At 31.4% G+C, this 57,671-nt stretch carries 55 protein-coding genes and 1 other annotated feature (1 of these 56 only partly in view); of the genes, 10 read left to right on the forward strand and 45 right to left on the reverse strand.

Annotation, left to right across the window (positions count from 1 at the left end; all coding sequences use genetic code 11):
- The 4 genes from FDN13_RS01875 to FDN13_RS01890 form a co-directional block, all read right to left on the reverse strand.
- Nucleotides 1-265: the beginning of an ABC transporter ATP-binding protein gene (locus tag FDN13_RS01875; protein WP_138978621.1), read on the reverse strand. The gene continues 506 nt to the left of window position 1, outside the view; the window shows 265 of its 771 coding nt (coding positions 1-265); it begins with the start codon at nt 263-265; its stop codon lies off the left edge, out of view.
- Nucleotides 262-1,332, reverse strand: coding sequence for a branched-chain amino acid ABC transporter permease (locus FDN13_RS01880; RefSeq protein ID WP_138978622.1), 1,071 nt, complete (start codon nt 1,330-1,332; stop codon nt 262-264). Before FDN13_RS01880 ends, FDN13_RS01875 begins: the two co-directional genes overlap by 4 nt.
- Nucleotides 1,333-1,334: 2 nt before the next feature.
- The gene (locus tag FDN13_RS01885) at nt 1,335-2,228 is read right to left on the reverse strand and encodes a branched-chain amino acid ABC transporter permease (protein ID WP_138978623.1); all 894 of its coding nucleotides are present in this window, start codon (nt 2,226-2,228) and stop codon (nt 1,335-1,337) included.
- A gap of 71 nt (nt 2,229-2,299) precedes the next feature.
- Nucleotides 2,300-3,481 carry an ABC transporter substrate-binding protein gene (locus tag FDN13_RS01890; protein ID WP_243120246.1) on the reverse strand — a complete coding sequence of 394 codons (1,182 nt, stop codon included), beginning with the start codon at nt 3,479-3,481 and terminating at the stop codon, nt 2,300-2,302.
- A 451-nt stretch (nt 3,482-3,932) separates the two neighbouring features.
- On the opposite strand from FDN13_RS01890, the gene FDN13_RS01895 reads away from it, so the two are divergent.
- A complete protein-coding gene (locus tag FDN13_RS01895; protein WP_138978625.1) occupies nt 3,933-4,748 on the forward strand; it encodes a GTP pyrophosphokinase in 816 nt (271 codons plus the stop codon).
- Between the two features lie 80 nt (nt 4,749-4,828).
- Nucleotides 4,829-5,245 (forward strand): Fur family transcriptional regulator, encoded by a 417-nt coding sequence (locus FDN13_RS01900; RefSeq protein WP_138978626.1) that lies wholly within the window; start codon nt 4,829-4,831, stop codon nt 5,243-5,245.
- Between the two features lie 11 nt (nt 5,246-5,256).
- Here FDN13_RS01900 and FDN13_RS01905 read toward each other — a convergent pair whose 3' ends face one another.
- On the reverse strand, nt 5,257-6,522 hold the full coding sequence (locus FDN13_RS01905; protein WP_138978627.1) for an ABC transporter substrate-binding protein: 1,266 nt from the start codon (nt 6,520-6,522) through the stop codon (nt 5,257-5,259).
- A 146-nt stretch (nt 6,523-6,668) separates the two neighbouring features.
- Here FDN13_RS01905 and FDN13_RS01910 point away from each other — a divergent pair, with 146 nt between their 5' ends.
- The 5 genes from FDN13_RS01910 (at nt 6,669) to FDN13_RS01925 (ending at nt 15,172) form a co-directional block, all read left to right on the forward strand.
- Nucleotides 6,669-7,568: an FG-GAP repeat domain-containing protein gene (locus FDN13_RS01910; RefSeq protein WP_138978628.1), complete on the forward strand. Its 900-nt coding sequence runs from the start codon at nt 6,669-6,671 to the stop codon at nt 7,566-7,568.
- 422 nt (nt 7,569-7,990) lie between these two features.
- Nucleotides 7,991-12,892, forward strand: coding sequence for a cytidyltransferase (locus FDN13_RS01915; RefSeq protein ID WP_138978629.1), 4,902 nt, complete (start codon nt 7,991-7,993; stop codon nt 12,890-12,892).
- Nucleotides 12,893-12,901: 9 nt separating this feature from the next.
- A complete protein-coding gene (locus FDN13_RS01920; protein WP_243120247.1) occupies nt 12,902-13,897 on the forward strand; it encodes a lactate/malate family dehydrogenase in 996 nt (331 codons plus the stop codon).
- A gap of 74 nt (nt 13,898-13,971) precedes the next feature.
- On the forward strand, nt 13,972-14,136 hold the full coding sequence (locus FDN13_RS14340) for a hypothetical protein (RefSeq protein WP_243120248.1): 165 nt from the start codon (nt 13,972-13,974) through the stop codon (nt 14,134-14,136).
- Nucleotides 14,129-15,172, forward strand: coding sequence for a flavodoxin family protein (locus FDN13_RS01925; protein ID WP_138978630.1), 1,044 nt, complete (start codon nt 14,129-14,131; stop codon nt 15,170-15,172). Before FDN13_RS14340 ends, FDN13_RS01925 begins: the two co-directional genes overlap by 8 nt.
- Nucleotides 15,173-15,200: 28 nt before the next feature.
- Here the strand turns inward: FDN13_RS01925 and pyrR are convergent, their stop codons facing one another.
- From pyrR to FDN13_RS01985, 12 genes are all read right to left on the reverse strand, one after another.
- Entirely contained in the window at nt 15,201-15,740 is a 540-nt protein-coding gene (pyrR, locus tag FDN13_RS01930; RefSeq protein ID WP_138978631.1) for a bifunctional pyr operon transcriptional regulator/uracil phosphoribosyltransferase PyrR, read from the reverse strand.
- Between the two features lie 57 nt (nt 15,741-15,797).
- Entirely contained in the window at nt 15,798-16,712 is a 915-nt protein-coding gene (locus FDN13_RS01935; RefSeq protein ID WP_138978632.1) for an RluA family pseudouridine synthase, read from the reverse strand.
- 13 nt (nt 16,713-16,725) lie between these two features.
- Nucleotides 16,726-17,172: a signal peptidase II gene (gene lspA / locus FDN13_RS01940; RefSeq protein WP_138978633.1), complete on the reverse strand. Its 447-nt coding sequence runs from the start codon at nt 17,170-17,172 to the stop codon at nt 16,726-16,728.
- A 183-nt stretch (nt 17,173-17,355) separates the two neighbouring features.
- Nucleotides 17,356-18,003 carry a TraR/DksA C4-type zinc finger protein gene (locus FDN13_RS01945; protein WP_138978634.1) on the reverse strand — a complete coding sequence of 216 codons (648 nt, stop codon included), beginning with the start codon at nt 18,001-18,003 and terminating at the stop codon, nt 17,356-17,358.
- 10 nt (nt 18,004-18,013) lie between these two features.
- Nucleotides 18,014-18,316, reverse strand: coding sequence for a DUF5665 domain-containing protein (locus tag FDN13_RS01950; protein ID WP_243120249.1), 303 nt, complete (start codon nt 18,314-18,316; stop codon nt 18,014-18,016).
- Nucleotides 18,317-18,451: 135 nt separating this feature from the next.
- Nucleotides 18,452-19,525, reverse strand: a complete 1,074-nt coding sequence (gene aroB / locus FDN13_RS01955; protein WP_138978635.1) for a 3-dehydroquinate synthase — start codon at nt 19,523-19,525, stop codon at nt 18,452-18,454.
- 212 nt (nt 19,526-19,737) lie between these two features.
- Nucleotides 19,738-22,524, reverse strand: coding sequence for an isoleucine--tRNA ligase (gene ileS / locus FDN13_RS01960; protein WP_138978636.1), 2,787 nt, complete (start codon nt 22,522-22,524; stop codon nt 19,738-19,740).
- Between the two features lie 52 nt (nt 22,525-22,576).
- Nucleotides 22,577-22,780, reverse strand: a binding site (T-box leader).
- 47 nt (nt 22,781-22,827) lie between these two features.
- Nucleotides 22,828-23,292: a DivIVA domain-containing protein gene (locus FDN13_RS01965; protein ID WP_138978637.1), complete on the reverse strand. Its 465-nt coding sequence runs from the start codon at nt 23,290-23,292 to the stop codon at nt 22,828-22,830.
- Nucleotides 23,293-23,304: 12 nt separating this feature from the next.
- On the reverse strand, nt 23,305-24,072 hold the full coding sequence (locus FDN13_RS01970; RefSeq protein ID WP_138978638.1) for an RNA-binding protein: 768 nt from the start codon (nt 24,070-24,072) through the stop codon (nt 23,305-23,307).
- Nucleotides 24,073-24,086: 14 nt separating this feature from the next.
- Nucleotides 24,087-24,362 carry a YggT family protein gene (locus FDN13_RS01975; protein ID WP_168190036.1) on the reverse strand — a complete coding sequence of 92 codons (276 nt, stop codon included), beginning with the start codon at nt 24,360-24,362 and terminating at the stop codon, nt 24,087-24,089.
- 11 nt (nt 24,363-24,373) lie between these two features.
- Nucleotides 24,374-24,832, reverse strand: a complete 459-nt coding sequence (locus tag FDN13_RS01980) for a cell division protein SepF (RefSeq protein WP_168190037.1) — start codon at nt 24,830-24,832, stop codon at nt 24,374-24,376.
- 11 nt (nt 24,833-24,843) lie between these two features.
- Nucleotides 24,844-25,530 (reverse strand): YggS family pyridoxal phosphate-dependent enzyme, encoded by a 687-nt coding sequence (locus FDN13_RS01985; RefSeq protein WP_138978641.1) that lies wholly within the window; start codon nt 25,528-25,530, stop codon nt 24,844-24,846.
- Between the two features lie 455 nt (nt 25,531-25,985).
- On the opposite strand from FDN13_RS01985, the gene FDN13_RS14480 reads away from it, so the two are divergent.
- A complete protein-coding gene (locus tag FDN13_RS14480) occupies nt 25,986-26,114 on the forward strand; it encodes a hypothetical protein (protein ID WP_256372269.1) in 129 nt (42 codons plus the stop codon).
- A 34-nt stretch (nt 26,115-26,148) separates the two neighbouring features.
- Here FDN13_RS14480 and spoIVA read toward each other — a convergent pair whose 3' ends face one another.
- Nucleotides 26,149-27,630: a stage IV sporulation protein A gene (gene spoIVA / locus FDN13_RS01990; RefSeq protein WP_138978642.1), complete on the reverse strand. Its 1,482-nt coding sequence runs from the start codon at nt 27,628-27,630 to the stop codon at nt 26,149-26,151.
- Nucleotides 27,631-27,780: 150 nt separating this feature from the next.
- On the opposite strand from spoIVA, the gene FDN13_RS01995 reads away from it, so the two are divergent.
- On the forward strand, nt 27,781-28,704 hold the full coding sequence (locus tag FDN13_RS01995; protein WP_138981001.1) for a patatin-like phospholipase family protein: 924 nt from the start codon (nt 27,781-27,783) through the stop codon (nt 28,702-28,704).
- A 33-nt stretch (nt 28,705-28,737) separates the two neighbouring features.
- Here the strand turns inward: FDN13_RS01995 and FDN13_RS02000 are convergent, their stop codons facing one another.
- From FDN13_RS02000 to mraZ, 27 genes are all read right to left on the reverse strand, one after another.
- Nucleotides 28,738-29,754 (reverse strand): NAD(P)H-dependent glycerol-3-phosphate dehydrogenase, encoded by a 1,017-nt coding sequence (locus FDN13_RS02000; RefSeq protein WP_138978643.1) that lies wholly within the window; start codon nt 29,752-29,754, stop codon nt 28,738-28,740.
- 10 nt (nt 29,755-29,764) lie between these two features.
- Nucleotides 29,765-31,084, reverse strand: coding sequence for a ribosome biogenesis GTPase Der (gene der, locus FDN13_RS02005; protein WP_138978644.1), 1,320 nt, complete (start codon nt 31,082-31,084; stop codon nt 29,765-29,767).
- Nucleotides 31,069-32,391, reverse strand: a complete 1,323-nt coding sequence (locus FDN13_RS02010) for a DUF512 domain-containing protein (protein ID WP_138978645.1) — start codon at nt 32,389-32,391, stop codon at nt 31,069-31,071. The genes der and FDN13_RS02010 overlap by 16 nt, the downstream gene beginning before the upstream one ends.
- A 226-nt stretch (nt 32,392-32,617) precedes the next feature.
- A complete protein-coding gene (pnpS, locus tag FDN13_RS02015) occupies nt 32,618-34,363 on the reverse strand; it encodes a two-component system histidine kinase PnpS (RefSeq protein ID WP_138978646.1) in 1,746 nt (581 codons plus the stop codon).
- Nucleotides 34,364-34,376: 13 nt separating this feature from the next.
- Nucleotides 34,377-35,066 carry a response regulator gene (locus FDN13_RS02020; RefSeq protein ID WP_138978647.1) on the reverse strand — a complete coding sequence of 230 codons (690 nt, stop codon included), beginning with the start codon at nt 35,064-35,066 and terminating at the stop codon, nt 34,377-34,379.
- Nucleotides 35,067-35,076: 10 nt separating this feature from the next.
- Entirely contained in the window at nt 35,077-35,820 is a 744-nt protein-coding gene (gene pgeF / locus FDN13_RS02025) for a peptidoglycan editing factor PgeF (RefSeq protein ID WP_168190038.1), read from the reverse strand.
- A 29-nt stretch (nt 35,821-35,849) separates the two neighbouring features.
- The gene (gene nrdG, locus FDN13_RS02030) at nt 35,850-36,341 is read right to left on the reverse strand and encodes an anaerobic ribonucleoside-triphosphate reductase activating protein (RefSeq protein WP_138978649.1); all 492 of its coding nucleotides are present in this window, start codon (nt 36,339-36,341) and stop codon (nt 35,850-35,852) included.
- A gap of 200 nt (nt 36,342-36,541) precedes the next feature.
- Complete coding sequence (nrdD, locus tag FDN13_RS02035; protein WP_138978650.1) at nt 36,542-38,572, reverse strand: anaerobic ribonucleoside-triphosphate reductase; 2,031 nt, start codon at nt 38,570-38,572, stop codon at nt 36,542-36,544.
- An 11-nt stretch (nt 38,573-38,583) separates the two neighbouring features.
- Complete coding sequence (nrdR, locus tag FDN13_RS02040) at nt 38,584-39,039, reverse strand: transcriptional regulator NrdR (RefSeq protein WP_138978651.1); 456 nt, start codon at nt 39,037-39,039, stop codon at nt 38,584-38,586.
- A gap of 138 nt (nt 39,040-39,177) precedes the next feature.
- Nucleotides 39,178-39,474, reverse strand: a complete 297-nt coding sequence (locus FDN13_RS02045; RefSeq protein ID WP_138978652.1) for a YlmC/YmxH family sporulation protein — start codon at nt 39,472-39,474, stop codon at nt 39,178-39,180.
- Between the two features lie 106 nt (nt 39,475-39,580).
- On the reverse strand, nt 39,581-40,354 hold the full coding sequence (gene sigG / locus FDN13_RS02050) for an RNA polymerase sporulation sigma factor SigG (RefSeq protein ID WP_138978653.1): 774 nt from the start codon (nt 40,352-40,354) through the stop codon (nt 39,581-39,583).
- 111 nt (nt 40,355-40,465) lie between these two features.
- Nucleotides 40,466-41,203 (reverse strand): RNA polymerase sporulation sigma factor SigE, encoded by a 738-nt coding sequence (gene sigE / locus FDN13_RS02055; protein ID WP_138978654.1) that lies wholly within the window; start codon nt 41,201-41,203, stop codon nt 40,466-40,468.
- Between the two features lie 11 nt (nt 41,204-41,214).
- Nucleotides 41,215-42,105 carry a sigma-E processing peptidase SpoIIGA gene (gene spoIIGA, locus FDN13_RS02060; RefSeq protein ID WP_138978655.1) on the reverse strand — a complete coding sequence of 297 codons (891 nt, stop codon included), beginning with the start codon at nt 42,103-42,105 and terminating at the stop codon, nt 41,215-41,217.
- Between the two features lie 234 nt (nt 42,106-42,339).
- Nucleotides 42,340-43,428, reverse strand: coding sequence for a cell division protein FtsZ (ftsZ, locus tag FDN13_RS02065; protein WP_138978656.1), 1,089 nt, complete (start codon nt 43,426-43,428; stop codon nt 42,340-42,342).
- A gap of 22 nt (nt 43,429-43,450) precedes the next feature.
- A complete protein-coding gene (ftsA, locus tag FDN13_RS02070; RefSeq protein WP_138978657.1) occupies nt 43,451-44,710 on the reverse strand; it encodes a cell division protein FtsA in 1,260 nt (419 codons plus the stop codon).
- Nucleotides 44,711-44,858: 148 nt separating this feature from the next.
- Nucleotides 44,859-45,572, reverse strand: coding sequence for a DUF881 domain-containing protein (locus FDN13_RS02075; protein ID WP_138978658.1), 714 nt, complete (start codon nt 45,570-45,572; stop codon nt 44,859-44,861).
- On the reverse strand, nt 45,572-45,931 hold the full coding sequence (locus FDN13_RS02080) for a small basic family protein (RefSeq protein WP_138978659.1): 360 nt from the start codon (nt 45,929-45,931) through the stop codon (nt 45,572-45,574). Before FDN13_RS02080 ends, FDN13_RS02075 begins: the two co-directional genes overlap by 1 nt.
- Nucleotides 45,932-45,943: 12 nt before the next feature.
- Complete coding sequence (locus tag FDN13_RS02085; protein ID WP_138978660.1) at nt 45,944-46,645, reverse strand: DUF881 domain-containing protein; 702 nt, start codon at nt 46,643-46,645, stop codon at nt 45,944-45,946.
- Between the two features lie 13 nt (nt 46,646-46,658).
- Nucleotides 46,659-47,405 carry a cell division protein FtsQ/DivIB gene (locus tag FDN13_RS02090; protein ID WP_138978661.1) on the reverse strand — a complete coding sequence of 249 codons (747 nt, stop codon included), beginning with the start codon at nt 47,403-47,405 and terminating at the stop codon, nt 46,659-46,661.
- Between the two features lie 66 nt (nt 47,406-47,471).
- Nucleotides 47,472-48,572 carry an undecaprenyldiphospho-muramoylpentapeptide beta-N-acetylglucosaminyltransferase gene (gene murG / locus FDN13_RS02095; RefSeq protein WP_138978662.1) on the reverse strand — a complete coding sequence of 367 codons (1,101 nt, stop codon included), beginning with the start codon at nt 48,570-48,572 and terminating at the stop codon, nt 47,472-47,474.
- Nucleotides 48,573-48,588: 16 nt separating this feature from the next.
- On the reverse strand, nt 48,589-49,683 hold the full coding sequence (gene ftsW, locus FDN13_RS02100; protein WP_138978663.1) for a putative lipid II flippase FtsW: 1,095 nt from the start codon (nt 49,681-49,683) through the stop codon (nt 48,589-48,591).
- A 10-nt stretch (nt 49,684-49,693) separates the two neighbouring features.
- On the reverse strand, nt 49,694-50,653 hold the full coding sequence (gene mraY / locus FDN13_RS02105; protein WP_138978664.1) for a phospho-N-acetylmuramoyl-pentapeptide-transferase: 960 nt from the start codon (nt 50,651-50,653) through the stop codon (nt 49,694-49,696).
- Nucleotides 50,654-50,684: 31 nt separating this feature from the next.
- Nucleotides 50,685-52,124, reverse strand: coding sequence for a UDP-N-acetylmuramoyl-L-alanyl-D-glutamate--2,6-diaminopimelate ligase (locus FDN13_RS02110; RefSeq protein WP_138978665.1), 1,440 nt, complete (start codon nt 52,122-52,124; stop codon nt 50,685-50,687).
- 56 nt (nt 52,125-52,180) lie between these two features.
- Nucleotides 52,181-54,349: a stage V sporulation protein D gene (locus tag FDN13_RS02115; RefSeq protein ID WP_138978666.1), complete on the reverse strand. Its 2,169-nt coding sequence runs from the start codon at nt 54,347-54,349 to the stop codon at nt 52,181-52,183.
- An 11-nt stretch (nt 54,350-54,360) separates the two neighbouring features.
- Complete coding sequence (locus tag FDN13_RS02120) at nt 54,361-54,828, reverse strand: hypothetical protein (protein ID WP_138978667.1); 468 nt, start codon at nt 54,826-54,828, stop codon at nt 54,361-54,363.
- A gap of 28 nt (nt 54,829-54,856) precedes the next feature.
- Nucleotides 54,857-55,789 carry a 16S rRNA (cytosine(1402)-N(4))-methyltransferase RsmH gene (gene rsmH, locus FDN13_RS02125; RefSeq protein WP_138978668.1) on the reverse strand — a complete coding sequence of 311 codons (933 nt, stop codon included), beginning with the start codon at nt 55,787-55,789 and terminating at the stop codon, nt 54,857-54,859.
- A gap of 18 nt (nt 55,790-55,807) precedes the next feature.
- Nucleotides 55,808-56,242: a division/cell wall cluster transcriptional repressor MraZ gene (gene mraZ, locus FDN13_RS02130; protein ID WP_138978669.1), complete on the reverse strand. Its 435-nt coding sequence runs from the start codon at nt 56,240-56,242 to the stop codon at nt 55,808-55,810.
- Nucleotides 56,243-56,522: 280 nt separating this feature from the next.
- Here mraZ and ychF point away from each other — a divergent pair, with 280 nt between their 5' ends.
- Complete coding sequence (gene ychF, locus FDN13_RS02135) at nt 56,523-57,620, forward strand: redox-regulated ATPase YchF (protein ID WP_138978670.1); 1,098 nt, start codon at nt 56,523-56,525, stop codon at nt 57,618-57,620.
- Nucleotides 57,621-57,671 lie beyond the last annotated feature (51 nt).

Here is a 57,671-nt window from a genome sequence, read left to right on the forward strand (position 1 = left end):
GCCTTATATTTTGAAAAGTTCTTGCAATACCAAATGAGGTTATCCTATCAGGCTTAAGTCCTGTTATATCCTTATCCTTTAAAAAAATCTTTCCTTCTGTTGGCTTATAAACTCCTGTAATCATATTGAATACAGTAGTTTTTCCTGCTCCATTAGGCCCAATTAGCGCAACGATTTCTCCATTATTAAGCTCCAAATTAAAATCCTTTACTGCAGTAACTCCTCCAAATTTCATAGTTATATTATTTGTTTTAAGCATATTCATTGCTGTATACCTCCTTTTGAAAGAGGTTTCTTTGAAAATCTCTTTAATACAACCTCCCATGTTAATTCTTTAGCACCCATAAGACCATTCCTAAAGAACAATATAACCACCATTAAAAGCAGTGAAAATATAACCATTCTAAGTCCAGGTATACCTTTTATTGTTACAAAACCTAAATTGATTCTCTCATCAAGAAATCTTAAGACTTCCATTGATATTGTTATTATGAAAGAAGATACAATTGTACCTGTTATACTTCCCATACCTCCAAGGACTATTATAAGTAGTATATTATAGGTCAAAAAGAACCTAAACATTAGAGGATCTATTGTTCCAATTAAATTTCCTAAAAGTCCTCCTCCAATCCCTGCAAAAAAAGCTCCCATTGTAAAGGCAAGTATTTTGTGCTTAAAAAGATTAATTCCCATATTTTCAGCAGCTATTTCATCTTCCCTTATTGCTTTTAACGCTCTTCCATAACTACTATTTATAAGGGAGACAATTATTATTAGGGTTAAAATTGCAATACCAAAACTCCAGTAGAGATTAGTTTTATTTGGAATATCCTTTAATCCTAATGCTCCATTTGTAAGCCTTTGGGTATTTGTAAATATAACCCTTATAATTTCTGAAAAGCCAAGGGTTGCAATTGCAAGATAGTCCCCTTTAAGCCTCAAAACCGGTGCTCCTATTAAAAAAGCAACTATTGCTGCCAAAGCCCCTCCCAAAAGTAGTGATGGTAAGAAAGGCCAAACTATTTTATCAAGTGGAGATATTAAGGGAACCATGAAAAAGTTCTTTTCTTTTACAGCAATTGGCATAGTTAAAAGAGCCGTAGTATATGCACCAATTGCCATAAATCCAGCATGTCCTAATGAAAAAAGCCCTGTAAATCCATTTATAAGGTTTAAGCTAAGTCCTAAAATTGTATATATAGCACAGAGATTTAGTATTCTTAACTTATATTCATCAAGGTTTTCTTGTGCAATTATAATAATTACAGTTAAAATCAAAAGCAATAGAATATTTAATTTCATGTTATTAGACAATTTAAATTTCTTATTCATAGTTACACCTTCTCCGCTATTTTTTCTCCCATAATACCAGTTGGCTTAAAAAGAAGAATTAATATCAAAAGAATAAAAGCAAAGGCATCTCTGTACCCTGTTAGGCTTTGTAAAAAAGCAACAAGAAGTATTTCACCAATTCCAAGTAAAAAACCACCTATAACAGCTCCTTTTATGTTTCCAATTCCACCAATTACAGCTGCTATAAAGCATTTAAGCCCAGGCATTACTCCCATTAGAGGCTGAATCTGCGGGAATTTCAAAGACCACATAAGACCTCCAATAGCAGCAAGCATAGAACCTATACCAAAGGTAAAGGATATAGTATTGTTAACATCAACTCCCATAAGCTGCGCCGTCTCCTGATCCTTTGATACAGCTCTCATTGCCATACCACTCTTTGTGTTGTTGACAAGATAAGAAAGCAAAACCAAAAGTATTATAGTTACAACCGGTATTATAAAGGTAAGCCTTTGAATTGATATATTTCCAATTCTAACCATATCCGCAAACACATTAGGAGTAGGAAAAGGTTTTGGCTTTCCATTAAATAAAACTATACAGAGATTTTCAAGCAAATAAGAAACACCTATTGCAGAAATTAATATTGAAATCTTAGGAGATGTTCTTAATGGTTTATAGGCTATCCTTTCAACTCCAATTCCAAGAATACCAGTTAAGATAATTGCAATAATAAAGGAAATATACCATGGCATTTCAAAAGTCATAATCCCAAAAAATGCAAAATAAGTTGCCATCATAAATATATCCCCATGGGCAAAGTTTATTAACCTTAAAATTCCATAAACCATAGTATAACCTATCGCTATGAGTGCATATAAACTTCCAAGGGATATTCCATTTGCAAGATGCTGTAAAAACATTTCAAAGGTCATATACTCACCACCCAATGTTATTATTATTTAAAAATACGCTCCCTCCCTTAAGAGGAAGCGTATTTGAATAATCATTTATTTGGTTCTATAGTATCAAGATATGTGAACTTACCATCTTTTACAGTTTTAATAACTGCATTCTTTACTGCATCTCCGTTTTCATCAAGAGTAATCTTTCCTGCTGCGCCTTCAAAATCCTTTGTCTTTGCAATTTCATCCCTAACCTTTACTGGATCAGTAGTACCTGCTCTTTTAATTGCATCAAGAGCGAGAATATAAGCATCATATCCAAGAGCAGCAACTGCTGCTGGTTCATGATTATATTTCTTTCTAAAAGCTTCAAGGAACTTCTCTGATTCTTTAGTTATTGGCTTTTCAGAAGTAAAGAATGTTGAAAAAGTTGCTCCCTCTACAGCTTCCTTTCCTATTGTTACAAACTCTGGTGTTTCCCAAGTATCTCCTCCTATAAAAGGAGTTTTTATTCCAAGCTGTCTTGCCTGTTTAATTATTAAAGCAGATTCAGTAAAGTTGCCTGGTGCAAAAATAACATCTGGATTTGCAGCTTTAATATTTGTAAGCTGGGCTGAAAAATCCTGATCTCCTGTATTATAATTTGAAACCGCTACTATACAGTTTGGATCTCCAGTTAATTCTTTAAAAGCATCAGTAAAATATTTTGCAAGTCCAATAGCATAATCATTTGAAACTTCCTGAATTATAGCAGCCTTCTTAGCACCAAGTTTTGAATATGCATAATTAGCCATAACTGTGCCTTGGAAAGGATCTATAAAACATACTCTAAAATAATAATCATTACCCTTAGTTACAAGAGGATTTGTACATGATGTACCTATAGCAGGAATCTGTGCTTTTCTAACTGTATCACCAGCTGCCATTGAAAGAGAGCTTCCCCAGCTTCCAAGTATTACTGTAACTTTTTCCTGCTGGGTTAATCTTGCTGCTGCATTTGCAGCTTCAACCTTGTCCGATTTATTATCAACAAGTACAAGCTCTACTTTTTTCCCAAGAACTTCTGGATATAGCTCATTAGCAAGTTTTATTCCTTCAATTTCAAGAGCACCGCCAGCAGCATTAGCACCTGTCATTGGTTCAAATACACCTATTTTAATAACATCTGAATTAGTACCTCCTGTATTGTTTGAAGAATTTTGCTGCTCCTTTTTACCACACCCTGCAAAAAGTAGAGTAAAAGTTAAAATAGTAATCAAGACGATAGAAAGTTTTTTCTTCAAATTGCATTCCCCCTTAAATTGTTTTTCTAGTACGGACATATATTCAAAAATGTACTCCGTACTTATAATCCACGTATGTATTTTTAAAAATTATACTATGCATTAAAACTATTATCAATACCTATTTTTATATAAAAAATTTTTGTAATTTTCTATATTTTGCATTTTGAACGTCTATATTTTTTATTTATTTTATGTTTTTATATCATTATGCTATTATATTGAATTATTTTTTGCTATAATATTTCATGCGTTGCAAACATATTAAAAACTTAATACATTAATTTATATCTATAATTTATGCATTAACTTTTTATATTTTTTCATTCAATTTATATCTTTGTGTGTGATTTGCGTACATAATATTTTATAAAAATGTATAACAACCATTTGGTATTTAAAAACAATATTTTATTTGATAAAATTAAACTTGGAAAGGAGCGTGGGGGAAATGCTAGTTAAAGATTGGAAGGAATTTTTAATCCCTTACGAACAGGCAGTTGAGGAACTTAAGGTTAAATTTAAAAGTATCAGAAAGCAGTACAGAAGTAAAAACGAATATTCTCCAATAGAATTCGTTACAGGAAGAGTAAAGGAGATATCGAGTATACTTGAAAAGGCTAAGAAACTGGATATACCCTTGAACAAAATATCTGATGAAATGGAAGATATAGCTGGCATAAGAATTATGTGCCAATTTGTTGAAGACATTTATAAGGTAGTACAAATAATACACCAAAGAGATGGAAGAGACCTTAAAATAGTCTATGAAAAAGACTATGTTAAAAATAAAAAAGAAAGTGGTTACAGAAGCTATCATATAATAATAAAATATCCCATTCAGACAACAGAGGGAGAATTGGAAATTCTTGCAGAAATACAAATACGTACCCTTGCTATGAATTTTTGGGCAACAGCAGAGCATTCTTTAAACTATAAGTATAAGCAGAGCATTCCAGATGAAATTAAAGAAAGGCTTAAAAAGTCTGCAGAGCTTGCCTTTTTATTAGATCAGGAAATGTCTTCAATAAAAGAAGAAATTATAGAAGCCCAGAAAATGTTTGAAACAAAATCAAGCATAATATCAGATATACTTGATAATATAATAACTCTATACTCACTTGGTAAAGTTTCAGAATCAAAAGATCTTCAGGATAAATTTAATAAACTTTTAGAATATGGTGATATGGCTGAGCTCAAAGCTCTTTTAGATGAATCTAACGATAAAGTACAGTTTTGTAGAATCAACTTATTTCAGCTTGAATAGATTTTAAATAAACCTTTGACAAATAGGTTTTACTATCATAAACTATTACTGAGTAATTATTATTAATTAGGATGGTTGCTATGGAGAATTTAATGCAAATTTTCAAAGATAAAAATTTAAAATTAACCCCGCAAAGATATGCAATATACAAATACTTACTATCAGTCAAGACTCATCCATCTGCCGAAATGATATATAATGCATTAAAAAAAAGCTACCCTACAATGAGCCTTGCAACTGTATATAAGACTTTAAAAACTCTTAATGAAATAGGTCTTGTTCAAGAGATTAACGTTGGGGAAGATAACTTTAGATACGATGCAAATGTCAATAATCACCCTCACATAGTTTGTTTAAACTGTGGCAAAGTAGACGATATAGAAAAAGCTAATTTTGATATGGTTAAAGAAGAAGCATCAAAGTATACTAATTATGATATTAATAGTTATAAAATATATTTTTACGGCATTTGCCCAAAATGCAAAAAAGGAAGGTAATTCCTTCCTTTTTATTTTTTAAATGCTGATTTTAATGCCCTGCTCCATGCTTCATTAGGTTGAACTCTTCCTTCAATTATATCCTGAAGTATTGTAACAGTTGATTGTGCAATTTTAGGTTCCATATTATCAAGTATCATTATAGAATTATCGTCAGTTTCATCAAGATGGGATAGTATACGCCTTTTAATAGCATCTTCACTTGAATTCGCCGATTTTACAGAAGAAATATAGCCTTTATCTGTAAAAAACTTTTGTGCATCTTCACTAAACAAAAACTCTAAAAATTTTTTAGCCTCCTCTTGATTTTTGCCCTTTGAAGGAATCACTAAAACCTGTCCTGCAGTAGCACTATATTTTGTAACATACTGTTGCGTCATTATAACAGGTTTTTCAAAAACCTGATATGTAAACCCAGCTGGTTTTGTTTGTTCTAATGCATCTATTGCCCAAGAACCCATAGGTAAGATAGCAGCTTTACCCGTTACAAACTCCTCAAGGCTTTTCTTATAGTTTATATCTATGCTTTCTTTAGGAATGCAACTACCGGATAACTTTCCAAATATACCAAATGCATCCTTCATATTAGTTATTTTTTCATAGGATTTTATATCAGATCCATAATTTGATGTTAACTCTTTCGTGCCTGTTGTCTGTGCTAATATAGCTCCAAACAATGAAGCAACTGTCCAACCATCCATTGCACCTATCCCAATTGGGGTTATCTTCTTAGCTTTTAACTTATTTGACACATCAATAAGTTGCTTTAAATCCTCAGGTTCTTTAAGATTATATTTGTTAAACATAGTTGAATTATAAAACCATTCAAATGTCATTGGCATATCCCCTATGCCATAGTTTTTGTCATTGTATTCCCCATAAGCAAGGCATATCTTATACAGTTTCCTGTTAAGTTGCTTTTCATCTATAAAATCAGTAATATCCAAAAGTTGTCCTGATTTTGCAAACTCTATAACCAGATTTCTTTTGATACCTATAATATCTATATCTTCTTTTTGAGCTATAGCTTCTTTAATCATATTTTCATCGTTAAAGCTATATAATATTTCTACTTTTATATTGTTTATTTTTTCAAATTCCTTCGCTATCTGTTTATATGCATCTCCTTGATTTTTCTCATCGTACATTATAGCTATCTTTAAAGACTTGTTTGAACTTTTGTCTTCATTTTTATTTTTTCCACCCAAAGAGCAACTTTGAAGTATAAGAGTTAAAAACATCATTCCTGATATTACTATACAAATAAACTTTTTCATAGTATTCCTCCATATTACATTAGATTAGCTTATTATCTATTATAACTAAAGTATCATTAATAGCAAAGGTTAAACAATTCCTTTAATTTTATTTTTCCACAAATATTTTTTTATAATCAATCATATAATTTAATGGAGGTGGAATAATGAAATTAAGAGTATATATATTCAAAAAGAAACAACTAATTACAGCTGCTATTATACTTTCAATACTCATTATAGGCGCTATACTGCTGATAAGCTATAAAACAAGGCAAACTTTAAATACAATAGATACTACTAAAAGTACAATATATGCTGATATAAATAATGATGGAAAGAACGATTCGATAATTATAAATACAGATAAGAAAACAGGAAAATATATAGTTGATGTAATATCAAGTGACGGAAATGGTTATAGCCTTGAACCTGATGCAACTATTAAATCCCTTGGATATTATTCAAGTTGGTGGCCTTTAAAGATAACAATTTTAGATATAAATAATGATAAAGATTCAGAGATAATACTTCAATCCTCTGATGAAAAAGGTCCTATTATCCATATATTTAAGTGTATAAACGGAAAAGCAGAAAGGCTTGCATCAGGAAGATATTCTATCTTTGGTACTATAAAATCTCCTGAAGATAATGCAAATATTATAGTCTTGGGTAATGTAAAAAATTCCAGTGTCGACTTCAAATTTCTTACAACTAAATTTGGAAAACTTTCTCCTCAAATAGTTCCAACAGCCTTTACATTAGGTAAGAATACCTTATACTCATTAATTAATTTTATTCAAAAGGAAGATATTGAAACAAGCAATGTAAATATAGAAAATAAGCTTGTATCTAAAATATCAAAGGGTTCCTTTTTAGATGCAAAGCTAACAGAAGCCAAGTATACGAAATATAATATACCTTCCGAATGTATATATTTAATTCGAACAACTAATTCTGTTAGTAATGAAAAAGAAAGCATCACTTATAAAGCAAGGTTCTCTCTTACAAAGTATGATAATAAAAATCCTGAATATAGGATAACTCAACTTGATATAGTTAAATGATAATATAAACTGCAGATACAAGATATGTATTTGCAGTTTTTTAAAACAAAATTGGGCCGGTTAGCCGGCCCTTAAGGGGGATGGGGGGTTCTGTTATTGGAAACTTTCGTTTCCATCTCAAGGTGGGTTCCTTGAGCTTCCATTATTAATATTTCCATTGATATTTTTTCTATACAGTTTTAATGAAAAAAATTTAATAAAAAATTTCGACATTTTTCATCACATCATAAATATTTACTATTATATTTTAAATTCATTTCTTTTTTTATCTAATATTCCCTTCAATATAATCTTCTCAAGATATTGTATAATACTATTTCTATTTTGTGCTTATCTTATTTTTTATCTTCCAATATGTCATGTAGAAAAGAATTTAAAAAAAATATATAATATCCATATAAATTATTTTGAAGGTGATAGCTATGCAAAGGCAAACTGATAAAACATTGGAATATGCAAAAAAAATTACAAAAGAACTTTCAAACAAAAAATGGATTGAAAAAAACTCAATAAACGAAAAAATAGCAAAAGGAATAGTTCAAAATTCTTCATTTAAAAAGAATATAGCAAACATAATAGAAAAAAATGATTTTAGCTGCCGTGCTGCTTTTAATATCTGTAAAGATATATTCAATAGTATACATGATGATTATTCAGAAGAGAAATGGCTTAAAATAATATATCAGTATTCTCTTTCAAAAGCCTTTCCTAACGTTGTGGATTTGAAAATAAACAATGAAATAAAGCAAGCCTGTGAAATTTATTTAAAGATATTAAGAAATATTTCTGAATTTCAAAAATGTTCTAAAGATAATACCTGGCAGAGCAAGTATCCACTTTATTTTCTCACTAAAGAAGAAATAAACTCCCTCGAAAATCCTTTAGAATACAATAAATTTATTAAAGCCTTTAATAATGATTGTATATATGAAACTATGAAGCTAAGTCAAGAAGTTTTAGGATACAATACCCTTGACCATATATGTGGGGTTCATCATATAGCTTTAAACCTTGCAAGACAGCTAAAAAAACTTAATTTGCCTGTAGATTTGGGGAGAGTTTCAGGAGGTGCGGCAGGTCACGACATAGGCAAATACGGATGCAGGGAATGGGAATCAAAAAGAGTTCCTTACCTTCACTACTATTATACGGATATTTGGTTTAAAAAGCACGATATACAATATATAGGTCACATAGCACATAACCATTCAACATGGGATCTTGAACTTGAAAATCTACCTATAGAATCTTTGCTTTTAATATATTCAGACTTTCGTGTTAAAAACAATGCAGAAAATGTTTTAAAACCAAAAATGCATATTTTTTCTTTACAGGAATCATTCGAAATAATAATGAACAAACTTGACAACCTTGATGATGCTAAAATGAAAAGATATCAAAAAGTATATTCAAAGCTAAAAGACTTTGAAGATTATATGTTGAGCCTTGGAGTTGATGTGAATAATTTTATAAATATTAACTTAAGCATTCCTTACGAAAATACAAACTTCTCCTTAATGCATGGTAAAGAAATAATAGATAGCTATAAAAATTTATCAATAAAACACAATATAAACTTAATGCATCTTTTAAGAGATGAATACTCTCTAAATAAAATACTTGAACTTGCAAGGAGTCAGGAAAATTGGAAAAATTTAAGAAAATATATAAATGCCTTTGAAGAATATTCAACCTATCTTACCCAAAAGCAAAAACTGATTACATTAAAATTCCTATATGATGAGCTGATTCACCCTGAGGATGATATAAGAAAGCAATGTGCAGCTTTGATTGGAAAGCTTATTGGAACATTTGATGAAGAATATAGAAAGGAAATACCTGAAGATGCAACATTAAATTCTCAAAGCATCCGAGGATATGAACTCTTTAACAAATATCTTGAGATGTTAGTAAACCCAAGCCATAAAATTATCCCCCTTCACAGGGAATGGATTGGCTATAGCATAATAACTGTTGTAATGTCCCTTTTTTCAAACTGTAAATTTAATCAAACAGAAGGCTATAGGAATGTACTCCTTAGCTTTTATAAAAAATATATAAATAAGGATGATAGAATACAGCTATATCTTTTAGAAGCTGCAAGGCATATTCCTATATCCGATGGGAGTGAAAACATACATATACTCTTTGAATATATCTCCCATTTGATAAAAAGCCAAAACTTATCTTTAAGGCTCTCTGCACTTGAAGCCTCCTACTGTATAATACCCTACTTATACGGTGAGAATAAACAAAAGTTTACAGAACTTGTTTCTCAAAGCATAAATGAAATTATGGATTCAATATCTACTCCTTCAGAAAAATACTTATTATATAAACTTTCTAAGATTATTAATCTTAAAATAAATTTTAAAAATCCAGTAGCACAATTACAGGAAGATACATCTCAATCCTCTGACATATTCTTAAGCAACTTAAAGACTGCAACCAATTGGATTGTAAAAAGAGTTCAAATTGAAATGCAGCTTAAATATGCCCTTAGCAACTATAAAACAGTAGGGCTTTATACTGCCCTTCACTTTTGTAATATATTAAAAGTTAGTGCTTACGAATACGTTAGAAATAGAGCTGGGGAATCCTTAATAAAAGTAATACCCTACCTTTCACCTGAACAGAGAAATGACGTTGCAATAGAACTTTTAAGAGCCCTTGAACTTGAAGGATATCAGTTTACAGAATATATACCAAAGTATCTTGGCATAGTAATTCTCTATCTTGAGCCAATTGAACTTGATGAGTTGATTGATGACCTTCAAGAAAAAATAAAACAATCAAGCCCAGAGTTATGTTCATTACTTTTAAAAACAATAGGTATAGCAATTGCCAACTACTCAAAATACAAGAGCTTTTCATCAGAGAGTGAAGATAAATATAACAAAAGGCTTATAAAACTTTTAGGGATACTTTTAAACGGTCTTGTTAACTATAATGTAGAAGTAAAACAGTATGCATTTAGTGTAATAGGCAAGGATATATTTGGAAGTTCTTCATTAAGCTCTGATGAAAAAGTTAATATTTTTAAACTTATTGCAAAGAAAGTTCTTACTTTGATTAAAGATGATATGAAGGATGATCTTCAGCTTTTAACTAACGCTGCAACTTTGAACCACATATATAGATTTATATCCGATTATACTTTCTTAAAGGGACAAATTGAGCTTCCCTATCCTGAGAAAGTTGCCTTCTTCCCTGGCACCTTTGACCCATTTTCATTGAGCCATAAAGAAATATCAAAATCAATAAGGGACTTAGGCTTTGAAGTATATCTTCAAATAGATGAGTTTTCTTGGTCAAAGCAAACACTACCAAACCTTATAAGGCGAAGCATCACTAATATGTCTGTAGCCGATGAATTAAACATCTTCCTCTATCCTGAGGATATGCCAGTTAATATTGCAAACCCGGAAGATATCGAAAAGCTCAAAAAAAGTTTCCCTTTTTCAAAGGTATACCTTGTAGCTGGAAGTGATGTACTTCTAAATGCTTCAAGCTATAAAATGCCTGATGTTAAAAACTCAATATTCGAGCTATCTCATATAGTCTTTGATAGAAAAAACCAGCATGTTTCTTCAGAAAGTGATATTAAATTTTTAAGTACCATAAATAAAATAAAAGGCGAGGTCATAAGGCTTTCTTTACCTGCTAAATATGAAGACATAAGTTCATCTCAAATAAGAAGCAATATAGACGAAAACCGTGATGTTTCAAGCCTTTTAGATCCTTTAGTACAAAATTTCATATACGAAAATGGATTTTATAAAAGAGAGCCACAATATAAATCTATTGTAAAGACAATATCAATAGAATTTGAAATAATAGAGAACTTAAATGATGATATTTTAAAAATCCTCTGCAAGTTTTTCGATTCAAATATACAATTGGCTTTAAAAAAGCTTTCAGAACTTAAAAATAAGGAATCTGCAAGGCTTATTATTGCAAAGGAAGCTAAAAATAACAAAATATTAGGTTTTTCAGCTTTCCATTGGGTAAGGTTCAGCTCCCTTTTTCATGAGCTTAAAAACTCTTACGCTACAGAATATATAAGAAATAACGCTGCAGGAAGAATAATATTCATAGATGGTATTTTTGTATTTCAAAATCAAAACCATGAAAGCCTTGAGCAGATAATACTAACTGAAACGTTATCATACTGCCTTGCAAAGGACTATGATTATGCTGTCTATAAAAACATATTAGATTTTTATAATTCGAAAACTATATACGATATATTAGAAAGTCAAGGGTTTTTAAAGATTTTAAATGATGATATTTTAGCACCAATATACGTTGTAAATATGAGCAACCCTTGTACTTTAAACCTTGATGCTGAAACTATGCTAAAAGAACCTTTTAAAAGCAATTCATTAGTAAAACAAACAATAATAAAGGCAAGAAAAAAACTGCAAAAAGCATTATCTTCCCTTTATCCTGGGAATCTTGTATTGTCTTTCGATATAAATATGCTCCATGAAAATATTGTAAAAAGAATATGTACAGAAAATAATGTACCAACACAGGTTATAGAGCCTCAAAGTTTAGGCCCTGCAATGTGCGTACCTTTTGGAAATATATTGAGCAGAAACATAGTCCCAAATACCGTTACAAAGGCTCTTCATACAGAAAAGTTCTTTGCTCCTGATATGAAAAGTTTTACAATAGGGGCATATCCTTATTACCTTCAGCTTGAAGATCAAGTAAAAGTGCTACGCTCATTTAACAGGCCCGTAATACTTGTTGACGATCTTTTAAATAAAGGCTATAGAATGAAAGTGCTTGATCCTATTTTAAACAAGGAAAAAATAAAGGTTCAAAAGATAATAGTAGGAATACTCTCTGGAAGAGGAAAAGAACTTATGGACATACAAAACAGAGAAGTTGATAGTGCATATTTTCTCCCCAAACTTAGACATTGGTTCAATGAAAGTGCACTCTATCCTTTTATAGGAGGAGACACTCTTTGGAGAGGAGTATATCCAATAAGGAACCTTGTACCTTCTATTAACCTTATACTTCCCTACACCTCTCCATCCTTTATAAGGGAAGCAAGCAAAAATTCAATATATAATCTTTCATCAGTATGTATTGAAAACGCACTTGATATTCTAAAAGCAATAGAAAAAGAATATCAATCAGTAAATGAAAGAACACTGACATTATTATCCCTTGGAGAAGTATTTGTGTCTCCAAGATGTCCTGATCACGGAATCAATATGCAATATAACTTAAGCCTTAGCCCTTCAAACTACCTTTTAAACGACTTTGAACTTTTAAAAAGAATAGAAAATATAATTAATAGACAATAGAGGTGAAATATGAATTACTATAGATATAAAAACGAGATAATAATATCCAATGAAAAGTTAAATTTTGAAGAAGTTACTGAAAAGGAAGTTTTATTAAAGGATAAAATATATGCTGCTCTCTTTATGCCTCCTCTTTATTCAAAAAAAACATTTTGTGTATCAGATGAAGATATGCTTTTTCAGTCAAAGGAAAGCATAGATATAGTTAAAAAGAATTTTAAAAGCTATGATATTCCAAACTTTATTAAAGAAAAAATTAATAAAAGAAAAGTACAAGGAATAAATCTCAACAGCCCCAATTGGGAGGATGTTTTAAGCTATAATATGCCTTCAAAGTGGAGAGTAAATATTGCAGGTCTTGGAGATGTTGGTGGAATGCTCCTTTGTGGCCTTAAGCTCCTTGGAAAAGATATTATAAGCAGCATAGGGATATATGACATAGATGATAATAAAGTAAAACGATATGTTTATGAGACTAATGAAATACTATCATCAGCTGATAATAATTTAAGTCCATTTATAAATGCAGTAAATATTGATGAAATTTTCAATTGTGATATTTTTATATTCTGTGTTACTGCTGGGATTCCTAAGATTGATGAAAACTGCATTGATGTTAGAATGGCGCAATATGAAAAAAATCTAAAGATTATAAAAGAATATGCAAAAAAGGCTCGTGAAGTTAACTTTAAAGGCATATTTGCAGTAGTTTCAGATCCTGTTGACCTTCTTTGCAAAGCAGTCTTTAAATTTAGCAATATAAATGATAAAGGTGAATTAGATCTTTTAGGTCTTGCCCCTGAAAGAATAAGAGGCTACGGATTGGGAGTCATGAATGCCAGAGCAGCTTTTTATGCAAATGATATAGGTCTTGGAGAAAAATATTTAAAGGAAGGTAGGGTATTTGGTCCTCATGGAGAAGGATTAATCGTTGCAAACAGCATTAAAGATTACGATGATAGTATTTCTATCTATCTCACTGAAAAAACAAAAAAGCTAATTTAGATGTAAGAGAAATTGGTTATAAGCCCTACATAGCTCCTGCCCTATCCTCTGGAGCTCTATCTATAATCTCAACATTGAAGGGAGAATGGAATTACAGCTGTGTGTTTTTAGATGGGGTTTATATGGGTATTAAAAACAGACTTCTTCCTTGTGGAGTTGAAATCGAAAGACTTAATATTCCTGATATATTATTTGAAAGAATAAAAAAAGCCTTTGAGGAGCTTAAAAATTATGAATGATATATATGTATTACTTCCAAAGTTTATATCAAAAGAACTTAATATGATGGTTGAGGCTACTTTAGATAATAATAAAGCAGTTTTTATTAAAGATTACGATGAAAGCTATGATTTTAAAAACAAAAAAATACTAATAGCACTTGAACTTGATAAAGCAGGATACTGCCTATCAATTGATAGCATTATCTCAAAAATATATGAAAAAGACATCAACGCTTTCCAAGGGTCAAAAGCTGCTCTATTAGTTCATAGCTGCAGTGAACTATATACAAAAAGTACTTCATCAAATATTATATTTCTTTTAAATCAAGCAGGCTGTAGTTTCATTGGGCATCCAGTTGTTGAGGCAACTGCTTCCCTTTCAAACTTTTTAACATGGCAAAAGACTTTGAATATGAATCTCTTAGATATTTGCCTTAAAATGTGCAGCCAACTTGGTAAAAGACTCTTAGAAGATGATATTAAAAATAAAAAATGCCCTAAAATACTTGTACTTCATTCCAGCTCTCATACTACTTCAAATACCTTAACCCTTTGGAATATGATAAAAAAGCATCTTAAAGGATATGATATAAAAGAAATTCACGTTGAAAATGGAACTATACAGGATTGTAAAGGCTGTTCCTTTAAAACTTGTATACACTACAGCAAGCAAAGCAGCTGCTTTTATGGAGGGTTTGTTGTAGAAGAAGTTTTTCCTGCAATTGAAAGCTGTGACGCGATTGTTTGGATATGCCCAAATTACAATGATTCTATATCAGCAAATCTTATGGCAGTTATAAACAGAATAACTGCACTTTATAGAAAAATATCATTTTATGATAAAAGCCTTTTCTCGGTAATAGTGTCTGGTAACTCTGGCAGTGATAGCGTCGCAAAGCAGCTTATTGATGCTTTAAATATAAATAAAGGGTTCCGTCTCCCTCCAAAGTTTTGCATAATGGCAACTGCTAACGATCCAGGTTCTATCAAAAAAGTAGAAAATATAGAAATTAAAGTAAAAGAATTCGCAAAAATCATTAAGGAAAACCTATAAAAAGCCATAACCATTAAGGTTTGGCTTTTCATTCCTTTTCGCTTATTATAACCTTATTTTCCCCATCAGTTTCATAAAGTCTAACATGAACTATTTCTGATAGTGAAGTAGGTACGTTCTTCCCAACGTAGTCAGGACGTATTGGAAGTTCCCTATGCCCTCTATCAATTAAAACTGCAAGCTGAATTGCCTTTGGTCTTCCAAGCCTTATAATAGCATCCATTGCTGCTCTTACAGTTCTTCCAGTGAAAAGAACATCATCAACAAGTATTATTGTCTTTCCTTTTATTTCAAAGTCAATAGTGTTATCATTTATACTTGGCTGTTCATATTTTTCTGTAAGGTCGTCTCTATATAGAGTTATATCAAGAGTGCCAACAGGTATTTTAACTCCTTCAAAACTTTCTATATAGCTTGAAATTCTTTGAGCAAGAGGCACTCCTCTTGTTTTGATTCCAACAAGAACAAGATTTTCAGTACCCTTATTTTTCTCTATAATTTCATGGGAAATTCTAATTAAAGATCTTTCTATTCCCTTCTCATCAAGAAGCTGAGCTTTGATTTTCAAAATAGCACCTCCATCCTAAAACTTTTAATTAAAATATAATGGATACAAAAGATAAAATCAACTATTCCTAAGCTTTTTAATAAGTTCATTAAAATAATCCGGCAGTGGTGCCGAAAACTCCATATACTCTCCCTTTGTTGGATGAATAAAACCTAATGTCATAGCATGAAGGGCTTGCCCTTTAAGCTTATATTTCTGTTTTTTATAGCCATATACAGGATCTCCAACAAGAGGATGACCAATATGCGCTAAATGAACTCTTATCTGGTGTGTTCTTCCAGTTTCAAGCTTTGCTTGAATCAAAGTATTTTCCTTATATCTCTCAATAACTTTAAAATGAGTAACTGCATTCCTTCCACCATTTTTTACAACGGCCATTTTCTTTCTTTCAACAGGATGCCTACCTATTGGAAGATTTATTACCCCACTATCATTCTTTATTATTCCTTCAACCAATGCAACATATATTCTATTTACACTGTGCTCTTTTATCTGTTCTGCTAATTTTTTATGAGCGATATCATTTTTAGCTATAACTAAAACTCCTGATGTATCCTTATCTATTCTATGAACAATTCCCGGTCTTATTTCTCCGTTAATACCTGATAAATTGCTACACCTTGCAAGTAGAGCATTAACAAGTGTTCCAGTATAATTTCCAGCTGCAGGATGAACTACCATACCCTGAGGTTTGTTTACAACCGCAATATCCTCATCCTCATAAAGTATTTCAATATCTATATCCTCTGGCACAATATCTATTTTAACAGGATCTGGTATTTCAATCTCTATCTTATCTCCTGCCTTTACTTTATAGTTGCTTTTTATCTTTTTCCCTTCAACAAGAATCTTACCTTCATCTATAAGCTTTTGTACCTGTGTTCTTGATACATCTTCTATCTTTTTACTTATATAAATATCTATCCTTTTATCTGCATCTTCAAAATCGACTTCTAAATTTATCAACTTCATATCATCACTCCAACTATTCCTTAACAAATATGATTATAATTGAGAGCATTATCGTACCACATACAACTAATATATCAGCAAAATTAAATACAGGCCAATCAAATATATTCTTAATATAAAAATGGATAAAATCAATAACATATCCCTTCATTATCCTGTCTATAAGGTTTCCTATAGCTCCTGAAATAATTAGTATCAAGCTTAACTTAATATATTTAGATAAGCCTTTATTCTTTAAAAGATAGTAAAGCATTAAAGCTATAACTACAGAAGTTAGCCCAACTAAAAAGAACTTTTTATTTTTAAATATTCCAAATGCCGCACCTCTATTTTCAAGGTATGTTAATGAAAGATATCCTGTAATCAAATTTATATTGCCATCAGGATATAAATTAAGCTTTGCAAGAAGTTTTGTAAGCTGGTCTATAAAAACAAGTAATAAAATCCAAAAAACTTCCATGGTAATCCCCCTTATCTGCTGCTACTTATTTTATCATAAAATAAGACTTGCAAATATGCAAGCCATACATTTACAAATATAGCCTCTAAACTATTAAATCAAATTCTAGTTTCTATTTCTTCCTATAACTTTTTATGCGTAATTTATATATGTTGAAAATCTATATTTTATTATATAAATATATTATGGAAGTTGCTTTCTATACTGCTCATTAGATATGTTATCAGTAGGTTCAACAATACCTCCATCGGCCTTAGTCTCACTTTTGGACGTAAATTCTCCTTTTAAATCATCAAAGTTTCTTATTATGCCTGGTCTTTTTTCATATTGAGCTACATCCTGCCAGGCATCTTCATCATCATACATTATATCGTTTTCCATATCAGCACTTATGTCCATAAAGCTCCTTCCAAAAGGTTTTAAAACCTCTTCCTCAACTGGCCTATCATACTTATAAGTCTTGTAGTTTGCTTTCTTGCTCTCACATTCAACACAGGTAGTGGCATAAGGCATAAAATCAAGCCTTTCTTTAGGAATGTCAGAGCCACAAATTTCACATTTACCATAACTCCCATTTTCAATTCGGCTTAAAGCATTTTCTATGCGACTAATTATTTCCTTTTCATTATCTAAAAGAGCATATCTTCTCTCCTTTTCAAACATCTCAGAACCAAAATCTGCAGGGTGGTTATCAATTAAAGACAACTCCTCTACCTCTTCCCTTTGATTTTCAGCCATTCCATTTTTTAAAATAGAATCTATTGTTTCTAAAACCCTATTCTTCTCTTCTAATAACTTGTTTTTATAATATAATAGCATTTGGCTTTCCATAGTAATCCTCCTATCTAATACTTGATTGAACTAACTTTACAACTTCTGATACAAACCCTCCTATTATAGGCAAGTTAAGCATAACAAGCCTTTGAAGTGAATATAGCACTATTGCACCAAGTATAGTAAAACCTATCGCAATCCCAAAACCTCTTGAAATCCCTCCAAGGAAGTTTAATATAATTATCCTTGTAGGATTTTGCATGAGATCTACATAGTTTCCAATTTTAGCCCTTTCAAGTTGCATACCTATATTTCTAATAAGTTCTTCATATTTTTCTATATCTTTTTTATCCTCAAAGCCTTTATCCACAGTATTGCCTCCTTTTATTTTATTTTACCTATATAGTTAATAAATTATTATGATTTTACTAAAAGAGCCCATATACTGCTTAGTTGATTTTTAGTATTCATTTAATAAGCAGTATATGAGCCTTATTTGTATTAATCAAACAATTTTAATTGTATTAAATTCATTTAAACAATTATAGATAAAATCATATTTTAAATTGTCTATAATAATTGCATTTCCTATTTTACTAGGTAATACAAACTTTACTTCATTAGATGTTTTTTTCTTGTCATTTTTAACATATTCTAAAATATTTTCCACATCCATAGTACACTTTACAGGAAGACCAAAAAAGCTAAGTATAGATATTAGCTTATAATATATTTTTTCATCAATAAGATTTAGTTTCAAAGCTATATAGGATTCTATTGCCATTCCTACGGATATAGCTTCGCCATGGGTAAACTTAAAATTAGAGGCACTTTCAATTCCATGACCTATAGTATGACCAAAATTTAATATAAGTCTTTTATCTTTATCGAACTCATCTTCTTCTACTATATTGCCTTTTATTTTCACACATTCTGAAACTATATGAATTAGTTTATCAGATTCTCTTTCTAATATAGCTTTTTTATTTATTTCTATATAATTAAAAAAATCTTTGTTACATATAAAGCCGTATTTTATAACTTCTGCTAAACCATTAATATATTCCCTTTCACTTAAAGTCTTTATAAAGTTAACATCAATATATACAAAAGAAGGCTGATAAATACACCCTATAATATTTTTTATATTTTTAAAGTTATATCCATTTTTCCCTCCAATACTGCTATCACATTGAGCTACAAGAGTTGTTGGAATATGGACTATTTTCAATCCTCTCATAAAAGTAGAAGCTACAAAACCTGCTAGATCTCCGACAACTCCACCTCCAATAGCTATAACAGCTGTTTTTCTATTTACGTTCTTCTTTATCATTTCTTCATATATTTGTGAAATTACATCATAAGTCTTACTCTCTTCTCCTGGCTCTATTATATATATTCCTACAGCTTTATCTTTAAGCAGATCAATATACCTTCTATGAAGGTTATAAATATTTTCATCAGTTACTATAAAGCAGCTTTTTATTTTATGTATTTCCAGCTGGAATATAAGATTTTGGTGGCTTGATGTTATAATTGCACTATATTCTTTAGATGTTTTTATTTTTATCTCCTTCATAGAAAAAACTCCTTTTATAGAATTTACTATCCATATTATAGCAAAGTAAATTATTTTTAACACATTAAAGTTAATTATTTATCAAAACATATTAAAATATGAATTTAAGCATAAAAAAAGTCAGAGACTGCTACTTTAATAAAAATTCATATAGTTTTTTCCAAGATTAGAAATCAAAACTATAAATAAAGCCAGCCTAAGGCTGGCTTTATTTATATATTTGCTGCACATTTTGCACAGATTGTCGGATGTTCTGGGTTTTGTCCCACAGTTTCACTATATGTCCAACATCTTTCACACTTTTGTCCTGGAGCTTGGGATACAAATACTGCAAGATCTTTATTCTGTTCTGATAAATAAGTACCTTCTGGAAGATTATTCACTCCTTTATGAAGTTCTACCTTAGAAACTATAAACACAGTTTCTAAATAGTTTCCAACTTCCTTAAGGAATTCGTAGGTTTCACCTTCTGCATAAATATCTACCTTTGCATTTAATGAATGGCCTATAACCTTATTTGCTCTTGCTATTTCAAGAGCTTTTGAAACTTCTGTTCTAATGTCCAGTATATTATCCCATCTGTTTTCAAGCTCTTTATCTACATATTTTTCTAAAACTTCAGGCCAATCAGATAAAAACACGCTTTCATATTTATCCTTGCTATCATGTGGCATTGAGCTCCATATTTCCTCTGCTGTAAAGGAAAGTATTGGTGAAATCATCTTAACAAGAGCTTTGAGTATTGTATACATTACAGTTTGCGCTGCTCTTCTTTCTTTTGAATCAGCTTTAAATGTATAAAGTCTATCCTTAATTATATCGAGATAGAAATTACTCATATCAACTACACAGAAGTTGTGTATAGCATGATACATAATGTGGAACTCATATCTGTCATAAGCCTCTGTTACTTCTTTTATAAGATGTTGCAATTTAAGTAGAGCCCATTTATCAAGTTCATTCATTTCCAGATAATCTATCATATCTGTATCAGGATTAAAATCATATAGATTTCCCATTATATACCTTGCAGTATTCCTTATCTTCCTATAAACTTCAGATAACTGCTTTAGTATATCCTTTGATATTCTAACATCGTTTTTATAATCTGCTGATGATACCCAAAGCCTTAAAATATCAGCACCGAATTCATTTATAACATCCATTGGATCAATCCCGTTTCCAAGGGATTTTGACATCTTCTTTCCTTCTCCATCAACAACCATACCATGGGTTATAACTATTTTATAAGGTGCTTTACCTCTTGTTGCAACAGCTGTAAGCAGTGACGACTGGAACCAACCTCTATATTGATCGTTCCCTTCAAGATACATGTCTGAAGGCCAATCAAGTTCCTCTCTTGTATCTAATACTCCTGCGTGGCTTGATCCAGAATCAAACCATACGTCCATAATATCTGTTTCCTTTGTAAACTCGCTGCATCCACATTCGCATTTTGTTCCTTCAGGTAAAAGTTCCTCAGCTGAAAGCTCATACCATGCATCAGAGCCTTTTTCACTGAATATTTCAGCCACCCTGCTTATTGTTTGCTTTGTAATAAGCTCTTTTCCACAATCTTTGCAGTAGAATATAGGAATCGGAACACCCCAAATTCTCTGTCTTGATATACACCAGTCAGCTCTTTCAGCAACCATATTAGAAATTCTTTCTTCACCCCATGCTGGTAGCCATTCTACTTCCTTTATTGCATTAATAGCCTCATCCTTAAAGTCTTCAACAGATGCAAACCACTGTTCAGTAGCTCTAAACAGTATAGGATTTTTACATCTCCAGCAGTGTGGATAGGAGTGAGTTATCTTTTCATCAGCAAGAAGTGCCCCTTCATTTTTTAAATCTTCAAAAATTACCTTATTACCCTCTTTATATGTCAATCCTTCGTATTTTCCAGCTTCCTTTGTAAATCTTCCTCTTCCATCTACAGGATTTAAAACTTCAAGGTTGTATTTTTGTCCTATTATAAAGTCTTCTTCACCATGACCTGGAGCTGTGTGTACACATCCAGTACCAGACTCTAAGGTTACATGCTCTCCAACTATTATAACTGAATCCCTATCATATAAAGGATGCTTTGCAACCTGTCCTTCAAGCTCACTTCCTTTAAATGATGCTATTATCTCTTCCCCTTCGAGTTTTGCAACCTTTTTTAAGTTATCAAGAAGTTCTTTTGCAACTATATATACTTCATTATCAAATTTAGCAAGAACATATTCAAAGTCAGGACCAAGACATATTGCAAGGTTTGCTGGTATAGTCCAAGTTGTAGTAGTCCAGATAACATAATAAATATTATTTAAATCAACATTAAGATTTTTAAATAATCCTTTATCATCTTTAACTCTGAATTTAACATATATTGAATTTGAGGTTTCATCGGCATATTCAATTTCAGCTTCTGCAAGGGCAGTTTCGCAGGATGGGCACCAGTAAACAGGTTTTAATCCCTTATATATATACCCCTTCTCTGCCATCTTCCCAAATACTTCTATTTGTTTTGCTTCAAACTTTGGCTCAAGAGTAAGGTAAGGGTTATCCCAATCTCCTGTTACACCAAGCCTTTTGAATTGTTCCTTTTGCTTTGCAACCTGATCAAGAGCATATTCTTTACATATCTTTCTGAACTTTAAAGGTCCAACCTCATGGGCTTTAATTCCAAGCTTTTTAATTGCTTGAAGCTCGATAGGAAGACCGTGTGTATCCCATCCGGGAACATAAGGTGTATAATAGCCTCTTATTGCTTTGTATTTATTGATTATATCTTTTAAAACCTTATTTAATGTATGACCAAGATGTATATCACCATTTGCATAAGGAGGTCCGTCATGCAAAATAAAGGATTTTTGACCTTTATTCTTCTCTAACGTTTTTTCATATATCTTATTTTCCTCCCAAAATTTTAAGATTCCTGGTTCTTTTTGTGGCAGATTTGCCCTCATTGCAAAATCAGTTTTTGGTAGATTTAGCGTTTTACTGTAGTCCATTATATTTATCCCTCCTGAGTAAATTGTTACAAAAATAAAAAAACAGACTCCTCCCTGGGGCGAGAAGTCTGTCGCGGTACCACCCATATTTATAACTCAATTAGATAACGGCAATAAATGTGCCGGCACAGCTTACTAAAAATTCAGCCTGCAACTTAGGGGCGATTTTCAACATATATATAGCCTACAGGCTTTCACCTAACCCTGCTCTCTTTAAGGCATCAAGATGTTTACTCTTCCCCGTCATAGTTTTTCAACATTATGCAATAATATACTACAAATAAATAAATATGTCAATATGTACTATCTTTTTGCAAGTAAATCAACTTCTGATTTTTCTAAAGTTTCAAGCTGAGCCTCAAGTAATGCTTTAAATCTTGATTTAAACATATTATATTCCTGTTTTAAAATCTCATATTCCTTATTTATTTGAAGTACATTCTGCTGAGCTTTGTTTATAATATCTGTTGCCTGTTCCTGAGCATTTTTTATTATAAGCTCTGATTCCTTTTTTGCAGCTTCCTTTGCCTGATCTGCAGCTCCTTGGGCTAAAATCAAAGTACTTTGAAGAGTTGTCTCTATATTTGAATACTGTTCAATTTTTTCATTAAGCGCAGCTATCTTTTCTTTTTGTGTCATACATTCTTTATATAGCTTTTCATAATCTTCTAATATCTGGTCCAAAAAATCATCGACCTCATCTATATCATAGCCTCTAAATACCTTTTTAAACTCCTTGTTGCTTATTTCATTAGGTGTAATAGTCATGGCTTTAACCTCCTATACAAACTTTTTTATGATTAAAGTTATTCTATCCTTTTTAGTTGTTCCTGTTATTTTATCTATTAAAAATCTTCCATAACCTTTAACCGATATTAAATCCCCTTCTTTAACTTTTTTCGAAGCATCATCACATATTAAATAATTTAACTTCACACTTCCATTTTTGATAAAAATAGAAGATTTTTCCCTTGATAAGTTAATAGCTCCTGAAACTATTGCATCAAGCCTCATAGAGGCTACATTCACAGCTTTTTCGCTAAACTGCTGCACTCTTTCTCTTGCATCTTCGTAATCTATCTTTTTAATCTTTACACCTGTATGCCTTATCTTGTTTAGATTTATAACTATATAATCACTTATGTCCTTGAGAACATAGATTTCAGCACCATCTTCATATAAATTTATATCCCCTATTTTTTCCCTTTTTATTCCAAGAGAAAGTATAGCTCCCAAAAAATCCCTATGTGTCAGATTTTCAAACTTAAAATTGCAGCTTATTTTTATAACATCAACAGGATTATAATCTATATCTTCATAACAGCTTATAACTCCAACAGCCCTTTCAAAATCACCTTTTCCTCCAATAAAAGAAACATGCAGTCCTTCCTCATTACATAGCTGCTTTAAAAACTCCTGACTATCTGGAAATAAAAAATCTGTATAAATATCCTTAAAACTTTTCTTTGCTCTTTTTACCTTATCTAAAAGTTCCATATAAATCTGTTTATTCTCCGAAGTATTAGCAATGTACTTTTCTATATCCATATCTTCACCTTAACTTAATATATTGTAAGCAAAATATTTATAATAAGTTTTTTTAATATATCGAGTAGGAAAATTGCTATAGCTGGTGAAAAATCTATTGGCAGGTTTGGAATTATAGATTTTTGAATCCTATAACATGGATCTAATATAGGATTTACAATAGACCTAATAAGTCTAATAAATTCATTACTTCTTAGAGGAGCCATAAAGGATAAAATAACATCAATTATAATCAATATTTCTATAACGTTAATTAATTTACTTATAGCAGATATTAATATATACTGCAATTTTACTCCTCCTATCTATCATTTAAAGAAAAAAAGCTATTCTTATTTATCTCATTTTTAAATTCATTAGAAACTTCAACATTTTCAGGTGCAAATATGTATATTGATTTAGCTATCTGTTCAAAGGAGCCATTTAAAGCATAACAAGCCCCAACAATGTAATCTATCATCCTCTGCGCCTTTTTAGATTCAATATCCTGCATATTAATAACAACAGTTCTTCTTGATTTAACTGCATCTATTATTTCCATTATATCTTGAAATTCAATAGGTTTTTTCAAAAGTATTTTTGGTAGTATGTTGTTGTTTTTTATGCTAACTATTTTATTCTTTTTAGAATTTACCATATATAAATCTTCTTCTATATTTTCATCATCCTCAATTTCCTTATCCTCTTGCTCTTCTTCATAATCAGTAAGACCAATAGCCCCCATCATCTTATTTAGTGGCTTTAAAAAATTACCTGACATAATCATCCCTCCTAATATTTTCTTTCACCAAAAATTCCAGTACCTATTCTAACTATATTGGCTCCTTCTTCAATTGCTATTTCAAAATCTCCTGTCATTCCCATTGAAAGATATTTAATGTCTATATTATCACCTTTTATCATCTTTAATCCTTCAAATAATTCTTTCATCCTCTTAAAATAATTCCTTGTTACATCATCATTATCGGTCTTTGGAGGTATAGTCATTATACCCGAGATTAAAATATTTTTATAGCCTTTAAGCTTTTCAATAAAAGTCCCAAGCTCTTCTTCATATATTCCTGACTTTGATTCTTCCTTTCCTATATTTATTTGAATGAGAACCGGCATTACTATATCTTTCTTTTCTGACCTTTTGTTTATTTCTTCTGCAAGTTCTATACTATCTAAGGAATGTATCATTTCAACTTTATCAATTATATATTTAACTTTATTTCTTTGAAGATGACCAATCAAATGCCATTTTACATCTTTAACATAATCATACTTTGCTAATATCTCTTGAACCTTGTTCTCCCCAAAGGTTTTAATTCCTAAATCCCTTGCTTTTATGATATCATCTACGCTTTGAGTTTTACTTACTGCAAGTAGTAGTATATCTTTAGGATTTCTTCCAACCTTTTTTGCTGCTTTCTCTATTCTATCTTTAATTGAATTTATGTTATCAGCCATGCCCATACTATCACCTCTTATCATGCTTAAAATAAAACTTAGACTCATTTACTAGTAAAAAAACTATTATTATAATTCTTCATTTATTTTTAATATCCTCTATGTTTTTATTATATTTTATACCAATATTATACTAAAAAAAGGATAATATATCAATTATATAGGAAAGCAAAGGAGATTTGAGGACTTTAAAGGAAAGAAGATTCCTTTAAGTTTAATCATGATTAATCAAATTTTGAAAAATTTTATACTGATTTATCAAATTTGTACTATTATTAGTTTTATGATAATATATAATCACAAAGATAATAATTATTGTTTTAGTTTGTTAGGAGGTTTTAAAATGTTGTCCGATAATGGGGTATCCCACAAACGGATATTCCACAAAAATGATGAATCTTTTACCTAGAGCCGACATCACAGATGCAACCAAACCAAATATTGAGAAAGGGGAGGATATTATGGATATCGGCAATATTAAAATGGTAAAAGAGAATTTGATTGAAATAAAAGAAGTTAACAATAAAGAAAAAAAGCAGGTTGAAACAAAACACGGTTGCATAAAAATGAATGACTATTTCTCATTCTAACAACAAAGCCCCGAAAATTCGGGGCTTTGTTATTTTATAGTATAATGCAAATCATTCCTCCATTGCCTTCATTTATAATTTTTTGTATGGTCTTTTGTAGTTTTTCCTGTACATCCTCTGGCATCTTGAATAATTTATTTTGTAATCCTTCTTTTACAAGTTCCTCAAGGGTTCTGCCAAACATGTTAGATTGCCATATCTTTTGCGGTTCATTTTCAAATTCTTCTAGCATAGCCTTAACAAGCTCCTCTCCCTGTTTGTCAGTTCCTAAAATTGGTGATACCTCTGTTTGTACATCTGCCCTTATAATATGAAGCGATGGAGCACTTGCTTTAAGTTTTAAGCCATACCTGTTACCTTGTTTTATTACTTCTGGCTCCTCAAGCCTTAGTTCATCTATTTGAGGAGGTACAAGCCCATAGCCTGTTTCCCTTACGTCTTTTAAGGCCTCCGAAATCCTATCATATTCTCTTTTTGCTACAGTTAAATCTTTCATTAAACTCAAAAGTTCATATTCTCCTTCTATATTATAACCTGATATCTCGCCTAAAACTCTAAAGAAAAGTCCATCTTTAACCTTCATAGTTACATTTGCTCTTCCATCACCTAAATTAATTTCATCAAGTTTTACATCTCCAACAAACTCATACTGTTTATATCCATTTACAGCAGGTTTTATATCCCTTAATTTTTCAAGGGAGTTAACTGAATTTCTTATTGCAACTATAAAATTCTTTTTGAGCCAATGCTCATTTGCAAGGGACTCAACCCATGACGGAAGTTTTATTCCTATTTCTCTTATTGGGAACTCATAAAGTACCTTCTCAAGTATATTGTGTATATCCTCTATTTTCATGTTAAGTGCATCAACAATATAAACTGGTATACCATATTTTTCTTCCATACTTTTTCTAATAGTTATTGTTTCCGGATTATATGGATGTACAGAGTTTAATAGTATTATGAAAGGCTTATTAATCTGCTTTAACTCATTTATTACCTTCTCCTCAGGCTCTAAATAATTTTCCCTTGGTATATCTGTTATTGAACCATCAGTTGTAACAACAAGACCTATTGTTGAATGTTCATTTATCACTTTTCTCGTACCAATCTCTGCAGCTTCAATAAAAGGTATCTCCTCTTCAAACCAAGGAGTTTTAACCATCCTTGGCTGATCATTTTCAATATGCCCAGTAGCACCATTTACCATATACCCTACACAGTCTACCATTCTAACTCTCATCTTTGCCTTATCGTTAAGCTCAATTTCAACTGCTTCTTCATTTGGAATGAATTTTGGTTCAACAGTAGTAATAGTCCTTCCTGATCCACTTTGAGGCAGTGTATCCTTAGCCCTCTCCTTTTTATAATTATTACTTATATTCGGTATTACAAGTAATTCCATAAACCTTCTAATAAATGTAGATTTACCTGTCCTTACTGGTCCAACTACTCCTACGTATATATCTCCTTGGGTTCTTTCTGCTATATCACGGTATATATCAAATTCTTCCACAGCCCTACCTCCTATTTATATTTATCTTTTTTATATATATTGTCTGTCCATTTTTTTTAGAACAAAAAGTTTATTCAAATCACTTGCAGTTGATGTTTAATACTTCTGTAACAACAATTCCATTTTATACATATAGTAATTTTAGAGGTGATTTTTTTGTTAATTGCTGATTGTGTTTTTGAAGGTGGAGGAATAAAAGGAATTGGATTAGTAGGTGCTGTATGTTATTTGGAAGAAAAAGGCTACAAATGGAATAAACTTGCAGGTACGTCAGCCGGAGCAATAGTTGCTTCACTGTTATCAGCTAACTACTCAGGAAATGAAATTAAAAAAATGATATTTGATTTCGACTTTGAAAATATTTTTATCAAAGAAACTTCAGCTTTTCTTTCAGCTAAAAATCCCATAAATTTATTTATAGAAAAAGGCATCATATCAGGAAATTTAATAGAAAATTGGATAAGAAATATTCTTTTAAATAAAAGTATAAGTACATTTAAAGATGTATCTTTGAATGGTGAATCAAGGCTTAAAATAATAGCATCAGATATTACAAGACAAGAACTTTTAATTCTTCCTGATGACCTTATTAAATATAATATTGAACCGCTAAATTTTGAAATTGCAAAAGCCGTCAGAATGAGTATAAGCATTCCATTTTTATTTAAACCAGTTAAATTAAAATACAATAATACATTTAGCTATATAATTGATGGAGGCATTTTAAGCAACTATCCCGTATGGATTTTTGACGTTCAATCTAAGCCTCGTTGGCCAACCTTTGGTTTTAAGCTCATAGAACCTAATGTTTCAAAGACTTTCCTTGGAAAGACAGACTTTATTTCATACACTCTTGATATTATAAACACGCTTTTATCAAAAAATGAAGAAATCTATGTAAAGGAAAAGGATTGGGTTAGAACTATTCCTATACCTACACTTGGAATAAAAACAATAGAATTCAACTTATCTGAAAAAAAGAAAAAAGCTTTATTTGAATCTGGATATAACTCAGCTAAAAAATTTTTAGATTCCTGGAACTTTGAAAAATATGTATTAACTTATCGCAAATAAAAAGATCAGATTTTACTGATCTTTTTTTATTTCCTATTTTAATACCATTTGTGCTACTTCTTCAATTTCATGCTTTTTATCCCTTAACATAAGCTCAGACACTGCATACTTTGGGTTTTTGCCTTCAAATAATACTTTATAAAGTTCAGTTGTAATGGGCATCTCCACGCCAATTTTTTGAGAAAGCTCATAAGTAGACTTTGTTGTGTTTATACCTTCAACTACCATTTTAACTTCAGAGGTTGCTTCTTCAACAGTTTTCCCCTGACCAATTAATATACCTGCTCGCCTGTTTCTTGAATGCATACTTGTACAAGTAACTATAAGATCACCTATTCCTGAAAGCCCAGCAAAGGTTAAAGGCTGAGCTCCAAGAGCAACTCCAAGTCTAGCTATTTCCGCAATACCTCTTGTCATTAAAGCAGCCTTAGTATTATCTCCATATCCTAATCCATCAGATACACCTGCAGCAAGAGCAATAATATTCTTTACTGCTCCCCCTACTTCAACACCTATTATATCAGTATTAGTATATACTCTAAATTTTGGAGTTATAAAAACATCCTGTATGTACTCAGCCACCTGAATACTTTTTGATGATGATACAACAGTTGTCGGAATATCCTTTGAAACTTCCTCAGCATGGCTTGGGCCTGACAGGACAGCAACATTATTTTCTGGGAAATGCTCCTCAATAATCTCAGACATTCTTTTAAAGGTAGCATTTTCTATCCCCTTTGCAAGGCTTACAAATGTTTGATCTTTTTTTACCACTCCTTTTAAACTTATGCAAACTTGTCTTACAGCATGGGAGGGTACGGCCATAACTATTATTTCACATCCTTCAATACACTTTCCTATATCTTCAAATGCTTTTATATTTGTTGGCATCAAAACCCCTGGAAGATACCTTATGTTTTCCCTTGTTCTATTTATCTCTTCTAAAAGAGATATATTTCTATCCCATATTGAAATATCATAGCTTTTTTTTGAAAGGAGTACGGCTATTGCACTTCCCCAACTCCCTGCACCTAATATTGAAATTTTCATAAGCTCACCTCTAATCCTCTTTCTTGGCTTTGAATATTAGCCTAATCGGTGTCCCATCAAGTCCAAAGTGTTGTCTTAACTGATTTTCAAGATATCTCTCATAAGAAAAATGAACTATTTCAGAATCATTTACAAAGAAAACAAAAGTTGGTGGCTTCGTAGAAACCTGAGTTACATAGTATATTTTAAGTGCCTTACCTTTTTCTATTGGAGGCTGTTTCATCATAACCGCCTCACTTATAACCTCATTTAATACACCTGTCTTAATCCTTAAAGCATGTTGGCTTGCTACATACTTTATAAGCTCAATCATTTTAGGTATTTTAAGCCCTGTCTTTGCTGATATAAAAGAAATAGGAGCATAGGAAATAAAAGAAAGTTTGTTTCTTATAATCTTGGTAAATTCATTCATTGTTTTATCGTCTTTTTCAACAGCATCCCATTTATTTACAACTATTATAACTCCTTTTCCAGCTTCATGCGCAAGTCCTGCTATCTTCTCATCCTGCTCTGTAACTCCTTCAGTACCATCAATCATAACAAGACATACATCCGCCCTTTCAATAGCTGCAATTGCTCTTAGAACACTATATCTTTCAACTTCTTCCTTAACTTTACTCTTTCTTCTTATTCCTGCTGTATCTATAAACAAAAATCTATCTTCACCAATTTGTACCAAGCTATCTATTGCATCTCTTGTTGTCCCAGGAATGTCACTTACAATAGAGCGTTCCTCACCTGTTAATCTATTTAAAAGAGATGATTTTCCAGCATTAGGCTTACCTATTATTGCCACTTTAATCTCTGCCTCATCCTCTTCCCCGTCATCCTTATCCTTAAAATGTTTTATTATCTCATCTAGCATATCTCCAAGTCCTAGTCCTAAGGATGCAGATATTGTTACAGGATCTCCAATTCCAAGGCTGTAAAATTCAAAAGCATTAGCTTCAAGGCTTAAATTATCAACCTTATTTACTACAAGTACAACAGGCTTTTTAGTCTTCCTTAACATTGATGCAACTTCATTATCTGCAGGAGTTAATCCTTCCTTTCCATCTACCATAAAAACTATAACATCTGCCGTTTCTATTGCAATTTCTGCCTGCCTCCTCATCTGCTTTAAAATTATATCCTCACTTTCAGGTTCAATACCTCCTGTATCAATAAGCGTGAACTTATGTCCAAGCCATTCGCTTTCACAATAAATCCTATCCCTTGTAACTCCGGGTGTATCTTCAATAATTGCTATTCTTTTTCCTGCAAGTCTGTTAAATAATGTAGATTTACCTACGTTTGGTCTTCCAACTATTGCAACTATTGGTTTTGCCATTTTATCACCTCTTCTTCAATATTTTCAATCAAATCTTCTCCTGTATATTCACAAACAACTATTTTTACTTTAAGTTCTCTTTCAATATCTTCTATCTTTACATCGTCAAGGAATACATCCTCACCAGCTTTTAACATATTCTTAGATATTAACAGTATCTTTTCCTTTATAGTACCTTTTAACTGTGAAATTATATCCCTACCAGTTAAAAGACCAGAAACATTAATTTTTTCTCCAAAATAGTTATTTACAATAGGATATATTTTTATTTTAACATTTAACTTTTCTTCAACTTCGTTTAGTACTCCTTTTAAGAATTCATATATTAAAGTTCCTGTAACAATGGCAAATTCCATACCTTTACCATCAATATTACAAAATTTTAGTCCTGTCTTAACCGAGTTTTCAAAATATCTTGCCATTCCTATTCCATCTTCAAGTTGTGAAAAGTCATCATAATGCTCAAATTCTGGTAAATACTTTCCTGATATGAGATAAAACTCATCCGCAAGCCTTATAAAAGGTTCCCCAACTTCTTTGATAAAGTTTTCTTGAATTGGCTTAACCATATCGATAACTTTAGCTGCAAGAATTTTATCATAGCTTTTTAAATTACTGCTTTTATCTCTATATTTAGTAATCCCAACAGGAACTACAGCAACCTTTGAAATAGAAGGATAAAACTTAAAAAGATCATTAATAGTGTTAATAAGTTCCTGTCCGTCATTTATTCCAGGGCAAAGTACAATCTGACAGCTTATTTGTATTCCCCCTTCTGTAAGCATCTTAAGCTGCTCTAAAATTCTGCCCGCCTTTTTATTATTTAGCATTTTAACCCTAAGCTCTGGATTTGTTGTGTGAACCGACACATTAATTGGACTTATTCTATATTTTATTATCCTTTTTAAGTCATCATCTGTAAGGTTTGTTAAAGTAACAAAGTTACCTTGTAAAAATGAAAGCCTTGAATCATCATCCTTAACATAAAGGCTTTCCCTCATTCCCTTTGGGAGCTGGTCGATAAAGCAGAATATACATTTATTATGGCACCTTTTTGGGCTATCCATAGAAGGATCATAGACATCAAGTCCCATATCATCATAAAAATCCTTTTTAACACAAGCCTTGCAGATCTCTCCAGTTTTCTTTTTAAAATCTATATTTATTTTTTCATCACAAATTAAAAACTTATATTCTATAATATCTCCAATTTCATTGCCATTTATTGAAAGAAGTATATCCCCTTCTTCAATTCCAATCTTCTCACCTATACTTTTTTTTGCAACGTTTCTTACTTCAATACTCATCTATCTTCAACTCCATATTGAATTTCATATTGAATGATACCATTTTATAAAATAAATAGCAAGTTTTAATAAGGATTAATTTCTTTTGCACATATAATAAACAACCCATATACTGCTAAGTTTACATAAAGCTATTTCAAGAAGAGCACAAATATATGCTTTAAACTTCTTTTACATAGCAAAACAACCAAACAGTATACGGGCCTTTTAATCAGAAATATTAAAATTACTCTTTATTTTTAATATTTACGCAAGGTAAATATACACTAAATGTTGTCCCCTTGCCTATCTGACTTTCAACCTTTATATCACCTTTTAATATTGTTAGTATATGCTTTACAATTGCAAGTCCAAGGCCTGTTCCGCCTACATTTCTTGATCTTGCTTTATCAACCCTGTAAAATCTCTCAAAAAGCCTTGGGATGTGTTCTTTAGATATTCCTATTCCGTTATCCTTAATATCAATCCTTATCATATTGTTTTCCATTGTCTCAATAACCTCTACCTTGCCATCCTTTGGTGTATACTTTATAGCATTATCTATAAGATTTATAAGCATTTGTTTTAGTTTATCACTATCACCATATATATATAAATCTTCATCATGCTGTTTATAGGAAAATGTTATGCCTTTATTTCTGGCAACTGGCTCCATAATAAAGAATATCTCTTCCAAGGATTTATTTACATTAATTTTTTCAAAGTTAGCGCTAAAATCCTTATTTTCAAGCTCCGATAAAATTAAAATATCGTTTATTAAACGTGTAAGTCTTTCTGATTCAACATAAATTATATCTAAAAACTTATCCCTGTCGCTTTTATTTTCAACATATTTTAAAGTTTCAGCAAATCCTTTTATAGAAGTTAAAGGTGTTCTAAGTTCATGGGATACATTTGCAACAAAATCAGATCTAATCTTTTCTAAAGTTTTTAATTTAGTAACGTTTTGAATAACAAGGCAAAGACCTATGTTCTCTTTATTCTTCTCATAGTTTACTACATTTACAGCTTTGATCCTTAAATATATGGGATTTGGGTGACTTATTACTACTTCAGTTTCAATGTCCCCACCACATTTTATTATATTTTCAATTTCATTGCTCCTTATAACCTCAATAAAGTGTTTTCCTTCAACATCATCTTTAATAGAAAAGAGTTCTTTTGCTGCAGGGTTCATAAGAAGTATTTTTTCATTATTATCTACAACAATAACTCCATCTTCCATACTAGTTAATATTGATTTAAGCTTATTTTTTTTATCTAACAGATCATTTATAGTTTCCTGAAGCCTATCTGCCATAAGATCAAAAGCATGTCCAAGTTGCCCCATCTCATCGTATGAAGTTAGGTTTATTCTTTTATCATACTGTCCTAAAGCTATATTAGTAGCAATTTTTGTCATTTGAATTATTGGGCTTGTAAATCTATTTATAAAAATAAAGGCTAATAAAGAACAAAAGAAAACTCCAAATATAATTGTAAAAATAATAATTTCAGTTATCTGTTTTTTTACAAAGTCTATATTGTATAAAGGCATAGAAAGTCTTATAACATATACTTGATTGTTAGAATAAAATCTTAAGGCATAATAATACATATAGATGTTTTCTGTATTACTATATCTTAAAGATTCTCCTTCCCCACTGTATAAAGCAGCTTTAAATTCTGCCCTATTTGAATGGTTTTCAAGCTTTATACTAGATACATCCGATTCACCTATTACCTTACCATCCTGCCTAATTAAAGTTATCCTTTTCCCTGTTTTATTTTTTAATTCTATTGCAATATCATCATAGGTTTTATTTGCATCAATGTCTTTAAAATAAATTTCAATGAGCTTTGCATTAGACTTTAAACTATCCCTTACGTTTTTTATTATTATGTTTTTGGTAAATCTAAAGGACATGTATCCTGTAAAAGTAACTCCAAATAAAAGTATAAGAAACATGAACAAATAAAGCTTTTTTCTCATAAATATACCTTCGCTATTCCTTAAATTTATATCCTATACCTCTAATAGTTTCAATATATCTTGGATTTTTATCATCATCCTCAATTTTTTGCCTTAAATGTCTTACATGAACATCAACAGTTCGCGTTTCACCATAATATTCATATCCCCATATCTTATCAAGCAAAAAATCTCTTGTTAAAACCTTACCCTTATTTAATATTAAAATCTTTAAAAGCTCAAATTCTTTTAATGTCAAATCAACCTTATTACCTGATTTTAAAACTTCATGTTTATCAAAATCAATAACAAGATTATCAAACTTTAAAACTTTAGTGCTTTCTTCCTTTTTATTTCTCCTTAATATTGCCTTTATCCTTGCAAGAAGCTCTCTTACAGAAAATGGCTTTGTAATATAATCATCAGCACCAAGCTCAAGACCTAATATCTTATCAAACTCTTCTCCCTTGGCAGTAAGCATAATAATAGGTATCTGCTCTATTTCCTTATCCTTTTTAATTAACTTACACATTTCAAATCCGTCAATTCCAGGAAGCATCACATCAAGAAGTATTAAATCAGGTTTTTCATCTTTTGCTATTTTAAGTCCCTCGTTTCCATCAAATGCATATAAAATCTTATACCCGTTCATTTCAAGGTTATATTTTATAAGTTCAACAATGTTTGATTCATCATCGATTATTAATATCTTTTCTCCCGGCATAACATACCTCCTATATTAATTGAATAAAGGCGCCAAGTCTTCCTCTGGTACCATTTTCTTTCCTATATGAATAAAACATATCTCTATTGCAGGCTGTACACAAACTAAGTAAATCTATTTGAGTTTTATCAATACCGCAAGCTAAAATCTGTTTAATGTTTTCGTTCCATAAATCAACATAATATTTTTCATTATCCTTATAATTATATTTAAACTTTATAGCAACATCAAAACCTACTTCAAAACAGCATGGACCTATTGAAGGGCCAATAGCTACAATCATGCTGTCTTTGCTGCAACCCATTTTTTTAATCATATAATCTATAACTTTATAAGTTATTTCCTTATCGGTTCCCCTCCAGCCAGCATGTATTGCCGCAATAGTATTATTTATATAATCACAAACCAAAACTGGAACGCAATCAGCAGTTAAAACTCCAACTGCCACGTTCTTTAAGGAGGTTATAAGCCCATCGCCTTCTTTCCCAACAACATACTCATAATTTTTTTCATCTACTACATAAAAATTACTTCCGTGAACCTGTTTTAGATAGACATATTTAAAATTCATATTAGCTGCTTTAAATATCCTTTTATAGTTTATGTTTATTTTTTCTTTTTCATATATATTAAATGCATTTAGGCTAAAATCTTTATTTCCTTCATCTATCTTTGTGCTAAAAAAATGCCTTACATTCTTTATCTTTTCAAGTTTAGGTGAGCATATAAATTCTAATCCCTCATGCTTTTTCACAATATATTTTTCCATCAAATCACCTATCTTTAATATTCTACAGTTATTACTTCCCCTTCCATAAGGCTTCTTTTCACATCTATTATCCTTTGATTACTTGATCCTCTAAAGGGCAGTTTCAACGTTTTTTGGGATAATATAAAAGGACCGTCTATAAGCAAATCAACATTTTCAAGAAGTTTCTTTTTATCATTATTTTTAACTATATCTTCATAAAAAAAACCTGTATAACAAACTATATGTATATTATTCTTTTTAAGCTCCTTAGCAAGATAATAAAACCCCTCCACCTGGTAAAAGGGATCCCCTCCACTAAAGGTCACCCCATCAATGAAAGGATTTCTAATTATATCATTTTTTAAATCATCAACATCTATATCATATCCTCCTTTAAAATCGTGCGTATGAGGATTATGACATCCTATGCATTTATGCAAACATCCCTGTGCAAAAATAACATATCTAATTCCAGGACCATCAACTACACTTTCCTTAATAATTCCTGAAATTCTTATATCCATACAATCATCTCCAGTAACTCTTTTAGTAATATATATTATCATTTAAATTATATCATATATTATTAAAAGCTAATGTTAACATTTAGTTTTAAAATTAATATTATCTTAACATACTACAAAAGAAGGGACCTAAATACTGCTAAAACAATGCAGTTATAGACCCCTTCATACTATATTCAAATAAAATTAGACATATTTTATTAACAATGCTTAACTCTCATACCAAGTTCAGCCTTCTTAGCATCGTTAAATCTGTCAATCGTTGAAAGATATCCTGTTATTCTTCTAATTCTTCTAATATCTTGTGAACTGCATTCTGGGCATCCTTCCTCATCAATAATTCCACTATATCCGCATACCCTGCACTCATCTATTGGGAAATTAACCCCTGCATATCCTATATCACACTTTGCCATCCACTTTAATATCTTCTCAAAAGCATCAACATTATTTTCAATGGAAGAAGGCAACTCAATATATGATATATGACCTCCATTACAAAGCTTATGAAACATTCCTTCTATTTTTATCTTATCAAACATGCTTATTTCATATTCAACAGGTACATGATAGGAATTAGTATAAAACTCTTTATCTGTAACTCCTTCTATAAGCCCATATATCTCCCTATCCTTTGGAACGTATCTTCCCGCAGTACCTTCAGCAGGTGTTGCATAACATACAAAATTCAAATGTGTTTCTTTAGTTTGTCTATCACAATACTTTCTAATATATTCTATTATTTCATAACCCAATTTTAACGACTCTTCCGATTCTCCATGGTGTTTTCCTGTTAATGCCTTTAGAGTTTCTGCTAGTCCTATAAATCCTATACCTAATGTTCCGTTTTTAATTGCTTCTCTTATTTTATCCTCTTCCTTAAGATTTTCTGAGCCTATATAAAGCTTTTGTCCCATTAAGAAAGGTAAATCCTTGACCCTTAAATTTGATATAACTTCAAATCTGTGAAGTAGCTGTCTCTTGCAAAGATCAAGTATATTATCTAATTCATTATAAAATTTTTCTATATTTCCATATCCAGCCTTAAGAGCAAGTCTTGGAAGATTAATAGTTACAGGTGCTATATTTCCTCTTCCAGCTGATACTTCTGGTCCATTTACATTAGCAATTGTTCTTGTCCTACAACCCATATAGGATACTTCATCACCATATTTTTCATTAAAGCTTGCATCCATAAAACTAAAAGTAGGATTCATCCTATGACCTGCTACTTTCATAGCAAGCCTAAAAAGATCATAGTTAGGATCTCCTTCTTCAAAGTTAATTCCTTTTTTCAGCCTAAAAACAAGATTAGGGAATATGGGACTTTCTCCTTTTCCAAGCCCTTTATCAAATGCTTCAAGCATAGCCTTAATAACCATTCTTCCTTCTTCGCTGGTATCTGTTCCAAGGTTTATACTGCTAAAAGGCACCTGCGCACCTGCCCTTGAATGCATGCTATTTAGATTATACACAAGAGCCTCCATAGCTTGATATACTTCTTCATAAGAAGGTCTAACTTTAAAGCTTCTTATAACTTCAGCCATTGATTTATCAAAATGTGGAAAGCTCTGCCCTCCAAACATATCATTTTGATTACTTTGAAGTATAATAGCAGCTTGAGCTGTTGCCGAAGATATTCTCTTTGGAGGCCTTATATACCCATAACCTGTATTAAATCCTTCCAAAAGAAGTTTTGTTAAATCTATCTGAAGGCAGTTTAAAGTCTTGCCATAAAAGTCAAGATCATGTATATGTATATCACCTTTTATATGAGCTTTTGACATCTCCTGAGGTATGATATTATTAAGATAATATTGTTTACTTGCAGCAGAGGCTATTTGAAGCATCTTAGCTGATGGTGAATTTCCAACATTTGCATTTTCTCTGCTCGTCTCTACAAGTATCTCCTTAACTATATCCATAAGCTCACTTTTAGCTTCTCTATATCTTGTTCTTTTTGCTCTATATAATATATAAGCCTTTGCAGTCTTAGCATGTCCATCTTCAATTAATACTTTTTCAACACAATCTTGAACAAACTCTACATCAGGTATAACATCAGCCGAAAGCTTACTTAGCATATAATTTATAACTTTTTCAGTTAACATTTCAGCTGTTGCAAAGTCAGAACCGCCAACCCCCTGTGCTGCAAGAAATATTGCCCTTGTTATCTTGTCCTTGCTGAAATTAACTATTCTTCCATCTCTTTTTCTAATCTGAGTAAACATTATGTATCCTCCTATTTTTCCTTTAGTATTTTTTGAAGCTCCTCCATAAAGGTATTAATATCTTTAAACTGCCTGTATACTGATGCAAATCTTACATAAGCAACATCATCAAGCTCCTTTAATTTTTTCATTACAAGCTCTCCTATTAAGCTGCTTGGAACCTCCTGCTGCATTGTATTATATATTTGCTTTTCTATCTCATCAGCAACAGACTCCATCTGTAAAATAGAAACAGGTCTTTTTTCACATGCCTTTAAAATTCCATTTAAAATTTTCCTTTTATCAAATGATTCCCTGTTTCCATCTTTTTTTATAACAAATACGGGAATATCCTCAACCTTTTCATAGGTTGTAAACCTTTTTTGGCACCTTAAACATTCCCTTCTCCTTCTTATAGAGGTGTTATCCTCAGTAGGCCTTGAATCAATAACCTTAGTTTCTTCATAATCACAAAACGGGCATTTCATTTGCTCACCTCAGTATTATCTATATATAGTATCGAAGTTAATTATATAATCTATATATAGTTTTATCAAATTAAAAATATTTTTTTAAAAACTATTTAATTATTATTTAATAGCTTTTCACTTTTTTTCTTAAGAATACTATAAAGTTTTATCCTTTTCATCGTTTGCATTTTTTGTTGATGTATCAACGAGAATTACATCAACTCCAATTACCTTTATTTGGTTCCATCTTATTTGTATCTCATCCTTTTTTTTAAAAATAAACAAAAAACTATTCTGAGGGGGAATAACTATGCTCTCAATCCTTTTTAAATCATCATCAAATATAATATCACTTATAAATCCAAGTCTTTTTCCTTCTGCAATATCTATGACTTCCATCTGCCTTAAATCGGATGTTGTAAGAGTATCTTTTGTTTGAAATCTCTCTTTCATCAAGTTCACCTCCATCAATAAAGTATATGATTTTTCATCTTTTTAAATACATAAAAAAGCAATATGAAATTGTAGCTTCATATTGCTTATAAACATTATATTTAAACTAAATGTATTTTCTCATGTGGTTTAAAGCTGACTTTTCAAGCCTTGAAACCTGGGCCTGGGAAATACCTATCTCTTGTGCAACTTCCATCTGCGTTTTTCCTTCGAAAAACCTTAAAGTTAAAATAAGTTTTTCCCTTTTGTTTAACTTTTGAAGTGCTTGCCTTATAGATATGTTTTCAATCCATGTGTCGTCATGATTTTTTGTATCGCTAATCTGGTCCATAACAAAGATAGCATCACCACCATCGTGGTAAATAGGCTCAAATAAAGATACAGGATCCTGAATAGCATCTAATGCAAATACAACTTCTTCCATAGGAATATTTAGTTCTTTTGCTATTTCTGATACTGTAGGTTCTTTATTGTTTTTAGATATTAAACCATCCCTTACCTGAAGTGCTTTATATGCAATATCCCTTAATGAACGGCTTACCCTTATTGAATTGTTATCCCTAAGATATCTTCTAATCTCTCCTATTACCATAGGAACTGCATAAGTTGAAAACTTAACGTTTTGACTAAGATCAAAGTTATCAATTGCTTTTATTAATCCTATGCATCCAACTTGAAATAAGTCATCTACGTTTTCTCCTCTATTATTAAATCTTTGTATAACACTAAGTACAAGCCTAAGATTTCCATTTATAAACTTTTCTCTTGCTTCCTTATCCCCTTGTCGCATCTTTACAATTAATTGTCTCATTTCTTCGTTACTTAGAACTGGCAGCTTTGACGTATTAACTCCGCAAATTTCAACTTTGTTTGTAATCATTGTCTGCTTCATCCCCTTCAGATTGGTTGTATTAAAATTATTTCCGAAGGGATTTTTTTTTATTCAAAAAGTAAATTAATTAAGTAAATATTACAATTTAAAAATTTATCTCTATATCATTCTACTTATTTCTCTTCTTAATCTTTTTATAATCCTCTTTTCAAGCCTTGATATATACGACTGTGAAATGCCAAGTATGTCTGCTACCTCTTTTTGTGTTTTTTCAGATCCACCATCAAGTCCAAACCTTAACTCCATAATCTGCTTTTCTCTACTACTTAACCTTGTCATTGCATTCCTTAAAAGCTGTTTTTCAACTTCATCTTCTATATAGTGATATATAAGATCGTTATCTGTTCCTAATATATCAGATAAAAGAAGCTCATTTCCATCCCAATCAACGTTTAAAGGTTCATCAAAGGATATCTCTCCTCTTACCTTGCTGTTTCTTCTAAGATACATAAGTATTTCATTTTCTATGCATCTTGAAGCATAGGTTGCAAGCTTTATTCTCTTTGTTGGATCAAATGTATTGACAGCTTTAATAAGCCCTATAGTACCAATGGAAATCAAATCCTCAATGCTAATCCCAGTGTTTTCAAATTTTCTTGCAATATATACAACAAGCCTTAAATTCCTCTCTATGAGCACAGTTCTTATTCCTTCATTTCCTTGACGTAATTGATCTACTAAATTCTTCTCCTCTTCATTGCTCAGAGGAGGTGGAAGTGCTTCAGCTCCTCCAATATAAAAAATATCCTGTAAATTAAATATTTTCCACTGTATAAAGTTGAATAGCTCTTTTAATTTTTTCCTAACTGAATTAAAAAATTTTTTAAGAGATTTCATAATAATCACTCCTATTTTAATATTTCTGGATAAGCAAGAGCCTCATAATCCCCATCTACTGATATAGGCTTGTCATATAATGCAATAATAGGTTCAAATACAATATTATTTTTGTTCTTATACTTTACAACAGCCATATCAGCCCTTATGGCAATTAAAATACCATTTTCAGTACCTAAAGCTCTAAAAGGTATAATTCTAATTCTTGACTTCAATGAAGAAGATATTATTTTTTGTGTCAGTGTTTCATAATTGTAATCCTTTAAAATATATTCCTTAAGTTCTTCAGGAAATAACTCAAGTACAGATTTTAGATATGCAACTATAACAGGAACATTGCTTACAGGGTCTTTTAGAGTATTTCCTGTATCTATAAGAGCAGTAATACTGCACTTTTTATCCTCCAGTACAATCTGCATGTCAACTTTATTTCCCTCAGTACGGTAATGGTTCTCAAAATAATCAAAGCCTAACTTTACAAATAATATTGCTATAAGTATACCTGCTATCATATAACCTGATGATAGATTTGTAATAATTGCCCCTCCTGTAATATTTATTTCATTTCTTGTAAGATAAAATATTGCCAATATGCTTCCCCCAGTTATAAAAGCCTCAATATAAAATAGTATAACAATCCTTATTAAATCCTTAATTTTATTTGGAGTAAAAGCAATTACAATCATAATTAGTGACATCATAAATTTCATAAGAAGGGTATACATGAAATTAAAATCAGGACTAAAAATAAAAATTATATATAAAGCCCCAATTAAAGCAGCTATTGCTATTTTCCATATATTTGCATTGTGTTTGCATATCCTTTTTAAAATATATAGTAAAAGAAAATTCATAAAGAAATTTTCAAGCACAAGTACATCTATATAAACAACATCCCCCATAAGTCCACCCCGCAGTTGACATCATCTTATAGTTACATTATAGAACCATTATGTTGTAAAATTTGTCAGTTCATAAAAATATAAATATAATTTTTTTTATAAAATTATGATTAAATTTTTAAATAAATACCAAAAAAAAAATAAAATCTACATACAACGCCACTATATTTTTACGTGGGTTATATATAGATTTTTTAATTACAAACTCTCCTCATTTAACTATTCACAAACTAATTATCTTCTATTTCTTTGGTTCCTAAAGAATGGAGGTATATCAAGATTATCATCTGAAACATTGATTTCAATATCCTTAACTATCTGTTTGCTTTCTCCCTTTTGTTCTTCCTTCTTTGCAGCTTTATTCTCATTATATTTTTCAAATCCTGTTGCAATTACTGTTATTCTTATCTCATCTTCTAAATTCTCATCTATAACTGCACCAAATATTATATTAGCATCAGGATCTGCTGCTTGCTTAACTTGATCTGCTGCCTCATTTACTTCAAATAAAGTCAGTCCAGGTCCTCCAGTTATGTTAAGGAGTACCCCCATAGCCCCATTTATAGTTGTTTCAAGTAAAGGACTCGATATTGCCTGCTTTGCAGCTTCAGCAGCTCTGTTTTCTCCTGAAGCCCTTCCAACTCCCATGTGAGCTAAACCATGATTTAACATTATTGTTTTAACGTCAGCAAAGTCAACATTTATAAGTCCTGGTGTAGTAATAAGGTCAGATATACCCTGGACACCTTGCCTTAATACATCGTCTGCAATTCTAAAAGCTTCCTGTATTGGTGTTTTTTTGTCTACTACTTGTAATAACCTATCGTTTGGTATTGTAACTAAAGTATCAACCCTATCTTTAAGCTTTGAAATACCCTGTTCTGCATTACGCATTCTTGGTCTGCCTTCAAAGGAAAAAGGTTTAGTTATAACTCCAACAGTAAGTATTCCAAGCTCCTTTGCAATTTGAGCAACTACCGGAGCAGCACCTGTACCTGTTCCTCCACCCATGCCCGCTGTTATAAACACCAAGTCTGCTCCTTTAAGTGCCTGAGTTATTTCATCCTTACTTTCTTCTGCAGCTTTTTCACCAATTTCAGGATTGGCTCCTGCCCCTAAACCTTTAGTAAGTTTGTCCCCTATTTGAATCTTTTGACCTGCTTTTGAAAGATAAAGAGCCTGTTTATCAGTATTGATAGAAATAAACTCAACACCCTTTAGTCCAAAATCTATCATTCTATTTACAGCGTTATTTCCACCACCACCAACACCAATAACTTTTATTATAGCTGTTTGATCAACTTCAAATTCAAAATCAAGCACAATTAATACCTCCTTTTGTATTTTAAAAAAAGTCTGCTAAGAATTCTTTAATTTTGGTAAATATACTATGCTTTTCTTTTTCCTCATAGTCTTCCTCTTCAGTTACTGCAATTTCTTTTTCTGCATGCATAGATTGATAATCAATAGAACTAGTTTTTTTCTGTTTCAATTCATACATTGCCATTCCTACTGCAGCTGCATAAATTGGATTTGCAACACCAATGAAGTTTGGATATCCAAACCTTACTGGTATATCAAAGTATGATTGAGCCATGTCCTGTATGCCTTTTATATTAAACAGCCCTCCACCTGTTATCACAATTCCAGCCGCTAAGCTGTTCAATGCCCCGCTTTTATCAATTTCATTCCTTATTATGTATAGTATTTCAGAAAGTCGTGCCTCTATAATTTCTGCAACTTCTAAAAGATGAATTTCCTTCTGACCTTTTCCTGCTAAATTGTTGATTTTTATTATATCATCATTTTTTATCATGCTTGCTTGTGCAACACCATACTGCCTTTTTATCTTTTCAGCATCGGCTGAAGATATTTTAAGTATAATAGAAATATCGTTGGTTATGTGATTTTCACCAACAGGAATTACCTTGCTATAACATAGAGATCCTTTCTTAAAAATTGATATGTCTGTGGTTTCAGCTCCAACATCTATTAAAGCAACTCCTAATTCCTTTTCATCATCATTTAAAATAACTGTTGAAGTAGCGATAGGCTCAACTATTATACCATCAACTGTAAGACCTGCTTTTTGAACACTTCTTATTATGTTTTGAACAGTCGTACAAGATGCAACTATTAAATTAGCATCAACTTCAAGCCTAACTCCTACCATTCCAACAGGATCTTTTATTTCACTGTATCCATCTACTATAAACTGCTCTGGAATTATATCTATTATTTCCTTATCTGCTGGGACAGCCACTACTTTTGCAGCCTGTAAAACTCTTTTAACATCGTCCTGGGTTATTTCCTTATCTTCCCTTGATACAGCAATTACTCCTTTATTTTTATATAAGGTTGTGTATCCTCCTATAATATTAACATAAACTGATTTTATGTTCATATTGGCCATTTGTTCAGCCTGCTTTACTGCATTAGTAATTGCTTCAACAGTTGTATCTATATCAACTATAATCCCTTTTTTGACGCCTTTGCATTCGGAGGTTCCAACACCAAGTATATTAAATTGCTTTTTGTTCATTTCTGCAATCAATACACATACTTTAGAAGAACCTATGTCCAACGATACAACTATATTACCCATCACATCTAACCTCCTTCTTCTGTTCTTAATTTTAATATTCAACAAAACAAACAAATTCCCTCTTAAAAAAAATAAAAAGTTAACAAAAATTTATCTTTTTATATATTTCGTAATTAAATCTTTAAACTTTATCAATAATTTTAACTTTCTATTTTGATTGTTTTATATATTTAGGTAGAAATCTATAATTCAATTGGTTTATATTTATATTATCCCTTTTTATTATTTTTACATAAAGTCCCCTTTCCTTCATTTGAGCAACATGACTCTCTGGAATTGATAAGGCATATATAAGTGCCTCAGGATCACCAACTGCAGAAATTTGAAAAGGTGGAACAATATATTCACCATTGACCATAATAACCGATCCTTCACAGGTTATAGCAGTTCTTTCGTAAAACCTTTTCCCATTTATTGATATGCCTTCAGCCCCAGCATTTCTAAGCTCGTTTACAATACTTAGCAAATCAGTGTTATGGGTTATATAATTCATTATCTCTTCATTATTCAAATAATCATGACTGTCATCAATTTCTATTTCAACCCCAGGACCATTTATACTTTTCTCTCCTGCAAATAGTTTAACTTCTTCAAGTTCTTTTTTCAACGTTTCCGTGACGTTTTTATTCTTTTGTGTATTAGTATAATAGTTATTAAGTTTATTTCTTAAATCTCTCTCATCCATATATAGTCCTTTAAGCTCAGATTTTAGTTCGTTAGCTTCCTGATTATATTTTTGATATTGCTGATAAGTAAGAATAATAGTCGGCTTTGAAGCTGTATTTACAATAAATGATGATAAAAATACCCCAGTCATTATGCCAGTAAACAGAAGGAGAAGCCTTCCTTCATTCAACTTCATTATTGTTCCTCCTTATGCTTGAGTTTTGCTCTACCTTTTTCAAGCAATATTCTTCTTATAATTGCAAAATTATTAAAAATCCTGCTTCCAAAGACCAATACAGCTGCTAAATATATGGGAACATTTAATTGGTCTCCAAGATAGGTAAGCCCTGCAGCTAGAATAATATTTACAAAAAATCCAGAAATAAAAATATCTGAATCAAATTTATTTTCAAGTGCTGCTCTAAAACCTCCAAATACCGAATCTAAAGCCGCTAAAATTGCCACTGGAACATAAGTTGTTAAATAAGTTGGAATGTTTATCTTAAGGAATATTCCAATTAATATACCGATTATTAGTCCAATTAAAGGTATCATTCTATCACCTTCCTATTTTACATACTTATAATCTATACTTTTGTTGTATTTTAATATTTTTATATTATCACTTTTTGTTATTTTAACATTTATACCTGCAAGTTCTTCAAGCTTATCTTTAATTCCACCAGGTATTTTAAAGGCTCCTTCAAGTACTTTAGGATCCCCTATAGCCTTAATTACAAAAGTATCTATAGGGCTAAACTTTTCATCGTTTATCTTAATTGTTGCTCCTGCCTCTTTAATTTGAGTTCTTCCAACATATCTTTGCTCATTTATTGATATTGCCTCTGCTCCTGCTGCATTAAGTTCATTTACTATGTCAATTAAATCTGTTGAATATATCATGGAAGTTTCTGAATTTTTAACATCATTTGAAGGAGTTAAAGTCATAATAATTCCTGGACCTTCTACATCAGTAAGCCCTGACAGAAATCTTAAACTATCAATCTCTTTTTTCATCTGATTTGCAACTTCACTTTCACTTGCTACTGCCTTTTCTATTTCATCAACCTTTTTTTGGTATTCCTGTACCTTTGATGAAAGCTCATCCCTTTGTTTTCTTAAAGTTTCAACTTCACTTACAAGATCCTCTATCCTTTTGTAGCTATATTTACTTCTTATACCACTCATTGATTTGAATTGAAGAGATATCATAAGTCCTAATATAATACATACAAAGCCTATCACAAGCTGATATTTCAACCCTTTCACTTTCTCCACTCCTTTAATTCTTTCTGAATATAGCTGTTCCTTCAGGTAATATTTCTATAATTCCTTTGTTTTTCTTAACTTCTTCGTTATTTAAAATAGAGATAGCATAAGATAACTTATATTCAAGGTTTGTAGAATCACCTATACACACCTGTATTCCACTCTTTGTTGTTAGTACTATATTTAAAGGATCACTTATATTTATACTATAAAAAACATTTTTACATTCTTTAAAATCGGTTATTGACAATACCTCCTTTAATACTTTTTGATAAGTTGGATTGTTTTGTGCTATATTTTGACCGGGAATATATTGTTTAACGCTTATCCCTTCAATTAAAGGAATACTTCCATCAGGAAATTGATTTACAGTTTGAATCATGTTCCCAGATTCATCTAAATTAATAAAAGCATTATCAAACTTTATGAGTCCTTTTACCTTTTTTTCCTGTACATTAATAATAATTGTTGATGGAAGTCTCTTTTTTATGTTAACACTTTCAATATAAGGATTGCTTTTTATTTTTTCACTGATTTTGTCTTTTTTAACTAAAAAAATATTCTTTCCTTTAGCTTCGCAAAGGGCAAGCAACTCTTCTTTTTTTACATATTTATTATTATTTATGATAATTTTATTTATCACAAAATATTTTGATTTTAAAGCTATTGTTAAAAATATTCCTATAAAAATTAAAAGGAAACAAACATTTAAAAACTTTCTTCTCCTTCTTATCTTTTTTTCAATCCTTTCATTTTTCATAAAATCTACCTCTTTACAATATAAAGCAACATTATGTCTTTTATGTTAAATAATAAGAAAATAAATTTATTTTATAAGCTCTTCAATCAAATTGCATATCTTTTCCGAAGCATCAAGCACTGCAAGTTTCAAAGAATTTGAAGACATCTTTGCAAGCATTTCTTTATTATTAATAAGGCTTATTACCTGCTCTTTAAATATATCACTCTTTAATTGATTTTCTTTAATAACAACAGCAGCACCATTTTGTTCAAGAGACATTGCATTATATTCCTGATGATTATTTGCAACATAAGGAGACGGTATTAAAACTGCAGGAATGCCAAGGGCAGTTATCTCTGAAAGTATAGTAGCCCCTGCTCTGCTTATTATAATATCACAGGCACCTAAAGCATCCTGCATATTGTATATATAAGGCTCTATTACAACGCCTTTAAATTTGTTATCGTTTTTCTTATAATTTAGCTTTTTAACTATTTCATCATATTGTGTTTCTCCAGTAACAAACAAAAGCTGTATATTTTGTTCAATAAGAGAAGGTATTATATCGCATACTGCATTGTTTATATTTTTTGCTCCTCTACTTCCTCCAACTACTAAAATCAAAGGTCTATTAATATCAAATTTCCATACTGCTCTGCATTTAGATTTATTTTGATTTAATATCTGACTTCGTATAGGATTCCCTGTTAAAACAATTTTATTTTTTGGAAAATACTTTTCAGATTCTTTAAAGGTTATAGCTATCTTAGAAGCAAAATGGGCTAATATCTTGTTAGTCATTCCTGGAAAGGCATTTTGTTCATGTATAATAGTTGGAATTCCTTTTAATGCAGCAGCAAAAACCACAGGGCCACATACATATCCACCTGTTCCAATTACAATATCAGGCTTAAACTGCTTTATAATAGATGCGGCTTGAAAATAACCTTTAAAAGCCTTCATAACTGAAATAGGAGTCTTTAAAGAAAGCTTTTTATTTAAACCTTCAACAGTTATAAAGTTTATTTTAAACCCTTCTTTTGGTATCAGTTTCTTTTCAAGCCCATTTTTACTTCCAATAAATAGTATTTCACAGTTAGAATGTCTTTCCTTTAATTTTTTAGCTATTGCAACGCCGGGATATATGTGCCCTCCCGTACCTCCTCCAGATATTATTACTTTCATATAAATCAACTCCATTTCATCCATTTTGCCTTGAAATATTAAGAAGTACTCCTAAAGCTAACATAGTAAATAAGAGTGAAGAACCTCCATAACTTATAAGTGGCAAAGTAACCCCAGTAATTGGCATAAATGATGCTACAACTAAAAAGTTAATACTTGATTGAACAGCAATAAGAGATGTAATACCTGTTGCCATTAGGCTTCCAAATTTATCTTTACAGTTAAGAGCTATTTTATATCCTCTCCATATCAATATAGCAAATAAAATTATAATAAATAATACTCCAATAAATCCAAGCTCCTCTGCTATTATTGAAAATATAAAGTCATTTTGTGCCTCTGGTATATAATATAGCTTTTGATGTGATTGTCCAAGCCCAACACCAAGCAATCCTCCTGAACCTAAAGCATATAGGGACTGTATAGCTTGATATCCATCACCCAATGGATCTGCCCATGGATCTTTGAAGGCCAGAAACCTTTTAAAGCGGTATGGTTCTAATACTATACCTAATATAGCAGCACCTACACCAAAAGCAAATATCAGTACTAATTGTCCTATATTAGCTCCCCCTATAAATAAAAGAATGAAAGCAACTGTTACAATTATTACTGTAGTACTCATGTTTGGCTCTTTTATAATTAAAAGGGCAAACATACCAGCTACAATAAGCACTGGAAGTATCCCTTTGGAAAAAGTTTTTATCTTATCACCTTTTCTTGTTATATTATCTGAAGCGTATAATATCATCATAAGTTTTGCTATCTCTGAAGGTTGTATTCCTAAACTACCTATACCAATCCATCTTCTTGAACCATTTATAGGTGGCATAAATAATACAATAACAAGCAGAGAAATAGTAACTATCATTCCAAATAGAATGAGTTTTTTATTCTTTAATTTTTTGTAGTCAAAACAAGCTGCAGACAGCATAGTAATAATACCAAGACCTGCCCATATAAGTTGTTTCTTAAGGTGGTAAAAGCTATCATTATAAAACTGCTTATCTTCCCACATACTGGCACTAAAAACCATGTTTATTCCTATCGCCAATAATATTAATATAACGATAAAAAGTGGAAAATCAATCATACCACTTTTTTTATTCATTTTTTACCTCCTAAAAACTTATTGCTAAAAATCCAATAAGGCATAATATAGCTGTAAATATACAAAACCAAGCAACTATCTTAGTTTCATGCCAACCTTCCTGCTCAAAATGATGATGAAGAGGGGCCATTTTAAATACCCTCTTTCCAGTAGTTTTAAAGGATATTATTTGTATTATATCTGATAAAGTTTCAACAACATAAATTCCACCTACAATTACAAGTATAAAAGGCATCCTTAAAAGTACTGCAAGAGCTGATATTGCTCCTCCAAGTGCTAATGAACCTGTATCTCCCATAAAAACCTGTGCAGGATAGGAGTTGTATTTTAAAAAGCCAAGAAGACTTCCTGCAAGAGCTCCACAAAAAAGTGAGAGATCTTTATCTCCTAATCCGTAAGTGACAATAGCAAAAAATATGCTAACAATAAGTGTTACACCAGAAGCAAGTCCATCAAGTCCGTCTGTTAAATTAACAGAATTAGTTACCCCAACTATAACAAACATCATAAAAGGTATATACATTACTCCAAAATCTACCATTTTGTTGGTAAAGGGTATGTGTATAAGACTTCCAATATCTTTATTCGTATAAGCAAAATAAGAAAGTATAAATGCAAATGTAATTTGCCCAATTAGCTTTTGATAAGCTCTAAGCCCAAGGCTTCTTTTTTTTATAATCTTTAGGCTATCATCAAGAAATCCTATAAATCCATATCCAACAGTTGTTATAAGGGCAACCCATAATGATCCAGACATTTTTTTTGCAACTAATGCTGTTGTGATTATAATACTTAGAATAAATATTATACCTCCCATAGTAGGGGTACCAGCTTTCTTTAAATGGCTTTTGGGGCCATCATCCCTTATGTTTTGTCCAAATTTAAACCTTTTTAATGCTGGAATTATTACAGGCCCTAATATTAGAACTATAATAAAAGAAATTATTGTTGCGTAAATAGTTATCTGCATTTTATCAACTCTCCTGTCTTGTCAAAAGTATCTATTCTCCAAGCAACTCCCAAACTATTTCACGTTCATCAAAGTGAATAGTTTTGTCCTTTAAAATCTGATAGGTTTCATGTCCCTTACCTGCAATGACAATTACATCTCCTTCCTTCCCATTTTCAATTGCATACTTTATAGCTTGTTTCCTATCCTCTATTATAACATAAGGACATCCTGTTTTGTCTATTCCGGGAAGTATATCCCCTATAATTGCCATCGGCTCTTCACTTCTAGGATTGTCAGAGGTTACTATGCAAAAATCCGACAGTTCTCCTGCAGCTTTTCCCATAAGAGGTCTTTTCGTCTTATCCCTATCTCCTCCACATCCAAAGAGAGTTATAAGCCTTCCTTTTGTATATTCCCTTGCTGTTTTTAAGATATTTACTATCCCATCGGGAGTGTGCGCATAATCTATGACTATAGTAAATCCTTTCTTTGATATTATTTTTTCACTTCTTCCAGGTACTACCTCTAAACTTTCAAGACCTTTTTTAACACAATCAATCGGAATTCCAATTCCAATGCAAGCAGCTGCAGCTCCAAGAGCATTATATACATTAAACTTTCCTGGCAAATTAAGACTTATAGGTAATACTTTATCCTCATATTTAATATTAAAATTGGTTCCTTTTTCACTTATAACTATATTTTCACCCATGACCTGTGCTTCATTTTCTATTCCAAAGGTTATAACCTTCCCCTCTATACTTTTAGCTGCTCTTTTGCCATATTCATCATCTGTATTAATAACTGCAACATCGCACCAATCAAAAAGTCTCATCTTTGCATTAAAATAGTTTTCCATAGTTATATGGAAGTCAAGATGATCCTGTGTTAGATTTGTAAAAATGCCAGCTTTGAATTTAACTCCATAAACCCTTTTAAGCTCAAGGGAATGTGAGGAAACCTCCATTACACAGTATTCTATACCTTCTTTTTTCATGTTATAAAACATCTCTTGTAAATCCATAGATTCAGGAGTTGTCCTTTTAGCTTCTTCTTTTTTGCTTCCTATTATGTTATAAATCGTTCCAAGAAGTGCTGTTTTTTTATTATAAGCATCTAATATTGATTTAATCATAAAGGTAGATGTAGTTTTGCCATTAGTTCCCGTAACACCAATTATATTCATAGTATCAGCAACATTTCCATAGAAATTAGCTGACATTAATGCCATAGCCTCCCTTGTATCTTTAACCTTAATTATCGTAGCATTCCCTTTAACCTCTACATCTTTACTTACAACTATAGCATAAGCTCCACTGTCAACTGCCTTTTGAGCAAAAATATGACCATCAGTTTTGAAACCTTCTATGCAAAAAAACATACTTCCTTTTTTTACCTTGGATGTATTATAAGCCAAGGATTCAATATCTTTTTCTTCTCCTTTTATTGATATATATTCTACGTTTTTTAATATCTCTAATATTTTCATAACGACCACTCCTTAATATTTATAGCACAATACGGTAACCATATTGTGCTAAGGTATTAATCTTCTGGCTGTTCCAATATGACTTTAATACGTGTACCCTTTGACACTTCAGTATTCGGATTTATATCCTGTGAAACTCCTATTCCATCACCCATAAAAACAACATTTAATTCTAATGATTTTGCTAAATCATCTATTTCCTTTTTAGTCATACCTTTAAAATCAGGTACTACAACCTTAGCATTAGTATTCTTTTCAACCCCAAGATATAAAGTTATTTTTGTGTTTTCATAAACACTAACTCCAGGTTTAGGGCTAATATCATAAACAACATTCCCGTTTCCTTGAACTTCATAATCTATGTTGTTTTTCTTTAATACTGAACCTGCTTCATCAACACTTAATCCCCTGACCTCAGGTATAATAACCTCAACTGGCGTCTTTTGAGCTGAATTTGTACCTGTATCAGGCTGCATATTTAGATACCTAAATAAATCTTCAAAAAGTGTTTTTGCAAGAGGTGCAGCAGTACTACCAGAATAATAGTTTGAAGGATCAGGCTCATCAATTGTAAGTATCATAACAAATTTAGGGTCATTACTTGGAGCCATAGCTGCAAATGAAGAAATATATTTTCCAGGAGCATATCGCCCATTTTCAACAACCTGTGCTGTTCCAGTCTTTCCTCCTATATGATATCCTTCTATATATGCTCTTTTCGCTGCCCCGTAAGTTACAACACTTTCAAGTATTTCTCTTAGCTTTTTAGCAGAGCTTGTGCTTATTACCTGTCTTACAACTTTTGGCTGAATTTCCTTTACAACTGAAGTATTGCCATTTTCATCAGTACTTAATATTTTTTTTACAATATGAGGCTCTACAAGTTTACCATCATTTGCAACTGCAGCAAAGGCAGTAAGATATTGTATACTTGTAACTGATATACCTTGACCAAAGGCCTCTGTTGCAAGTTCAACTTTTCCAACTTTATCTATAGGCCTTATTATACCAGTTTCCTCCCCTGGAAGGTCTATATTTGTCTTTTTTCCAAGTCCAAAGGCATTATAATATTTATAAAGCCTTTCTTTTCCTATTCTTTCTCCAAGTATCATAAAACCTACATTACATGAGTTTTGTAGTATTTGTGCAAAATTTTGGACCCCATGTCCCTGCCTTCTCCAGCAGTGTATTATTCTATCTGCAACTTTATAAGAACCATTACATACAAATCTGTCCGAATCGCTAACTAAGTTTTCATTTACTGCAGCTGCAGCAGTAATAACCTTAAGTATCGATCCGGGCTCAAAGTTATAATTTACAGTTCTATTCTTCCAAAGCTTTAAAGACTCTTCAACGGATCCCTTAACAGGATTATTTGGATCAAAATCTGGCTTTGAAGCCATAGCAAGTATTTCACCAGTTTTAGGATCCATTATTATGGCAGATATTTGTTTTGCTTTGTATTCAGATAATCCCCTTTCTAACGCTTTTTCAGTATAATATTGAATATATTGGTCTATTGTAAGTACTATGTCATTACCATTCTTTGGTGGATAATAATTTGCAATTTTATATGGAAGCTCTCTATGGTAGGCATCAGTTTCTCCCATATATTTTCCTGGAACTCCCTTTAGTTCATTGTTGTACTGAAGTTCAATTCCTGATCTCCCATCACCATCTACATTTGTACTTCCAAGTACCTGGGCTAAAAAGTTGCCATTTGGATAATAGCGCTTTGTATCTTCTGAAACTATTATTCCAGGAAGTTTTAACTCCCTAATCTTGTTCCCTTGCTCCTTTTCAATTCTTCTTGCAATAGTAACGCAAGCAACTGGAGCACCATTGGACAATTTTTTATTCAGTTTTGATAGTATATCCTCTTTACTCATATTCAAAATAGGAGATAGCTTTTCAGCTATCTCTTCTTTTGTAATCTTTTTATTCTTTTCTTTATCATTGATATCTTTTAAAAAAGCATCTACCCTCTCAACGTTACCACTTACTGCAAGAGGGTTACCATTTCTATCAAGTATATTTCCTCTACGTGCTGATATTCTAATATCATTAGTCCATTGCTCTACTGCCCATTTTTGAAGCTGAGGAGCCCACATAATCTGAACATAAGCATACCTACCTACAATAACCGTTTGCAATATAAATATAACTAACAATAAGAAAACAATTCTTTTTTTTACTGTAATATTAGTTCTATGTTCGGTATTCAACTGGATACCTCCTAATATATTAATCCAAGCAGTCTTTTAACAAAGGATAACTTATCAGTTTTTACTTCTTTTTCAGCTAACGCTGTAAGTGGTTTAACATCAAGATATACTACACTTTCATTACTTGGTACAACCATACCGTATTTAGCAACAGCAGTTGATTCTATATATTTTATATTATTATATTTCGCCATTGATACCATTAAATCTTCATTAGCCTTTTGAACTTGTTTAATTTCATTTTTTATCTTGTGAATATTATTCGTAATTCTTATTATAGTTGCAAATCTACAAAGACTCAAAAAAGAAAGCATGAATAATGCGGTGATATAAGACATTATCTTAAGTTTAGCCTTTGTTTTCTTTTTATTATTAGTTTTTGGAGCCTGAACGGTTTTTTCTTTGTTTTTATTATCTACTTCAATATTGTATGCAACATTTCCATAGGTATATGTTTTTTTATTCTTTACCATTACCAATTTATTCACCCCCATATCCCTTTAGAACCTATAATTTTTCAGCTATCCTAAGCTTTGCACTTCTTGATCTTGGGTTTTCTAAAATCTCTTCATCCGATGGTAAAATCGGTTTTTTACTTACAATTCTTATTTCTGGTTTACTGTTGCATACACATACTGGAAAACTTGGAGGGCATGTGCATGGATTTTCTCTCTTTTTAAATACATTTTTAACTATCCTATCCTCAAGAGAATGAAAAGTTATAATGCAAATTCTTCCTTCTTTTTTTAATACATCTATACAATCATTAACAGCATTTTCTAATATCTCTATCTCTCTATTAACTTCAATCCTTATTGCCTGAAAAGTTCTCTTTGCAGGATGTGGTCCTTCCCTTCTTGCTGAAGCAGGAATTGCTGCCTTTATTATATCTACAAGTTCAAAAGTTGTTTCTATCCTCTTCTTTTGCCTCTCTTTAACAATAAATTCAGCAATCCTTGAAGCCCATTTTTCTTCTCCATATTCTTTTATTACCTTCTCTAATTTTTCCTTCGAATATTCGTTCACTACATCCTTTGCAGAAAAACTGCTGTTACTGTTCATCCTCATATCAAGTGGTGCATCATGCATATAGCTAAACCCTCTTTCAGGTTCATCAAGCTGATGTGATGAAACCCCTAAATCAAGCAATATCCCATCTACCTTATTAATATTAAGTTCATTTAGTATATTTTTTATATTTGAAAAGTTATCATGAACAAATATAATATTAGAGTATTGTGAAAGTCTTTTCCTTGATGCTTCAATAGCATTAGTATCCTGATCTATACCAATTAAAGTTCCTTCGTTATTAAGGCAACTTAAAATTTCCTTTGAATGTCCTGCACCACCTAATGTGCCATCCACATATACTCCATTTTTTTTAATATTAAGACCTTCTATACATTCATTAAGTAATACAGATTTATGCTTAAATTCCATATCATCATCCCTTATAGTTTATATTCCTATCCCAAGGATAGACATCTTTTCTGCAATTTCTTCGTAATTTATGTTCTGCTCATTATATTCATCCCACTTCTCTTTGCTCCATATCTCAATCCTGTTTGAAACTCCTATACTTACTATTTCCTTTATAATACCTGCATATTCAATCAGGTTTTGAGGTATAAGAGCTCTTCCCTGCTTATCCACTTCTATATCAGCAGCCCCGGAAAAGAAAAACCTTACAAAGGCTCTGGCATCCTTATTAGTTAGTGGAAGAGCTTTTAACTTCTCCTCAAGCTTTTTCCACTCATCCATTGGGTAGCAGTAAAGACATCCATCGAGGCCTTTAGTAATCACAAATGTGCTTCCAAGTTCCTCTCTGAACTTTGATGGAATTATTATTCTATTTTTACTATCAATTGCATGTTGATATTCCCCAATAAACATTTAAAAACACCACAACTTTACTCCACTTTACTCCACTTTAAACCACTACACTAAGTATTATTCTATATAAAAGTTAAAATTCCTTCTTATTTAACAAAACTTAAAATTTAATTTATTTTATAATTTATATAAATTTTTTATTATAATTAATATAAAAACCTATATATTGCTATATCCACCGCTTTAGTTTATAATTTATTTGATATTCATAAAAATTAACTCCATAATCTCTTGTATAACATTCTTGTTAAGATATAAAAGCAGAGAAAGGAAGATATATATGAAACTTGGAATAGTGGGTTTACCAAACGTAGGTAAAAGCACGCTTTTTAATGCAATAACACAGGCTGGAGCCGAAGCTGCAAACTACCCATTTTGTACAATAGAACCTAACGTTGGAGTTGTTGCAGTACCTGACTACCGACTTGATGAACTTGCAAAGATGTATAACCCTGAAAAATATACCCCTGCAGTTATTGAGTTTTATGATATTGCAGGTCTTGTAAAGGGAGCAAGTAAAGGTGAAGGATTAGGAAACAAATTTCTTTCACATATAAGAGAAGTTGAAGCTGTTGTTCATGTTGTAAGGTGTTTTGAAGATCCAAATATAGTACATGTTGATGGCAGCGTAAATCCTATTAGAGATATTGAAACTATAAACCTTGAGCTTATATTCTCTGATATGGAGGTCCTTGAAAAGCGAATAGATAAAACTCGAAAATCAGCCCGTTCTGGAGATAAAAAAGCTCAAGAGGAATTAGAATTTATGGAAAGGCTATATAATCACCTTGAAAGTGGAAAACCTGCAAGAACACTACCAATGAACGATGACGAAAGAGAACTTTTAAAACAATACTTCCTATTAACATCAAAACCTGTACTTTATGCTGCAAACATTTCAGAGGATGAGCTTCTTGAAGGATATGAAAACAATGCTTATGTAAAAGCCGTTGAAGAGTACGCTAAAAAAGAAGGCTCAGAAGTTATTCCTATATGTGCTAAAATAGAAGAGGAAATCGCATCCCTTGATAAAGATGAAAAGGAAGAATTTTTAAAGGATTATGGTCTTGAAGAACCAGGGCTTAACAGGCTTATTAAAGCAAGCTATAAGCTTTTAGGTCTAATAAGCTTTTTAACTGCAGGACCAAAAGAAGTCAGAGCATGGACAATTAAAAAGGGAACGAAAGCACCTCAAGCTGCAGGAAAAATACATTCAGATATGGAAAGAGGATTTATAAGAGCAGAAGTTGTTCCTTTTGAAACTCTTATAAAGTGTGGCTCAGAAACTGCTGCAAAGGAAAAGGGGTTAATAAGATCTGAAGGAAAAGATTATGTTATGCAGGATGGAGATGTTGTTGTATTTAGATTCAACGTTTAACATAAAAAGCCACTAAAAGCTCAAAGCTTTTAGTGGCTTTTTATTAACATC

Origin of the sequence: Caloramator sp. E03, from assembly GCF_006016075.1 — a bacterium.
Taxonomy (GTDB): domain Bacteria; phylum Bacillota; class Clostridia; order Clostridiales; family Caloramatoraceae; genus Caloramator_B.

Bases quoted from the DNA above. Each gene is read 5' to 3' on its own strand.
- FDN13_RS01925 (WP_138978630.1), top strand. From the start codon at position 14,129: ATGAATGATATATATGTATTACTTCCAAAGTTTATATCAAAAGAACTT.
- mraY (WP_138978664.1), bottom strand. From the start codon at position 50,653: ATGCAGATAACTATTTACGCAACAATAATTTCTTTTATTATAGTTCTA.
- sigE (WP_138978654.1), bottom strand. From the start codon at position 41,203: ATGAAATCTCTTAAAAAATTTTTTAATTCAGTTAGGAAAAAATTAAAA.
- ychF (WP_138978670.1), top strand. From the start codon at position 56,523: ATGAAACTTGGAATAGTGGGTTTACCAAACGTAGGTAAAAGCACGCTT.
- FDN13_RS01920 (WP_243120247.1), top strand. From the start codon at position 12,902: ATGAATTACTATAGATATAAAAACGAGATAATAATATCCAATGAAAAG.
- FDN13_RS01895 (WP_138978625.1), top strand. From the start codon at position 3,933: ATGCTAGTTAAAGATTGGAAGGAATTTTTAATCCCTTACGAACAGGCA.
- FDN13_RS01970 (WP_138978638.1), bottom strand. From the start codon at position 24,072: ATGGATATAGAAAAGTACATTGCTAATACTTCGGAGAATAAACAGATT.
- FDN13_RS01910 (WP_138978628.1), top strand. From the start codon at position 6,669: ATGAAATTAAGAGTATATATATTCAAAAAGAAACAACTAATTACAGCT.
- aroB (WP_138978635.1), bottom strand. From the start codon at position 19,525: ATGAAGGAGATAAAAATAAAAACATCTAAAGAATATAGTGCAATTATA.
- der (WP_138978644.1), bottom strand. From the start codon at position 31,084: ATGGCAAAACCAATAGTTGCAATAGTTGGAAGACCAAACGTAGGTAAA.
- murG (WP_138978662.1), bottom strand. From the start codon at position 48,572: ATGAAAGTAATAATATCTGGAGGAGGTACGGGAGGGCACATATATCCC.
- FDN13_RS01935 (WP_138978632.1), bottom strand. From the start codon at position 16,712: ATGAAGTTGATAAATTTAGAAGTCGATTTTGAAGATGCAGATAAAAGG.
- FDN13_RS02090 (WP_138978661.1), bottom strand. From the start codon at position 47,405: ATGAAAAATGAAAGGATTGAAAAAAAGATAAGAAGGAGAAGAAAGTTT.
- pnpS (WP_138978646.1), bottom strand. From the start codon at position 34,363: ATGAGAAAAAAGCTTTATTTGTTCATGTTTCTTATACTTTTATTTGGA.
- FDN13_RS02020 (WP_138978647.1), bottom strand. From the start codon at position 35,066: ATGCCGGGAGAAAAGATATTAATAATCGATGATGAATCAAACATTGTT.
- FDN13_RS02110 (WP_138978665.1), bottom strand. From the start codon at position 52,124: ATGAAAATATTAGAGATATTAAAAAACGTAGAATATATATCAATAAAA.
- FDN13_RS01880 (WP_138978622.1), bottom strand. From the start codon at position 1,332: ATGAATAAGAAATTTAAATTGTCTAATAACATGAAATTAAATATTCTA.
- lspA (WP_138978633.1), bottom strand. From the start codon at position 17,172: ATGGAAGTTTTTTGGATTTTATTACTTGTTTTTATAGACCAGCTTACA.
- ileS (WP_138978636.1), bottom strand. From the start codon at position 22,524: ATGGACTACAGTAAAACGCTAAATCTACCAAAAACTGATTTTGCAATG.
- ftsW (WP_138978663.1), bottom strand. From the start codon at position 49,683: ATGAATAAAAAAAGTGGTATGATTGATTTTCCACTTTTTATCGTTATA.
- FDN13_RS01905 (WP_138978627.1), bottom strand. From the start codon at position 6,522: ATGAAAAAGTTTATTTGTATAGTAATATCAGGAATGATGTTTTTAACT.
- FDN13_RS01900 (WP_138978626.1), top strand. From the start codon at position 4,829: ATGGAGAATTTAATGCAAATTTTCAAAGATAAAAATTTAAAATTAACC.
- FDN13_RS01980 (WP_168190037.1), bottom strand. From the start codon at position 24,832: ATGTCAGGTAATTTTTTAAAGCCACTAAATAAGATGATGGGGGCTATT.
- spoIIGA (WP_138978655.1), bottom strand. From the start codon at position 42,105: ATGGGGGATGTTGTTTATATAGATGTACTTGTGCTTGAAAATTTCTTT.
- FDN13_RS01985 (WP_138978641.1), bottom strand. From the start codon at position 25,530: ATGGGCATGGCTGATAACATAAATTCAATTAAAGATAGAATAGAGAAA.
- FDN13_RS14480 (WP_256372269.1), top strand. From the start codon at position 25,986: ATGGATATCGGCAATATTAAAATGGTAAAAGAGAATTTGATTGAAATA.
- FDN13_RS01885 (WP_138978623.1), bottom strand. From the start codon at position 2,228: ATGACCTTTGAAATGTTTTTACAGCATCTTGCAAATGGAATATCCCTT.
- FDN13_RS02010 (WP_138978645.1), bottom strand. From the start codon at position 32,391: ATGAGTATTGAAGTAAGAAACGTTGCAAAAAAAAGTATAGGTGAGAAG.
- FDN13_RS01965 (WP_138978637.1), bottom strand. From the start codon at position 23,292: ATGACTATTACACCTAATGAAATAAGCAACAAGGAGTTTAAAAAGGTA.
- ftsA (WP_138978657.1), bottom strand. From the start codon at position 44,710: ATGGGTAATATAGTTGTATCGTTGGACATAGGTTCTTCTAAAGTATGT.
- FDN13_RS02075 (WP_138978658.1), bottom strand. From the start codon at position 45,572: ATGAAGTTGAATGAAGGAAGGCTTCTCCTTCTGTTTACTGGCATAATG.
- FDN13_RS01945 (WP_138978634.1), bottom strand. From the start codon at position 18,003: ATGGAAAGCCAAATGCTATTATATTATAAAAACAAGTTATTAGAAGAG.
- FDN13_RS02045 (WP_138978652.1), bottom strand. From the start codon at position 39,474: ATGAAAGAGAGATTTCAAACAAAAGATACTCTTACAACATCCGATTTA.
- rsmH (WP_138978668.1), bottom strand. From the start codon at position 55,789: ATGGAATTTAAGCATAAATCTGTATTACTTAATGAATGTATAGAAGGT.
- FDN13_RS02080 (WP_138978659.1), bottom strand. From the start codon at position 45,931: ATGATACCTTTAATTGGACTAATAATCGGTATATTAATTGGAATATTC.
- FDN13_RS02000 (WP_138978643.1), bottom strand. From the start codon at position 29,754: ATGAAAATTTCAATATTAGGTGCAGGGAGTTGGGGAAGTGCAATAGCC.
- nrdD (WP_138978650.1), bottom strand. From the start codon at position 38,572: ATGTTTACTCAGATTAGAAAAAGAGATGGAAGAATAGTTAATTTCAGC.
- nrdR (WP_138978651.1), bottom strand. From the start codon at position 39,039: ATGAAATGCCCGTTTTGTGATTATGAAGAAACTAAGGTTATTGATTCA.
- nrdG (WP_138978649.1), bottom strand. From the start codon at position 36,341: ATGGATATAAGAATTTCAGGAATTATTAAGGAAAGTGTAGTTGATGGT.
- mraZ (WP_138978669.1), bottom strand. From the start codon at position 56,242: ATGTTTATTGGGGAATATCAACATGCAATTGATAGTAAAAATAGAATA.
- FDN13_RS01915 (WP_138978629.1), top strand. From the start codon at position 7,991: ATGCAAAGGCAAACTGATAAAACATTGGAATATGCAAAAAAAATTACA.
- sigG (WP_138978653.1), bottom strand. From the start codon at position 40,354: ATGATTACAAACAAAGTTGAAATTTGCGGAGTTAATACGTCAAAGCTG.